The organism is Micromonospora sp. NPDC005710, from assembly GCF_040630995.1.
GTDB lineage: Bacteria > Actinomycetota > Actinomycetes > Mycobacteriales > Micromonosporaceae > Micromonospora.
This window is the reverse complement of the sequence record NZ_JBEXYP010000006.1, coordinates 224,713-281,233: the sequence shown is the minus strand read 5'-3', so window position 1 is coordinate 281,233 and position 56,521 is coordinate 224,713. Positions and strand designations below refer to the sequence as shown.

The 56,521-nt window shown below is 71.8% G+C and carries 54 protein-coding genes and 1 riboswitch (2 of these 55 running past the window's edge); of the genes, 28 read left to right on the top strand and 26 right to left on the bottom strand.

The window, feature by feature from the left end; all coding sequences use genetic code 11:
- Positions 1–210 carry the 3' portion of a DUF4230 domain-containing protein gene (locus ABZ406_RS11280; RefSeq protein WP_357758890.1) on the top strand. Its footprint begins 639 nt before the window's first position, so only the last 210 of its 849 coding nucleotides appear in the window; its start codon lies beyond the left edge, outside the window; the stop codon is at positions 208–210.
- A 149-nt stretch (positions 211–359) separates the two neighbouring features.
- On the opposite strand, the gene ABZ406_RS11275 is transcribed toward ABZ406_RS11280, so the two are convergent.
- Complete coding sequence (locus ABZ406_RS11275) at positions 360–569, bottom strand: PspC domain-containing protein (RefSeq protein WP_357072623.1); 210 nt, start codon at positions 567–569, stop codon at positions 360–362.
- A 563-nt stretch (positions 570–1,132) separates the two neighbouring features.
- On the opposite strand from ABZ406_RS11275, the gene ABZ406_RS11270 reads away from it, so the two are divergent.
- The 10 genes from ABZ406_RS11270 (at position 1,133) to ABZ406_RS11225 (ending at position 14,685) form a co-directional block, all read left to right on the top strand.
- Complete coding sequence (locus ABZ406_RS11270; RefSeq protein ID WP_357758888.1) at positions 1,133–2,503, top strand: L-serine ammonia-lyase; 1,371 nt, start codon at positions 1,133–1,135, stop codon at positions 2,501–2,503.
- 72 nt (positions 2,504–2,575) lie between these two features.
- Positions 2,576–3,403, top strand: coding sequence for an ABC transporter permease (locus tag ABZ406_RS11265; RefSeq protein ID WP_357758885.1), 828 nt, complete (start codon positions 2,576–2,578; stop codon positions 3,401–3,403).
- A gap of 1 nt (position 3,404) precedes the next feature.
- A complete protein-coding gene (locus tag ABZ406_RS11260; protein WP_357758882.1) occupies positions 3,405–4,151 on the top strand; it encodes an ABC transporter ATP-binding protein in 747 nt (248 codons plus the stop codon).
- A 41-nt stretch (positions 4,152–4,192) separates the two neighbouring features.
- Complete coding sequence (locus ABZ406_RS11255) at positions 4,193–6,208, top strand: DUF5941 domain-containing protein (protein WP_357759012.1); 2,016 nt, start codon at positions 4,193–4,195, stop codon at positions 6,206–6,208.
- Between the two features lie 14 nt (positions 6,209–6,222).
- Complete coding sequence (locus ABZ406_RS11250) at positions 6,223–8,433, top strand: bifunctional glycosyltransferase family 2 protein/CDP-glycerol:glycerophosphate glycerophosphotransferase (RefSeq protein ID WP_357758879.1); 2,211 nt, start codon at positions 6,223–6,225, stop codon at positions 8,431–8,433.
- 124 nt (positions 8,434–8,557) lie between these two features.
- Positions 8,558–9,856 (top strand): ABC transporter ATP-binding protein, encoded by a 1,299-nt coding sequence (locus ABZ406_RS11245; protein ID WP_357759009.1) that lies wholly within the window; start codon positions 8,558–8,560, stop codon positions 9,854–9,856.
- 94 nt (positions 9,857–9,950) lie between these two features.
- Positions 9,951–10,928 carry a hypothetical protein gene (locus ABZ406_RS11240; protein ID WP_357758876.1) on the top strand — a complete coding sequence of 326 codons (978 nt, stop codon included), beginning with the start codon at positions 9,951–9,953 and terminating at the stop codon, positions 10,926–10,928.
- Between the two features lie 60 nt (positions 10,929–10,988).
- Positions 10,989–11,453 (top strand): DUF4442 domain-containing protein, encoded by a 465-nt coding sequence (locus tag ABZ406_RS11235; RefSeq protein WP_357758873.1) that lies wholly within the window; start codon positions 10,989–10,991, stop codon positions 11,451–11,453.
- A gap of 59 nt (positions 11,454–11,512) precedes the next feature.
- A complete protein-coding gene (locus tag ABZ406_RS11230; RefSeq protein WP_357758871.1) occupies positions 11,513–12,316 on the top strand; it encodes a beta-phosphoglucomutase family hydrolase in 804 nt (267 codons plus the stop codon).
- A complete protein-coding gene (locus ABZ406_RS11225) occupies positions 12,313–14,685 on the top strand; it encodes a glycoside hydrolase family 65 protein (protein ID WP_357758868.1) in 2,373 nt (790 codons plus the stop codon). The genes ABZ406_RS11230 and ABZ406_RS11225 overlap by 4 nt, the downstream gene beginning before the upstream one ends.
- 48 nt (positions 14,686–14,733) lie before the next feature.
- Here the strand turns inward: ABZ406_RS11225 and ABZ406_RS11220 are convergent, their stop codons facing one another.
- The gene (locus ABZ406_RS11220; RefSeq protein WP_091395197.1) at positions 14,734–14,928 is read right to left on the bottom strand and encodes a hypothetical protein; all 195 of its coding nucleotides are present in this window, start codon (positions 14,926–14,928) and stop codon (positions 14,734–14,736) included.
- A gap of 189 nt (positions 14,929–15,117) precedes the next feature.
- On the opposite strand from ABZ406_RS11220, the gene ABZ406_RS11215 reads away from it, so the two are divergent.
- Positions 15,118–15,771, top strand: coding sequence for an alpha/beta fold hydrolase (locus ABZ406_RS11215; RefSeq protein WP_357758865.1), 654 nt, complete (start codon positions 15,118–15,120; stop codon positions 15,769–15,771).
- Here ABZ406_RS11215 and ABZ406_RS11210 read toward each other — a convergent pair whose 3' ends face one another.
- Positions 15,772–16,872, bottom strand: coding sequence for an AI-2E family transporter (locus ABZ406_RS11210; protein WP_357758862.1), 1,101 nt, complete (start codon positions 16,870–16,872; stop codon positions 15,772–15,774).
- 200 nt (positions 16,873–17,072) lie between these two features.
- Between ABZ406_RS11210 and ABZ406_RS11205 the strand changes: the two genes are divergently transcribed.
- The gene (locus ABZ406_RS11205) at positions 17,073–17,255 is read left to right on the top strand and encodes an antitoxin (RefSeq protein WP_357758860.1); all 183 of its coding nucleotides are present in this window, start codon (positions 17,073–17,075) and stop codon (positions 17,253–17,255) included.
- A 52-nt stretch (positions 17,256–17,307) separates the two neighbouring features.
- Here ABZ406_RS11205 and ABZ406_RS11200 read toward each other — a convergent pair whose 3' ends face one another.
- The gene (locus tag ABZ406_RS11200) at positions 17,308–17,913 is read right to left on the bottom strand and encodes a hemerythrin domain-containing protein (RefSeq protein ID WP_357758857.1); all 606 of its coding nucleotides are present in this window, start codon (positions 17,911–17,913) and stop codon (positions 17,308–17,310) included.
- An 84-nt stretch (positions 17,914–17,997) separates the two neighbouring features.
- Between ABZ406_RS11200 and ABZ406_RS11195 the strand changes: the two genes are divergently transcribed.
- The gene (locus ABZ406_RS11195) at positions 17,998–19,401 is read left to right on the top strand and encodes an FUSC family protein (RefSeq protein ID WP_357758854.1); all 1,404 of its coding nucleotides are present in this window, start codon (positions 17,998–18,000) and stop codon (positions 19,399–19,401) included.
- Between the two features lie 10 nt (positions 19,402–19,411).
- Here the strand turns inward: ABZ406_RS11195 and ABZ406_RS11190 are convergent, their stop codons facing one another.
- The 8 genes from ABZ406_RS11190 to eccB form a co-directional block, all read right to left on the bottom strand.
- Entirely contained in the window at positions 19,412–20,056 is a 645-nt protein-coding gene (locus tag ABZ406_RS11190) for a C39 family peptidase (RefSeq protein ID WP_357758852.1), read from the bottom strand.
- A 213-nt stretch (positions 20,057–20,269) separates the two neighbouring features.
- Entirely contained in the window at positions 20,270–20,677 is a 408-nt protein-coding gene (locus tag ABZ406_RS11185; RefSeq protein ID WP_357758849.1) for a TIGR03618 family F420-dependent PPOX class oxidoreductase, read from the bottom strand.
- A gap of 31 nt (positions 20,678–20,708) precedes the next feature.
- Positions 20,709–21,050, bottom strand: coding sequence for a YkvA family protein (locus ABZ406_RS11180; RefSeq protein WP_357758846.1), 342 nt, complete (start codon positions 21,048–21,050; stop codon positions 20,709–20,711).
- A gap of 33 nt (positions 21,051–21,083) precedes the next feature.
- Positions 21,084–21,902: a hypothetical protein gene (locus ABZ406_RS11175; protein WP_357758844.1), complete on the bottom strand. Its 819-nt coding sequence runs from the start codon at positions 21,900–21,902 to the stop codon at positions 21,084–21,086.
- A 151-nt stretch (positions 21,903–22,053) separates the two neighbouring features.
- Positions 22,054–22,419 (bottom strand): hypothetical protein, encoded by a 366-nt coding sequence (locus ABZ406_RS11170; protein WP_357758841.1) that lies wholly within the window; start codon positions 22,417–22,419, stop codon positions 22,054–22,056.
- 193 nt (positions 22,420–22,612) lie between these two features.
- Positions 22,613–23,860, bottom strand: a complete 1,248-nt coding sequence (locus ABZ406_RS11165; protein WP_357758838.1) for a hypothetical protein — start codon at positions 23,858–23,860, stop codon at positions 22,613–22,615.
- Positions 23,853–24,263: a hypothetical protein gene (locus tag ABZ406_RS11160; protein WP_357758835.1), complete on the bottom strand. Its 411-nt coding sequence runs from the start codon at positions 24,261–24,263 to the stop codon at positions 23,853–23,855. The genes ABZ406_RS11165 and ABZ406_RS11160 overlap by 8 nt, the downstream gene beginning before the upstream one ends.
- A 46-nt stretch (positions 24,264–24,309) precedes the next feature.
- A complete protein-coding gene (gene eccB / locus ABZ406_RS11155) occupies positions 24,310–25,926 on the bottom strand; it encodes a type VII secretion protein EccB (RefSeq protein ID WP_357758832.1) in 1,617 nt (538 codons plus the stop codon).
- 228 nt (positions 25,927–26,154) lie between these two features.
- Here eccB and ABZ406_RS11150 point away from each other — a divergent pair, with 228 nt between their 5' ends.
- Positions 26,155–27,276 (top strand): type VII secretion protein EccE, encoded by a 1,122-nt coding sequence (locus ABZ406_RS11150; protein ID WP_357758830.1) that lies wholly within the window; start codon positions 26,155–26,157, stop codon positions 27,274–27,276.
- 19 nt (positions 27,277–27,295) lie between these two features.
- On the opposite strand, the gene eccD is transcribed toward ABZ406_RS11150, so the two are convergent.
- The gene (gene eccD / locus ABZ406_RS11145) at positions 27,296–28,693 is read right to left on the bottom strand and encodes a type VII secretion integral membrane protein EccD (RefSeq protein ID WP_357758828.1); all 1,398 of its coding nucleotides are present in this window, start codon (positions 28,691–28,693) and stop codon (positions 27,296–27,298) included.
- Between the two features lie 165 nt (positions 28,694–28,858).
- Between eccD and eccCa the strand changes: the two genes are divergently transcribed.
- The 3 genes from eccCa to ABZ406_RS11130 all read left to right on the top strand — a co-directional run bounded on the left by eccCa (position 28,859) and on the right by ABZ406_RS11130 (position 33,642).
- Entirely contained in the window at positions 28,859–32,824 is a 3,966-nt protein-coding gene (gene eccCa / locus ABZ406_RS11140) for a type VII secretion protein EccCa (protein WP_357758825.1), read from the top strand.
- A 205-nt stretch (positions 32,825–33,029) separates the two neighbouring features.
- Positions 33,030–33,338, top strand: coding sequence for a WXG100 family type VII secretion target (locus tag ABZ406_RS11135; protein WP_357758822.1), 309 nt, complete (start codon positions 33,030–33,032; stop codon positions 33,336–33,338).
- Between the two features lie 25 nt (positions 33,339–33,363).
- Positions 33,364–33,642 carry a WXG100 family type VII secretion target gene (locus ABZ406_RS11130; RefSeq protein ID WP_088951261.1) on the top strand — a complete coding sequence of 93 codons (279 nt, stop codon included), beginning with the start codon at positions 33,364–33,366 and terminating at the stop codon, positions 33,640–33,642.
- Positions 33,643–33,734: 92 nt separating this feature from the next.
- Here the strand turns inward: ABZ406_RS11130 and mycP are convergent, their stop codons facing one another.
- Complete coding sequence (gene mycP / locus ABZ406_RS11125) at positions 33,735–34,964, bottom strand: type VII secretion-associated serine protease mycosin (RefSeq protein ID WP_357758817.1); 1,230 nt, start codon at positions 34,962–34,964, stop codon at positions 33,735–33,737.
- Between the two features lie 51 nt (positions 34,965–35,015).
- Entirely contained in the window at positions 35,016–35,351 is a 336-nt protein-coding gene (locus ABZ406_RS11120) for a MarR family winged helix-turn-helix transcriptional regulator (protein WP_357758814.1), read from the bottom strand.
- Positions 35,352–35,579: 228 nt separating this feature from the next.
- On the opposite strand from ABZ406_RS11120, the gene ABZ406_RS11115 reads away from it, so the two are divergent.
- Positions 35,580–36,308, top strand: a complete 729-nt coding sequence (locus ABZ406_RS11115) for a carbonic anhydrase (protein ID WP_357758812.1) — start codon at positions 35,580–35,582, stop codon at positions 36,306–36,308.
- Positions 36,309–36,365: 57 nt separating this feature from the next.
- Here ABZ406_RS11115 and ABZ406_RS11110 read toward each other — a convergent pair whose 3' ends face one another.
- From ABZ406_RS11110 to ABZ406_RS11100, 3 genes are all read right to left on the bottom strand, one after another.
- Positions 36,366–37,385, bottom strand: coding sequence for a hypothetical protein (locus ABZ406_RS11110; protein WP_357758809.1), 1,020 nt, complete (start codon positions 37,383–37,385; stop codon positions 36,366–36,368).
- Between the two features lie 4 nt (positions 37,386–37,389).
- Positions 37,390–37,520: riboswitch (cyclic di-AMP (ydaO/yuaA leader) on the bottom strand.
- Positions 37,521–37,686: 166 nt separating this feature from the next.
- Positions 37,687–39,057, bottom strand: a complete 1,371-nt coding sequence (locus tag ABZ406_RS11105; RefSeq protein ID WP_357758806.1) for a YibE/F family protein — start codon at positions 39,055–39,057, stop codon at positions 37,687–37,689.
- A 298-nt stretch (positions 39,058–39,355) separates the two neighbouring features.
- A complete protein-coding gene (locus tag ABZ406_RS11100) occupies positions 39,356–39,652 on the bottom strand; it encodes a metal-sensitive transcriptional regulator (protein ID WP_030329541.1) in 297 nt (98 codons plus the stop codon).
- A gap of 88 nt (positions 39,653–39,740) precedes the next feature.
- Between ABZ406_RS11100 and ABZ406_RS11095 the strand changes: the two genes are divergently transcribed.
- From ABZ406_RS11095 to ABZ406_RS11065, 7 genes are all read left to right on the top strand, one after another.
- Entirely contained in the window at positions 39,741–39,950 is a 210-nt protein-coding gene (locus ABZ406_RS11095) for a copper ion binding protein (RefSeq protein ID WP_357758803.1), read from the top strand.
- 13 nt (positions 39,951–39,963) lie between these two features.
- A complete protein-coding gene (locus ABZ406_RS11090; RefSeq protein WP_357758799.1) occupies positions 39,964–40,911 on the top strand; it encodes a hypothetical protein in 948 nt (315 codons plus the stop codon).
- Positions 40,912–40,923: 12 nt separating this feature from the next.
- The gene (locus tag ABZ406_RS11085) at positions 40,924–43,173 is read left to right on the top strand and encodes a heavy metal translocating P-type ATPase (RefSeq protein ID WP_357758796.1); all 2,250 of its coding nucleotides are present in this window, start codon (positions 40,924–40,926) and stop codon (positions 43,171–43,173) included.
- Positions 43,174–43,248: 75 nt separating this feature from the next.
- Positions 43,249–43,422 carry a CsbD family protein gene (locus ABZ406_RS11080; protein WP_357758793.1) on the top strand — a complete coding sequence of 58 codons (174 nt, stop codon included), beginning with the start codon at positions 43,249–43,251 and terminating at the stop codon, positions 43,420–43,422.
- A 163-nt stretch (positions 43,423–43,585) separates the two neighbouring features.
- Complete coding sequence (locus tag ABZ406_RS11075) at positions 43,586–43,933, top strand: helix-turn-helix domain-containing protein (RefSeq protein WP_357758790.1); 348 nt, start codon at positions 43,586–43,588, stop codon at positions 43,931–43,933.
- A complete protein-coding gene (locus ABZ406_RS11070) occupies positions 43,930–44,199 on the top strand; it encodes a hypothetical protein (RefSeq protein ID WP_357758788.1) in 270 nt (89 codons plus the stop codon). The genes ABZ406_RS11075 and ABZ406_RS11070 overlap by 4 nt, the downstream gene beginning before the upstream one ends.
- 122 nt (positions 44,200–44,321) lie before the next feature.
- A complete protein-coding gene (locus ABZ406_RS11065) occupies positions 44,322–45,782 on the top strand; it encodes an alpha/beta hydrolase (RefSeq protein WP_357758785.1) in 1,461 nt (486 codons plus the stop codon).
- 57 nt (positions 45,783–45,839) lie between these two features.
- On the opposite strand, the gene ABZ406_RS11060 is transcribed toward ABZ406_RS11065, so the two are convergent.
- The 4 genes from ABZ406_RS11060 to ABZ406_RS11045 form a co-directional block, all read right to left on the bottom strand.
- On the bottom strand, positions 45,840–46,484 hold the full coding sequence (locus tag ABZ406_RS11060) for a class I SAM-dependent methyltransferase (protein ID WP_357758782.1): 645 nt from the start codon (positions 46,482–46,484) through the stop codon (positions 45,840–45,842).
- A 92-nt stretch (positions 46,485–46,576) separates the two neighbouring features.
- Positions 46,577–47,830, bottom strand: coding sequence for a DUF6596 domain-containing protein (locus tag ABZ406_RS11055; RefSeq protein ID WP_357758779.1), 1,254 nt, complete (start codon positions 47,828–47,830; stop codon positions 46,577–46,579).
- Entirely contained in the window at positions 47,827–48,183 is a 357-nt protein-coding gene (locus ABZ406_RS11050) for a YciI family protein (protein ID WP_357759005.1), read from the bottom strand. The genes ABZ406_RS11055 and ABZ406_RS11050 overlap by 4 nt, the downstream gene beginning before the upstream one ends.
- Positions 48,184–48,330: 147 nt before the next feature.
- Positions 48,331–49,593, bottom strand: a complete 1,263-nt coding sequence (locus tag ABZ406_RS11045; protein ID WP_357758776.1) for a DUF2786 domain-containing protein — start codon at positions 49,591–49,593, stop codon at positions 48,331–48,333.
- Between the two features lie 371 nt (positions 49,594–49,964).
- Between ABZ406_RS11045 and ABZ406_RS11040 the strand changes: the two genes are divergently transcribed.
- Positions 49,965–50,399: a DUF2243 domain-containing protein gene (locus ABZ406_RS11040; protein WP_357758774.1), complete on the top strand. Its 435-nt coding sequence runs from the start codon at positions 49,965–49,967 to the stop codon at positions 50,397–50,399.
- Entirely contained in the window at positions 50,396–51,226 is an 831-nt protein-coding gene (locus ABZ406_RS11035) for a cytochrome c oxidase assembly protein (RefSeq protein WP_357758771.1), read from the top strand. Before ABZ406_RS11040 ends, ABZ406_RS11035 begins: the two co-directional genes overlap by 4 nt.
- A gap of 150 nt (positions 51,227–51,376) precedes the next feature.
- Here the strand turns inward: ABZ406_RS11035 and ABZ406_RS11030 are convergent, their stop codons facing one another.
- The 4 genes from ABZ406_RS11030 to ABZ406_RS11015 all read right to left on the bottom strand — a co-directional run.
- Positions 51,377–52,102, bottom strand: coding sequence for a DUF3800 domain-containing protein (locus ABZ406_RS11030; RefSeq protein ID WP_357758768.1), 726 nt, complete (start codon positions 52,100–52,102; stop codon positions 51,377–51,379).
- 86 nt (positions 52,103–52,188) lie between these two features.
- A complete protein-coding gene (locus ABZ406_RS11025; protein ID WP_357758765.1) occupies positions 52,189–53,319 on the bottom strand; it encodes a CaiB/BaiF CoA-transferase family protein in 1,131 nt (376 codons plus the stop codon).
- On the bottom strand, positions 53,316–55,478 hold the full coding sequence (locus ABZ406_RS11020; RefSeq protein WP_357758762.1) for a 3-hydroxyacyl-CoA dehydrogenase NAD-binding domain-containing protein: 2,163 nt from the start codon (positions 55,476–55,478) through the stop codon (positions 53,316–53,318). Before ABZ406_RS11020 ends, ABZ406_RS11025 begins: the two co-directional genes overlap by 4 nt.
- 14 nt (positions 55,479–55,492) lie before the next feature.
- Positions 55,493–56,521, bottom strand: the 3' portion of a protein-coding gene (locus tag ABZ406_RS11015; RefSeq protein ID WP_357758760.1) for an acetyl-CoA C-acetyltransferase. It continues 186 nt past the right edge of the window; the window shows 1,029 of its 1,215 coding nt (coding positions 187–1,215); its start codon lies off the right edge, out of view; the stop codon is at positions 55,493–55,495.

Genomic DNA, 56,521 nt, shown 5'->3' with positions numbered 1-56,521 from the left:
CGCGGTCTGCTCAACCGAATCGGTGACCTGGTCGGCAACGACCCCAACCGGCAGCAGCAGGTCTACAAGCTCGCCGAGGACCGGATCACCGCCGCCGCGCGGGACAGCGGGCTCTCCGCCCGCGCGGAGGAGAACACCCGCAAGATGCTGGAAGGACTGCTCCGCTCCCTCGGCTACCAGCAGATCACCATCACCTACGTGGCCCCCTGACCTGCCCCCCTGTACACCGGAGCGCCCGCCCCGACTTCAAGTCGGGGCGGGCGCTCCCGTCTCTGCCGCCGCCGCGCCCCCGAAGTTGCCGCCAGGGGTGCGGCGTGTCGGGGGTGGGTGGGCCAGTGGCGTGGTCAGTGGTGGGTGGGTCAGTGTTGGGTGGAGGCGAGGTAGCGGTCCTCGTTCGGCATCAGCACCCACAGGATCAGGTAGACGATCACCTGCGTGCCGGGCAGCAGCAGCGACAGCAGGAACAGCAGCCGGACCATTCCGGCCGACATGCCGAACCGCCGTCCGAGGCCGGCGCAGACACCGGCGAGCATGCGCCCCTCGCGGGGCCGGACCAATTTGCGACTCATCGTCGTACTCCCACTCTGCGGCGGTGCGCCGCGTCTGCAATCCACGGTAGAAAGGGGTGGCCACCTCGCCCTCGGTCCCGAGGAGGATTGGCAACCCGTGGACCCGTAGGTGCTTTACCCGGGCAGCCCCTTGCTGACGCCTCGCCCTATCGCCGCACCGTGGGCTGCCCGCCGAGTCTGTCTGAAGTGCTTTGGAGCTGATGTCGTAAATGATTCGGCGTCTCGCGGAAAGATCGTGCTCGATCCTGGTTCCAGTGGCATCGAAGCGCCTTGACACCACTAGATCCTGGATCGAGCGCGGGCAGGCCGGGCAGGCCGGGCAGGCCGGCAGGGTGGGCAGGCCGGGCAGGGTGGGTGAGCGCGGGGCGGGCGGGAGGGGGGTCGGGTGTTCACGTCCCGGACCGGGTGGCCGTTGAGCTGGGCGGGTAGGCTGGCTGATCGGCCTTCCACACCCCGGAGGGCCGGCACCCCATACCCCGGACGGTAACCATCGGGGCCGCCAGATCGGTGGTCACGACCCGGCCGGGTCCCGTACGCCGGGACGACGGCGAGGAAGCGCAGCCATGATCAGTGTTTTCGACCTCTTCAGTGTCGGTATCGGGCCGTCCAGCTCGCACACGGTGGGGCCGATGCGGGCCGCGCGTACGTTCGTTGGCGGGTTGAAGGCCGACGGGTTGCTCACGGACACGGCGCGGGTGCAGGCCGAGTTGTTCGGTTCGTTGGGTGCGACGGGCCATGGCCATGGCAGCGGCCCGGCGGTGCTGCTCGGGTTGGCCGGTGAGTCGCCGGAGACTGTCGACACGGACACTGTCGGGCCTCGCGTCGAGCGGATCCGGGCCGAGCGGCGGATCAACATCCTCGACGCGCACGAGATCGACTTCGATCCGGACCGGGATTTGACGTTGCACCGTCGCCGGTCGTTGCCGTACCACCCGAACGGGATGACCTTCGTGGCGTACGACCGGGCTGGTGCGGTGCTGCGCAGCCGCACCTACTACTCGGTGGGTGGCGGGTTCGTGGTGGACGAGGCGGCGGCGGGTGCGGATCGGATCAAGCCGGACAGCACCGTGGTGCGGTATCCCTTCCTGACCGGGGCGCAACTGCTCGACGTCACCACCCGCACCGGGTTGTCGATCAGCGAGGTGATGCTGGCCAACGAGCGTTCCTGGCGTAGCGAGGCGGACATCCGGGCCGGTCTGCTGGAGATCTGGCGGGTCATGCAGGAGTGCGTGCGCAACGGCTGCGAGCGGGACGGCGTACTCCCTGGGGGTTTGAAGGTTCGGCGGCGCGCGGCGGAGTTGCGGCGCGGCCTGGAGGCGGAGGCCGGGACGCCCGATCCGCTGCACGCGATGGACTGGGTGACCCTGTTCGCGCTCGCGGTGAACGAGGAGAACGCCGCGGGCGGCCGGGTGGTCACCGCCCCGACGAACGGCGCGGCCGGGATCATTCCGGCGGTGCTGCACTACTACTCCCGGTTCGTGCCGGGAGCCGATGACGAGGGCGTGGTGCGGTTCCTGCTGACGGCGGGCGCGATCGGTGTGTTGTTCAAGGAGAACGCCTCGATCTCCGGTGCCGAGGTGGGCTGTCAGGGTGAGGTCGGTTCGGCGTGCTCGATGGCGGCGGCCGGGTTGGCCGAGGTGCTCGGTGGCACCCCGGAGCAGGTGGAGAACGCGGCCGAGATCGGGATGGAGCACAACCTCGGGTTGACGTGTGACCCGGTGGGTGGCCTGGTGCAGATCCCCTGCATCGAGCGGAACGCGGTGGCTAGCATCAAGGCGATCACGGCTGCCCGGCTGGCGCTGCGCGGCGACGGTGTGCACAAGGTGTCGCTGGACAAGGTCATCAAGACCATGCGGGAGACGGGCGCCGACATGAAGGTCAAGTACAAGGAGACGGCGCGTGGCGGTCTGGCCGTCAACGTGATCGAGTGCTGAGTCCGGTCGATTCGGGGCAATCGTTCACCGACTGCTAACCTGTCGTCCGTTTCAGGAGGCGGGAGGCTCGCGGTGACCTCTGGCGTCGCGGCGTTGTGGTCGCACCGCAACTCGCTGCGCATCCTGGTCCGGCGGGATCTGGCGGTCAAGTACCAGCAGTCGGTGCTCGGCTACTTCTGGTCGTTGATCGAGCCGCTCGGCATGGGCGCCATCTACTGGTTCGTCTTCGGGGTGCTCTACTCCCGGGACACCGGTCGTCATCTCGGTGAGGCGGCCGAGTCGTACCCGTTGTTCCTGATCACCGGCATCTTCGCCTGGATGTGGGCCAGTTCGGCGCTGAGCGAGGCGACGAACGCGCTGACCGGCCAGTCCCGGCTGATCACCACGATGAACGTACCGCGTCAGGTGTTCCCGATCGGCCGGGTCACCGGCCGGTTCGCCGAGTACGCGGCCGGCCTGCCGATCCTGGTCGCCATCGCGGTGATCTACGCGGTGCACGGTCGGATCCATCCCGGCTGGTCGCTGCTCGCCCTGCCGTTGGCGGTGGCCGTGCAGGCGGTCCTGCTGATCGGGCTCGCCCTGCTGCTGTCCGCGTGGAACGTGCTGATGCGCGACGTGGAACGGTTGATGCGGCTGATCATCCGGGTGCTCTTCTACGCCACGCCGATCATCTATCCGCTCAGCCTGGTCCGGGAGTCGGGGCTGCCCGGCTGGTTGAAGGTGGTGTACGAGCTGAACCCGCTGGTCGGGATCTTCCAGCTGCACCACGCGATCTGGTACCCGGACGAGTTCCCGGACGCCCGGCTGCTGGCCACCACGATCGTCGGCAGTCTGCTGGTGCTGGCGGCCGGTTGGTGGTCGTTCCGCCGGTTGGAGCCCGCCGTGCTCAAGGAGCTGTGACGTGGCCGCGCCGATCATCGAGGCGGACGGCCTGGGCATCCGGTTCGTCCGCAACCGTCGCCGCCAGCTACGACTGCGTGAGCTGTTCATCCACCGGGGTGGGCGCGGTGCGCTGCCCGGCCAGTTCTGGCCGCTGCGGGACGTGTCGTTCACCGTCGAGCCCGGCGAGACCGTCGGCGTGATCGGCCGCAACGGCACCGGTAAGAGCACCCTGCTGCGGCTGATCGCCGGGGTGCTCATCCCGGACGAGGGTGGCATCCGGGTGCACGGCGCGGTGGCGCCGTTGCTGGAGTTGTCAGCCGGTTTTTCGAACGACCTGACCGGCCGGGAGAACCTGCACCTGGTCGGTGGGCTGCACGGGCTGTCGACGAGCTACCTGAAGCGGCACTTCGACGAGATCGTCGAGTTCGCCGGTGAGCAGGTGGAGCGGGCCATCGACACGTCGGTGCGGCACTACTCGTCGGGGATGAAGGTGCGGTTGGGCTTCGCGATCATTTCGCACCTGCCGCACCCGATCCTGCTGATGGACGAGGTGACAGCGGTCGGGGACGCGGAGTTCCGCAAGAAGTGTTACGCGACGATTGATCGTCTGCTCGGGGAGGGGCGCACGCTGGTGCTGGTGTCACACAACGAAAAGGACCTGACCCGGTTCTGCCGTCGGGGGTTGTACCTCGACGCGGGCCGGTTGACGCTCGACGGCACCATCGTCGAGGCGCTCGACGCGTACCACGCCGCGGTTCCGCGGTGACGCTCGCGATAGTGCTCGCCGCCGGTACGCCCGCGGCGGGCCTGACCACTGCGACAGGTGAGCCGCTGCCCGACCGTCTGGCCGCCCAGTTGCGCCAGGCCGGGGCGGACGAGGTGCGCTTCGCCGCCACCCTCGACGAACTGACCGACCTGGTCGCCACCGCCACCGCCCCCGTGCTGATCACCGGCACCGACCTGGTCGCGCACACCGCCGTACTGCGGCATCTGGCCACCAGCCCGGTGGGCCCCACTGTGGCGTTGGTGCTCGGCGACCCGCCGGTGCCCGGTCGGACGGCGGTGCGGGAGGAACGCGGCCAGGTGGTCGACGCCGGCGCGTTGGACGCCCTCGACGGGGCCGCCACCGGCGTGTTCGGCGGCGCGCTGCGGGTCGGCGTGGACGACCTGCCGACCCTCGCGGCGGCTGCCCGGGCCGCCGCGTCCGGGATGCTCCCGGTCGCCGCCCCGATCGGCCCGGCCGGCGACGTGGCGCCGCTGCCGGCGACCGGCGGGGCCGCGTCCGGGATGTCGGTCGCGGCCGGCGGCCCCGGGTCCGCCGTGGACCGGCTCGTCGCGGGTCTCGCGGCGCTCGGCACCCTGATCTTCGCCCAGCGGGTACGCCTGCTCGTCGCCCACCGGGTCGAGGACCAGGCCGGGCTGACCGCTGCCGAGGCGGCGGTGACGGCCGTGGACGAGGACCGGGCCGAGTTGCGGCTGTCGGTGAAGGAGAGGGACGACTTCTTCTCCACCTACTTCGTCAGCACCTGGTCGCCGTACCTGGTTCGGCTCTCGGCCCGGCTCCGGCTCACCCCGACCGGGGTGACGGTGATCTCGGTGCTCTTCGCGCTGGGCGCGGCGGTGCTGTTCGGGACGGGTGGGCGACCCGCGCTTGTCGGTGGCGCGGTGCTGCTGTATCTGGGCTTCGTGCTGGACTGCGTGGATGGCCAATTGGCCCGTTACACCAGGCACTTCAGCGCCTGGGGTGGCTGGCTGGACACGATGGCGGACCGGGCCAAGGAGTATCTGGTCTACGCGGGGCTGGGCTTCGGGGTGAGTCACGCCGGGCTGGGCAACGGGTGGGCGCTCGCTGTCGCCGCGATGACGTTGCAGACGGTCCGGCACATGACCGACACCTGGTACGGGGTGCTGCACGATGAGGCGGCCCGTCGCCCGCGTACGGCGGCGAACGTCAGCGGCGGGATCGGTGACCGACTGAACGCGGCGTCGACTCGGGTGCAGGCGGACACCGGGTCGGTGTCGTACTGGCTGAAGCGGACAGTGGTCTTCCCGATCGGCGAGCGGTGGGCGTTGATCGCGCTGACCGTGGCGCTGTTCAACCCGTTGGTCAGCCTCGTCGCCGTGCTGGTCTGGGGGGTGCTGGCGTTCGCGTACACGGGGGCGTTGCGGACGCTGCGGGCCCGCTGGATGTGGGTGCCGGTGCTGGACACCGTCGACGCCACCCTGCACCGCGACGACGGGCCGCTGGCCCGCTGGTTGCCTGTGTTCCGCCCGATGGGGCCGCTGACCCTCGCGGTGATCGCCGCGGTGGGCCCGGCGGTGCTGCTGGTCGGGGCGTTGCTGACGGACGCGCCGGGAGGGCTGCGCTGGGCGGTGCCGGTGGCGTTGCTGGTGCTGCTCGTCGGTGGCCTGGGTGCCGGGGCGGCGCACAACGGCCCCCTGGACTGGCTGGTGCCGGCGGCGTTGCGGGCGGCCGAATACCTGTTCGCCATCGCGGTCGGGGTGGTCGGTGGGGCGCCCGGCTGGCTGATCTTCGGGTACGTCTTCGTGCTCACCGTGCACCACTACGACCTGACCGCCCGGCTGGAGAAGCGGCAGGTGGCACCGCCGCTGCACGCGGCGACGCTGGGCTGGGACGGGCGCTCGGTGCTGCTGACCCTCGCGGCGATTGCCGGTATTGCGGGTGTTGGGATGGCTACACTCGGTACGTACCTTCTCGTGGTTTTCGTGGTGAGCGTCGTCCTGGCCTGGTTCGTGCGCCCGGCCCGTAGCGCGCGGGCGTCGATGGCGCCGGCGGGCGCTGGAGGTGCCGCGCCGCGCTGACGGAGGGCGGCCGGATGACTCTGATCAGCTTCGTGGTGCCGGCCTTCCGGGTGCAGGGATACCTGCGGGAGTGCCTGGACTCCATCCTCGGTCAGCCGGAGACGGACTTCGAGGTGATCGCTGTCGACGACTGCTCGCCGGACGCCAGTGGCGACATCATCGACGAGTACGCGGCCCGCGACCAGCGGGTCCGCTCGGTGCGGCTGTCGGAGAACGTCGGCCTCGGTCCGGCCCGGAACATCGGGCTGGACCGGGCCGTCGGCCAGTACGTGTGGTTCCTCGACGGCGACGACTGGTTGGCACCGGAGTGCCTGACCGAGGTCGCCGAGCGGTTGCGGGTCACCAGCCCGGACGTGCTGCTCGTCGACCACGTCCGAACCCACTGGAACGACACCGCCACCCGCAGTGCGATGGCCGAGGTGTTTCCGGAGTCGCCGGGCCCCGGCACCTTCCGGCTGCGGGACCGGCCGCAGGCGATGCACCTGCTGCACACCGCGTGGAACCGGCTGGTCCGTCGGGAGTTCCTCGCCGACCTGGGGCTGCGCTTCGCGCCCGGCTGGTACGAGGACGTGTCGTTCAGCTACCCGGTGCTGATGGCCGCGCAGCGGATCGGCGTACTGGATCGGGTCTGCGTCAACTACCGCCAACGCCGCGCCGGCGCGATCACCAGGACCCGCGGCGACCGGCACTTCGAGGTCTTCCCGCAGTGGCACCGGGTGTTCCACCTGATGGATTCGTGGGGGCCGGCGACGGAGGCCCTGCGGCCGGTGGTCTTCGAACGGATGATCTGGCACTACCTGACGGTGCTCGGCAACGGTCAGCGGATCGCGCCGGAGCTGCGCGAGGCGTTCTTCGCGCAGATCACCGCCGACTACGAGCGCTGGCTGCCGCCCGGCGGCTACCCGGTGCCGGACGGTGTCGAGGGGCTCAAGCACAAGCTCGTCGCCTCCGGCCGGTGGCGCACCTTCAGCGCGTTGCGGGCCGCCAGCCGGGCCCGCGACGCCGCCCGCCGGCAGGCCCGCACCGCGCGGCGCACTGTCGGGCCGGTCGCCCGGCGTGGTGCCCGGCTGACCCGCGACGGGCTGCTGCGCGAGTACTACCGGGCCGAACTGCGACGACCCGTCGACCCGACGCTCGCGGTGTACGCGGCGTACTGGTACCGGGGATACTCGTGCAACCCGGCGGCCATCTACGAGGTCGCCCGCCGGTTGGCCCCGGGGGTGCGCGGGGTGTGGGTGGTGCGCCGGGACCGGGTGGACTCCGTGCCGGCCGGGGTGAAGTACGTGGTGGCCGGCACGCCGTCGTACTACCGGGTGCTGGCCCGCGCCAGATGGTTGGTCAACAACGTCAACTTCCCCGACTTCGTCCGCAAGCGACCGGAACAGGTGCACGTGCAGACCCACCACGGCACGCCGGTCAAGGTGATGGGGCTGGATCAACAGCGCCACCCGATCGGCGCGGGCCGGATGGACTTCGCCGGGCTGCTGCGCCGGGTGGACCGCTGGGATTACAGCGTCAGCGCCAACAGCTTCTCCACCCAGATGTGGGATCGGGCCTATCCGGCCACGTACACCACACTGGAGGTGGGGTACCCGCGCAACGACCGCCTGGTCACCGCCGGTGTGGACGAGGTGCGCCGGCTTCGCGCGGAGTTCGGCCTCGACCCCGACGAACAGGTCGTCCTGTACGCCCCGACGCACCGCGAGCACCTGCCCGGCTACCGGCCGCCGTTCGACCCGGACCAGTTCGTCCAGGCGCTCGGCGGTTCGGGCCGGTTGCTGATGCGGAGCCACTACTTCCACGACCGGGATCGCCGCCCGGGGCAACCGCGGGACTGGGAACGGGTTCGCGACGTCAGTGGCCACCAGCGGGTGGAGGATCTCTATCTGGTGGCGGACGTCCTGGTCACCGACTACTCGTCGGCCATGTTCGACTATGCGGTGCTGGACCGGCCGATAGTGCTCTACACCCCGGACTGGGAGGCGTACCGGCTGGCCCGAGGGGTCTACTTCGACGTCACCGCCGAACCGCCCGGCGCGGTGGCCTCCACTTTCGCCGATCTGCTCGACCTGTTCCGTACCGACGGGGTGCGGTCGGACGCCGCGACCAAGGCCCGCGAGCATTTCCGGGCCCGGTTCTGCACCCTCGACGACGGGCGGGCGGCGGAGCGGGTGGTGCGTCGGGTGTTCCTCGGGGAGCCGGGGGATCGATCCTCGCGCTGCTGATTCCGGTTTCTGTCGTGTAATGGCAGTGTCATCGATGGAACATGAGACGTTTACCCGATGTCACAATCGCATGATCCTGGTCACAGTCTTCTGGGGTTCGGCCTACGCGCTGGGGGGGAAGACGGTGAGCACCGTCACGCTCAAAGATGTGACCAAGGTTTTCCGGGACGGCACGCTCGCCGTCGACAGCATCAACCTCGACGTGAACGACGGCGAGTTCATGGTGCTGCTCGGGCCGTCCGGGTGCGGCAAGTCGACGGTGCTGCGCATGATCGCCGGTTTGGAGGACCCGACCACCGGTGCGGTGATGCTCGACGGGGAGTTGGCGAACGACCTCCCCCCGCGGGACCGCAAGATCGCCATGGTCTTCCAAGACTTCGCGCTCTACCCGCACATGAGTGTCGGCGACAACATCGCGTTCCCGCTGCGGCTGGCCGGAATCGAGCCCGAGCCGCGGGGCGAGCGGGTCAGCGACGTGGCGAGCGCGCTGGGCATCGGGGACGTGCTGGCCCGCAAGCCGGGTCAGCTCTCCGGTGGGCAACGGCAGCGGGTGGCGATGGGCCGGGCGATCGTCCGCCGGCCCGGCCTGTTCCTGATGGACGAGCCGCTGTCCAACCTGGACAGCGGCCTGCGGGCCGAGTTGCGCGCGGAGATCTCCGGCCTGACCCGGGAACTGGGCGTCACCACCGTCTACGTCACGCACGACCAGGCCGAGGCGCTCACCATGGCCGACCGGGTGGCCATCATGCGCCGCGGTGTGCTCCAGGACGTGGGCACCCCGACCCAGGTGTACGGCCGTCCGGCGACGCTCTACGTGGCGGCGTTCCTGGGCAGCCCACGGATGAACCTGCTGGAGGCGTCGGTCTACGTCCACCTCGACAGGTACGTGACGCTCAATCTCGGTGACCAGTCGCTCTACCTGCCCTGGAACGACATCCGCAGTCGGGCCGTCGCGCACTACCACGGTGAGCGGATCGTGGTCGGCATGCGGGCGGAGGCGCTGACTCCGGTCTCCCCGGACACTGCCGGCGACGTGCTGCGCGGGCGGATCCGCTACCTGGAGCATCACGGGCACGAGTCGTTGGCGTTCCTGGACATCGGCGCGACGGCGATCGTCGTGGACGAGATGGGCGCACCGCTCGAACCACCACCGGTCGGCCAGCGCGGCCTGCGCCGATTCGGCTCGGTGATGCAGCGGCTCACCGGTAAGCAGGTGGAGGCGCAGGAGGCGCCGGTCAGTGGCGTCCAGACCAGCGTGCTGCCCGACCCGGGCCGGCACCATCGGCGCCCGGCGGAGCTGGCGGTGCGGCTGGCGCCGTACCCGGCGGTCAGCGCAGGTCACCCGCTCGCCGTCTCGGTGCGGATGGACGCGCTGCACTTCTTCGACGAGCGGGGCGACCGGATCGACGTGGGCTGGCGCTGACGACCTGCCGGGGCGGGGTGGCGGACCCGGCATCGGGTGCCCTACCGTCTGCCCACCCAGTCCTTTGTGAACGACCACCGAGAGGGGTGCACCCGTGTCGGGTGAACGTCCCAGTCCGCTCGTCATCGAGCGCATCCTGCGGGACCGCGGGAGCATCTGGCAGCAGATCGTGACCGAGCATGACCTCAATGCCCTGACCGTGCGGATGCTGACCAGCTCCGCCATCGCGTTGGCCTGCTACGGGGCGGTGCTCGGTTTCTTCCACAGCCCGCTGATGGCGCTGACCTCGGCACTGAAGCTGCCACTGCTCTTCCTGGTCACGCTGGCCATCTGCCTGCCCACGCTCTACCTGTTCAACCTGGTCTTCGGCGCCCGGCTCTCGGTGCGGCAGTCGTTGGCGCTGGTGATGGTGGCGATCACCGTCACCTCGATGCTCGCTGTGGCGTTCGCGCCGATCAGCCTCTTCTTCCTGATCACGGCCAACGACTACGGGTTCTTCAAGCTGCTCAACGTGGCGATCCTGACCCTGTCGGCACTTGTCGGGTTGCGCTTCCTGACCGGCGGGATGCAGGTCCTCAACGACCACGGCCTGCTCGCCCCGGAGGCTGTCACCGCCAAGGTCCACGAGGTGAGCGCACCGGTGCCGGTGCCGGCCGCGGTGCCCGCCGGCGCGACGTCGGCCGTTACGCCGGCCGCCGGTCAGAGCGCCGAGCCGGTCGCCGTGCCGGCCGGAGCAGCGGTGGCCGAGTCGACGTCGAACGGTGCCGTCACCACCGTGCCGGCACAGGTGCCGACGCAGTTGCCCGGGCAGCCGGCCGGCACCTCGTTCCCGCCCGGGATGCTGCCGCAACGCCAGTGGAACAACGCGCCAGTCCGACGCGGTGAGCCGACGCAGCGGCCGGCCAGCATGACGCTCCTCTACATCTGGATCCTGCTCTTCGGTTTCGTCGGCACCCAGCTGGCGTGGACGCTGCGGCCGTTCTTCGGTAGCCCGGGTGAGGACTTCGCCTTCTTCCGCAGCATCGACGGCAACTTCTACGCGGAGATCTTGCGTACCATCGCCAATCTCTGAGCACGTCCGTTGGCAAAGTCGCTGGTTGCCGGCCTGGTTACCGGTTAGTAACGTCAGGCCATGACTATCGACTCCCGCAAGGTGGCGGCCGGCATCCTGGAAGCGGTGCCGTTCGCTCGTACGCTCGGCATCGAGTTCGTCGAGGTGGCGCCCGAGGCGGACGGCGGCGTGCGGGCTGTCGTCCGGCTGCCCGACTCGCCGGCCACCCACAACCACATCGGCGGCCCGCACGCCGGCGCCATGTTCACCCTCGGAGAGACGGCCTCCGGCGCGGTCGTGCTGGCCGCCTTCGGGCACCTGCTCGACCGGGCCGTGCCGTTGGCGGTTCGGGCCGAGATCGCCTACCGGAAGCTCGCCATGGGCCCCGTGCTGGCCACCGCCCGACTCGGCCGACCCGTGGCCGAGGTGGCCGAGGAGTTGGCGGCCGGCGAGCGCCCGGAATTCCCCGTCGCCGTCCAGGTTGCCACCGAGAGCGGAAAGCCGACATCGGAAATGACTGTCATCTGGACGCTGCGACCCAACTGAAGCTCCTCAGGGCGGCCGAAACGGGTTTGCCGGCCCAGCAGGGTGGATAGATTCGTACCGTGCTGGGCCTACCTGCTCACGTGACCGCCTGTCTCTTCGATCTGGACGGTGTGCTGACGCAGACCGCCCGCGTACACAACGCCGCCTGGACGCAGACGTTCGACGAGTTCCTCCGCCAGCGCGCCACGGCCTCCGGCGAACCGTTCCGACCGTTCGATCCCGGCCCCGACTACAACCGGTACGTCGACGGCCGACCCCGGGCCGATGGCGTCCGGTCGTTCCTCGCCTCCCGGGGGATCGTGCTGCCCGAGGGCAGCCCGGACGACCCGCCAGAAGCCGAAACGGTGAACGGCCTGGGCAACCGCAAGAACGTCCTGCTGCTGGACCGCCTGCGCACCGCTGGCGTGGAGGTCTACCCGGGGTCGGTGCGGTATCTGCGGGAGGCGACCGCCGCCGGGCTCCGTCGCGCCGTGGTCACCGCCAGCGCCAACGGGGGCGAGGTGGTCGGAGCCGCCGGGCTCGAGCCGCTGCTGGAGGCCCGGGTGGACGGGCTGGTCGCCCGTGCGCAGGGGCTGCGCGGCAAACCGCAGCCCGACACGTTCCTCGCCGGGGCCAGGCTGCTCGGCGTCGACCCGACCCAGGCCGCCGTCTTCGAGGACGCGCTCTCCGGGGTGGCCGCCGGCCGCGCCGGCGGCTTCGGCTACGTGGTCGGCGTCGACCGGGTCGGACAGGCCGACGAGTTGCTCGCCCACGGTGCCGATGTCGTGGTGACGGACCTCGCCGACTTGCTCGACGCCGCCGACCCGCCGGCGCCGACCCGCGCCGTGACCGACCCGCCCGACGCCGAGCGAGGCTCCGCATGATCCGCGAACGCGCCTACCCGGTCGAGCCGTGGCACGTCCGGGAGACCCGGCTGGACATGGACGTGCTGGCCCAGTCGGAGTCGGTCTTCGCGCTCTCCAATGGGCACGTCGGCCTGCGGGGCAACCTCGACGAGGGCGAGCCGCACGGCCTGCCCGGCACCTACCTCAACTCGTTCTACGAACTGCGTCCGCTGCCGTACGCGGAGGCGGGCTACGGCTTCCCCGAGTCCGGGCAGACGATCGTCAACGTCACGAACGGAAAGCTGATCCGGCTGCTGGTCGACGACGAACCACTCGACGTGCGATACGGCGAACTGCTCGCCCACGAGCGGATCCTCGACCTGCGGGCCGGCACGCTGCACCGGGAGCTGCACTGGCGCTCGCCCGCCGGCCGCGAGGTGAAGGTCCGCAGCACCCGCCTGGTGTCGTTCACCCAGCGGTCAGTGGCCGCCATCAGCTACGAGGTGGAGGCCGTCGACCGCCCACTGCGGCTGATCGTGCAGTCCGAGTTGGTCGCCAACGAGTCGCTGCCGGCGCAGAGCAAGGACCCCCGGGTGGCGGCGGTGCTGGAGTCGCCGCTCCAGGCGGAGGAGGAGCTGACCACCCCGGACGGCGGGCAGTTGATCCACCGCACCAAGGTCTCCGGTCTGCGGGTCGCCGCCGCGATGGAGCACGAGGTGCACGGCCCGGACCACACCACCATCGAGTCCGAGGGATACCAGGACTGGGTGCGAACCACCATCGCCTGCATACTCCAGCCCGGCGAGAAGCTGCGGGTGATCAAGTATCTGACCTACAGCTGGTCGAGCCGCAGGTCCCTCCCCGCGCTTCGCGACCAGGTCGGCGCGGCACTGGCCGGCGCCCGCCTCGACGGCTGGGACGGGCTCCACCGGGAGCAACGCAGCTACCTCGACACCTTCTGGGACGCCTCCGACGTGCTGGTCGAGGGCGACCCGGAGGTGCAGCAGGCGGTCCGCTTCGGTCTCTTCCACGTGCTACAGGCCGGCGCGCGGGCCGAGCAACGACCCATCTCGGCGAAAGGTCTGACCGGCCCCGGTTACGACGGTCACGCCTTCTGGGACACCGAGATGTTCGTCCTGCCGGTGCTCACATACACCCAGCCGAGCGCGGTGCGCAGCGCGTTGCAGTGGCGGCACAGCACGTTGGACTCGGCGCGGGAACGCGCCGAGACACTCAACCTCCGGGGTGCCGCCTTCCCCTGGCGGACCATCGAGGGCCCGGAGTCGTCCGGATACTGGCCGGCCGGCACGGCAGCGTTCCACATCGCCGCCGACATCGCCGACGCCATGCGCCGCTACGTGATGGTCACCGGAGACACCCAGTTGGAACGGGAGATCGGGCTGGAGCTGATGGTGGAGACCGCCCGGCTGTGGCGCTCGATCGGCCACCACGACCGGCACGGGCAGTTCCACATCGACGGTGTCACCGGCCCGGACGAGTACACCGCCGTGAAGAACGACAACATCTACACCAACCTGATGGCGCAGCGGAACCTGCTCGCCGCCGCCGACGTGGTCATGCGCCACCGGGACGAGGCGCTCCACCTGGGGGTCACCGACGAGGAGGCAGCGAGCTGGCGGGACGCCGCCACCGCCATGCACATCCCGTACGACGAGGAACTCGACGTCCACCAGCAGGTGGAGGGCTTCACCCGCCTCCAGGAGTGGGACTTCACGCACACCCCGGCGGAGAAGTACCCGTTGCTGCTGCACTACCCCTACTTCGAGCTGTACCGCAAGCAGGTGGTGAAGCAGGCCGACCTGGTCCTCGCCATGCACTGGCGGGGGGACGCCTTCACCCCCGAGGAGAAGCTGCGCAACTTCCTCTACTACGAGCGCCGTACCGTGCGCGACTCGTCGTTGTCGGCCTGCACCCAGTCGGTGCTCGCCGCCGAGGTGGGCCATCCGGAACTCGCGCACACCTACCTGCGTGAGGCCGCGCTGATGGACCTGCACGACCTCAACGAGAACACCCGCGACGGCGTCCACATGGCGTCGTTGGCGGGTGCGTGGCTCGCCCTGGTCAGCGGGTTCGGCGGTCTGCGGGACCACGACGGCGAGCTGTCCTTCGCCCCCCGGCTCTCCAGCCGACTGAGCCGGTTGGAGTTCTCGTTGCAGTGGCGGGGGCTGTCGCTGCGGGTGGACGTCCGGCCGCACCAGACGACGTACTCGCTGCGGCACGGCGGGCCGGACGACGTGGTGGAGTTGCGCCACCACGACCAGGTGCTGCGGGTGACCTGCGACGAGCCGGTGACCGTCCCGGTGCCGCAGGCCGAGCCGTCCGGCCCGCCGCCCGAGCAACCTCCGGGCCGGTCTCCGCTGATGCGGCTACCCGAACGCGATCAGTGACGGGCGGGGCGGGAGTTCCCGCCCCGCCCGTCCAGCACCGTTCGTGGATCAGACCGGCTCGCCTGTCGACGGGCGCCCGATCGCGTCCCGGGGCGCCGCCGCCTTCGGATCGTCGGGCAGCCGGGCCGAGGCGGCCTGGTCCCCGAAGTCCTGATCCCCGACGTCCTGGTTGCGCTCGGCGTCCTGTTCACGCTGGGTTCGCTCGGTCAGCTGCTGCTGCCGGGAAATCTGCTGCTTGGCCATGGCGATCCTCGCGATCCGTCGGGGCGCGTCGCGCCGACACGGTCTGCGGTCGCTCGTCGCGTACCCGACGCACTGTGGGGCAAACGCGGCCCGGCGGCGGCCCCCCGGCCCGGGGTGGCGCGGCCGTCGGCGGGCGTGCCGCGCGGCGGGCGGGGTACCCGGACCACCGGCGAGAACGCGGAGGTGGACATGGACGAGCAGCGCGGCACTGTGACGATTCCGGTCGGGGACGCCCAACTCCCCGCCGACCTGATGCTGCCCGCCCAGCCGGTCGGCGTGGTGCTGTTCGCGCACGGCAGTGGCAGTTCCCGGCACAGCCCGCGCAACGTGGCGGTGGCCCGGACGCTCAACGAGCGAGGGCTCGGCACGGTGCTGGCGGACCTGCTCACCCCGGCCGAGGACGAGGTGGACGCGCGCACCGCCGAACTGCGCTTCGACATCGGGCTGCTGGCCAGCCGGTTGGCCGGCATCGTCGACTGGCTGGCCGTCGAGCGGCCTGCCGGTCACGTGCCGATCGGCCTGTTCGGGGCCAGCACCGGTGCTGCCGCCGCCCTGGTGGCGGCGTCGTCCCGTGCCGACCGGGTGGCCGCCGTGGTCAGCCGGGGTGGCCGGCCGGACCTGGCCGAGGACGCGCTGGCCCAGGTGCGTACCCCGACGTTGTTGTTGGTGGGTGGGCTGGACGAAGAGGTGATCACGCTCAACGAGCGGGCGTTGGCCGAGCTGGGAGAGGTGGGTGAGTTGCGGGTGATCCCCGGTGCCACCCACCTCTTCGAGGAGCCCGGCACCCTTGAGCAGGTCGCCGACCAGGCCGGCACCTGGTTCACCACGCACCTCAATCGATGATCATTCCGCTGGTAGGAGGGTCGAGGCCGCGCGGCGCTGCTGCACCGTGTCGATGACGCGCCAGAGCACGGCGGTGATCGGGACGCTCACGAAGGCGCCGGCGATCCCCGCGATGAGGGTGCCCGCGGTGACCGCCACCAGGATCACCGCCGGATGCAGTCGGACCTGCCGCTTCATCACGAGCGGTTCCAGCAGATTGCCCTCGATCTGCTGGACGGCGATCACCGCCGCGAGGGTGAGCAGCGCGGTGGTGGGACCGTTCGCGGCAAGCGCCACCAGCACCGCCACCGCCCCGGCCACCGTCGCCCCGATGATCGGCACGAACCCACCGAGGAACGTGATCAACGCCAGGGGCAGGGCGAGCGGCACCCGCAGCACCACCAGAGCGAGCCCGATGCCCAGCGCGTCGATCGCGGCGATGAACATGGTGCCCCGGCTGTACGCACCCAACGTCTGCCAACCGTTCCGGCCCGCCTCGGCCAGCACGGGCTGGTTCGGGCCGGACGCCCGGGACACCACCCAGTGCCACATCGACCGGCCGTCCTTGAGCAGGAAGAAGAGCAGCACCAGAGCCAACAGAGCGGAGCCGAACACCTCAGTGGCGGTCCGGGCGCCGGACACCGGGTCCGGAGAGCTGCCACTGAGCCCCTCCCGGGCCTGGTCGACCAGCCGGTCCAGCTGAGCCTCGGTGACCGGCAGCGTGGACGTCACGAAGTCCCGGCTGCGCTCCACCCCCTGCGTCAGCTCCTGGCTCAGCTGATCGAACTGGCTGGCGGTCAGGTTCCACACCAGGGCGCCGACGCCGACCAGGATGCCCAGCAGCAGCAGTACGGTACAGAGCGCGGCCAGCGCCGCCGGCAGGCGCAACCGGCGCAGCAGCAGCAGGACCGGGTCGAGCAGCGCGGCGAGGAAGATGGTGGCGGCCAACGCGATGGCCAGCGGCGCCAACAGGACGGCGACCCGGCCCAGAAGGTAGAGCCCCGCGGCGATCACCACCAGGCAGGCGCTCCACAACACGGCGGTTCGCACCAGCCAGGGCAGCGTCGCCCAGGTCTGGCGCGGCCCGTGGTCGCCTGTCGGTCCGGGTGCCTCTGCGGCCATGTCGGTCCTCCTCGATGTCGACGAGGTCGGTACCCGGTCGGTCGTCCCCCGACACCCGAATCGCCGGCCGTCGCCCGCGCGGATCGTACGCCGCTGGCAGTGGTGCGGGTGGGAGTTCGGGAATCGCATCCGGAACGAGGCGTTTGCCCGGTCGGGCCGAGGGAAGGCGAAGGGGACGGACCGGACTGAGGAGGAACGCCATGGGTGACTTCATGGACAAGGCCAAGGACTTCGCGGACAAGCATGACAAGCAGGTCGACCAGGGTATGGAGAAGGCCGGCGAGATGGCCGACAAGCGCACCGGCGGCAAGTACGACGATCAGATCGACAAGGGAGTCGACCAGGCCCAGGCGCGCACCGGTGAGGGCGACCAGGTCCGCTGACACGGTCCTCCCGGGCCGCCGCGCCGCCGGCGACCCGGGAGGAACGCACCGGTCAGCGCTGGTGCCTGTCGGTCAGTTCGTCGACCGAAGTGGGTCGACCGCTCAACGCGTCGCGCAACCTGTCGATCAAACCCAGGCCGGGGGCGAGCAGCCTGTTCATCGGCGGATGCTCCGGGCCCCCCGGGTGCGGCCGGGTCGGCCCGATCTCCTTGATCGCCGTCACCCGGGCCGCCGCCTCGACCAGCTCCTCCCGAGCCGTCGCCGCGCGCAACCGGGGAAATAGTTCCTTCTCCTCGTCCGACACATGGTGTCGGACGAGGCTGGTCAGCTGGACGAGCAGTTCGTCGAAGCGAGGGCTTGACGGCTCGGCGGACTCCAACTCCTTCATGGTCCGCTCGGCGTCGGCGTGCTCCGCGATCTCCCGGTCGGCGATCTGGTCGCCGTCGGGCAGCACCTCGCGGGCGATCGGATACACGTACGCCTCCTCGGCCACCGAGTGGCGGACGAGTTCGGCGATCGCCACGTCGGCAAGGCGTCGGCGGTGCTCGGCTGTGCCCTGCCGGGTCGCCAACTCGACGAGAACCGCCTCGATCGAACGATGATCGGAGATCAGGATGTCGACGACGTCGCTGTCGTCGGCGGTCGGTGGATGTGTCATGTCACGGCCCCTTACCGGTTGCGGATCGGTGGGAGGTGTGTGGCTCTGGTACCCCCACGGGGCTGCACAAACCCACAGTTGACGATGTCTACGACGGGATCGGTGGTGCCGGCGGTGCAGGCGCTGCCGGACGGCCACGATTGGCCCGTCCCCGCCGGGGTAACCGCCTCCATGGCCGACGACCGCGCACCCGCCGCCCGCGATCAGTCGCGGTTCGACGAGACCGCCGGGCGGACGGTCCGTCGGGTGCGGCACCGTGGTGGGCAGGCCGGCCGGATCCGGGCCCGGCAGTGGGAGGTCACCCTGGTGATCTCCATCCAGGCCGGGTTGGCAGCAGCCATCGCCGCCCTGCTCGCCAAGAACCTGCTCGGCGCCGGATCGCACGTCTTCGCACCCGCCGCCGCCGTCGGTACGATCGCCACCGCCATCGGGCAGCGGGCGCGGCGCACCTTCGAGCTGCTGGGCGGTGTGGCCCTCGGCATCATCATCGGCGACACGCTGCGATTCCTGCTCGGCTCGGGCCCGTGGCAGACCGGCGTCGTTGTCGCGCTGGCGATCGCCTCCGCGTTGCTGGTGGCCGGGAAGGGTGGCCCGCTCGTCGGTCAGGCTGGCGGTACCGCGGTGCTTATCGCCACGCTGGCGCCGATGCAACGGGGCTTGGAGGTGCCCCGGATCTTCGACGCGCTCGTCGGTGGGGCGGTCGGCCTGGTGGTGGTCGCGCTGCTGTTGCCGATCAACCCGATGCGGGTGCTGGACCGGGCCGCGGCACCGATCTTCGAGATTCTCTGCGAGCAACTCGCCGAGCTGGCGCAGGCGATGCGTGAACGCGACGCCGCCCGGGCCATGGGCGTTCTGGAGCGGCTCCGCACCACCGATGACGACCTGAGCCGGTTGCACGACGCGCTGAGCGGTGCCGAGGAGGTGGTGACGATCGCCCCGGTGCGGTGGCACCGCCGGCAGCAGTACCACCGTTACGCCCGCAGCGCGGGTCACCTGGAGCGGTTGCTGCTGGACAGTCGCGCCATGGCCCGTTGGTCGGCCACGGCGTTGCAGTACGACGAACCGATTCCACCGCAACTGCCGGATGCGATGAGCCGGTTGGGTGAGGCGGTGGCGGTGATGCGTGCGGAGTGCAAGGTCGGTGACGACACTCAGCGCACCCGCCGGTTGATCGAGCAGTGCGCCGAGTTGGCCGGCCAGGCCGCGGCGAGCGGGGTCAAATCCTTCGGCGAGTCCCTTGTCACCGGGCTGCGCACCGCGGCCAGCGACCTGCTGCGGGCAACCGGTTCGGAACCCGAGGACGCCAACCGGATCGTGCGCCGCGCGGCCGGGGCCGGCGAGTCGGAGATCCACCCGCCGGTGCACGGGCAACTGCACCGGATCCGCCCGACGCGGACCGCCCGAGCCCGTCGACGCGCGCACCTCGCCGCCCGGGCCCGCAACGACGGTCGGGCCGGCCTCCCCGCTCGGGAGAGGCCGGCCCGGTGAACCGTCAGGCTCAGGAGGAGTAGCCGCGCTCGGCGATCCAGTTGGCGACCTTCGGCAGGCTCATCCAGTACTCACCCAGAGCCGGGTCGGCGGGATCGGCGACCCGGATCGTGTCACCACCGTCGCGGTAGCCAACGAGGGTCAGGTAGTGGCCACCCTCGTACGAGTGCGGGTTGCCGTCGGTGTCCACAGTCGTGCCCTTGATGTTCGCCACCACCGGTCGGCCGGCGTCCACCGCTGCCAGCACGTCACGGCGCAGCTGCTCGACCTGCTCGGGGCGGGCCACCGAGTCACGGATCTCGGTGGTCCGGTACTTGCCACCGGTCAGTTCGTTGAGCACCCGGGTGGTGTCCAGGGCCGAGGGTGTTCCCGCCTCGGTGGTGCCGAGCAGCCGGGCCACCTCGTCCTGGGAGAGCGCCTTGCCCTGTGCGGACAACGCGATCCGCGTCGCGGCCGGGCCGCAGTAGTAGAAGTTCGGCTGAGCCTGGTAGTCGACGCCGAGGATCCGTTCGGCGTGCCTGTCGTTCTCACTCGATGAGGCAGGGGCGGCCGGTGCCGGGGCGGCCTGCGCGGCCACCGCCGGGCCGAGGGCGCAACCGCCGGCGACGAGCAGGCCGACGACGGACAGACCGCTCTTCTGGACGATCGGGTTCATTGTCGAGTCTCCGTTCGGGGGTTGGCGCCTCCGGACAGCGGAGGTCGGCAGCACCGGGAATGGCGCTCGGCGCAACAGCAGGGCCGACCACCTGTGGTCTCGGCCCTGGCCGTACGGAGGCGTAACCGGTCTGCTCCGCCGAGAATTCCGCCGGCTGCCGACGGCTGTGGGTGTGCGTCGTCCCGAACCGGTCACCGGGGACAGGCGGTCAGCTCAGAGGCTCCCGAGCAACCTGGTCACGGTGATCTCGATGACCACCCGCTCCGGATTCGGACGCGGGGTGCGATACCGCTCGGCGTAGCGCCGCTCCGCCTCCGCCACGGCAGCCGGGTCCGACCGCAGCACCGCCCGACCCTCGACGGTCAACCAGCGGCGGCCATCCACGTGGCACACGGCCACCGCCGCCCCTGCCGCGCCGGCCGCCGCCACCTGACGGGCCTTGCGGGAGGCGCCCGAGGTGATGACCCGGGCCAGTCCGGCCGCCGGGTCGAGTGTCACCCCGACCGGTACGACGTGCGGGGTGCCGTCCGCCCGCAGAGTGGTGAGCGTCGCGAGGTGCCGTTCCGCGCAAAAAGCGATAACACGCTCATCGTGCACGTCCAACCGATGATCGCCCGCCATGCCCGTCCCCTGTCCGCCGAACCGAGCTCGATCATGGCACGCGGCGGCGCACCCGGTCCCGATCCGACGGGGCGTCCGGCTGACCTGGTAGCTGGCGACCCGTCGACCGACGTGCGTGCACCAGCCGCGTCAGGTAGATCAGCGCGGCGGCCAGGACCCCCATGTCATCCAGATAGATCGGGTCCGGCAGCACGTCGATCGGGAAGATCGTGTACGCCAGCGCCCCGTAGAAGGCGACCTTGCCGCCCGCGCCGAGCCCGGTCAACAGCCGCCGCGTACGCACCACCCGCACCGCCAACACCACGGCACCCACGAGGGTGGCGAGCGCCAGGATGCCGGCGATCACCACGAGGACCCACGTCTGTCGGGACATGCCGTCACGCTAACCCACCCGACCCCGTGCGGCTCAGAACGCGGGCACCGTCGCCCGGCCGCGCGCCGTCACCTTGTTCTCCCGCGTCTGCTCGACGTTCTCCCGGGCCGGTGCGCCCGACGGTCGGGCAACCTCGCTCAGCGGCAGCACCGACGCCGACTCGGCGACCCGTCGTCCGGTCGCGGCGTGCGCCTCCTCGCGCAGACTGCGAGCCGCGGCCACCGCCAACTCCGCCGCCCGCCACGCGGCCTGCTCCCGCTCGCGCGCTGCCGTGTGCCGGGCCGCCAGGTTGTCCCGGACCGCCCGCTGGAGCACCAACTCCTGCTCGACCGGGTGCAGTCGCGGATCCCAGCCGTCGCGGTGCGCGAAGACGTCGCTGAGCTGCTCCACCGACAACTCCCGACGCCAGTACGCATCGAGCGCCGCCCGGTGCAGGTATCGCTCGCGGTCCGCGTACTCGGCGGGGGTCCGTGCGGTGTGCGGCAGTGGCATCGCGGCCGCCGCGTCGAGCCGCCGCACGCCAGCCTCGGCCGCCTCGTACGCCAGCCAGGCCGCCTCGACCGCCTCCTGCGCGGCCTCCCACTCCGCCCGACGGCGTCGCAAAGTGGTGGTCGCCCGCTCGGCGGCCACCGCGACCTCCTGCGCGTAGCGGCTCTGCTCCCGCTCCTCCTGCGCCTGTTCGAGCTGACTGGGCATTGCCGCCCGACGGATCCGGGCCCCGGGATCGAATCGGAGCCGGCCGGGCCGCAGCAGCAGAGCGGAGACGGCGACGGCTACCACCCCGAGCAGGCTCAGCCAGATGACGGCAGCCCGGGAGAGTTCTGGCAGGACGGCGGAGAGGACGGTTTGCATGATCAGCACCTCGCGGTAGCGGGTATCGACGGGCGGCAGGAGGGCCCGTGGCGCCGGTTGGCCCGGTGGCGGGGTCGTCCCGTCGACGGCGAACTGAGGTGCCGTGCGGGAGGATCAGCCGGTCGCGGGCCCGGGGGTCGCCGGGCCTGGCTCAGCGGACGGGCGGGCCGCGTCGCGCGGGAGTGGCACGGCCGGGCTCGATGGCCGGGACGTGCGCCGCGACCGGAGCGGTCACCGTGGCGGTATCGACGGTGGCGGTGTCGAGCGCGCCGGCCGGCGGGGCGGCAGCGGGCTGGCTCGCCCGTTCGACGGCCGGGCCGGCGTCGGGACGGACATCTGCCACCCGGCTGGTCACGGCACTGGGCCGAAGCTGCGGGGGAGAGGGTGGTGCGGTCGCGGCGAGGGCGGCGCCGAGGCCGACCGCGAGCACCAGCGCGGTGATCGCCAGGCGGGTCAGCTCCCGCAGTGACCGCAGCACAGCCCACCGGGCTGGGCGGACGGACGCTGCGGACGACACCCCACCAACCTATCGCCCGTCCCCGCCCACCGCAGCACGGCGACGGGTCGAGCTGGCGTGACCGCCACCACCGTGCGCACTGTGGACGCCGACAGTCGGGGGCCCCGAGAACAGTGGTGCCCCCGACCGGACGGGGTCCGATCGGGGGGCACCGCGCTTCGCCGTGGTGGCTACGCCTGTGACGCGGGCCGTGTCAGTCGCCGGTGCCGAGCACCGGAGGTGCGGCCTTCTCATTGCCCTGCCACACCATCTCGTCCTCGGTCAGCCAGGTCAGCCGCTCGTCGGAGTCGTCGTCCTGCGCCTGACCGCGCCCGCCGAGCACACCGGGACGGCTGCCGCCCCCACTGCGCTGGCCGTCGATGCTGCGCCCGACCCCGCTGGCGGCGCGGCTCTCCGCCGGCGCGGCACCACCACCTGTCGGACGGGGCGAGGCGGGGGCCGCGTTGCCGGAGCCCGCCAGTGCGCCGCTGCGCAACACCCCGCCGGCCGGTGACCCGCCCTGCGCACCGTAGAGCAGCCCGGGGCCGGTGCTCGCCGGGGCGGGCGTGGCACCCGGCCCGGACAGGCCGACCAACCCGGCGGCACCCCCGCCGAGCAGCGCGCCGCCGACAAGCGGGTCCGCACCGGCGAGGGACGTGCCCCGGTCGCCGAGGTCGCTGCCAGTGCCGGTCGGGCCGGTGACGACAGTCGGGCTGGCACCGGGGCCCGAGCCGACCTCGTCCGGAGTGGCGCCGCCGTCCGGCAGTTGGGAAACGCGATCGGGCGTCGAGATGGTCGCGTCACCGGTGCGCCCGGTGTCGGTGCCGGTGCCGGGACCGCCGCTCACCTTGGCGATGGCCGAGACACTCTGCGGCGTCGTCTTATCCTTGCTGACGGTGCTCGGAGTCTCCGGGTCGGGCGGGGGCGGCTCGACCACCCGGTCGTAGGCCGAGATCTCGTAACTGCTCGCCAGATCGGCCACCAGGTTCACCATCCGCTGGTGGGCCTTGTCCTGCTCCGCCTTGTCCTGCTGGTGACCAGCGATCCCACCGGCGATCAGACCGGTCAGACCGAAGATGGCGCCACCCTTGATCGCACCGGAGATCGCCTTGTCGTTGTCGTCGGTCTCCTCGGGGCTCTCGGCAACCTTGTGGGCGGCACGCAGATGGTCGGCCATCATGGTCAACCCCTGCTTGACGCCGGCCATCCCCTCACCCAACGCGTTGGTGTGGGCGACGATGAAGCTGAGTCGCCGGTGGAACTCCCGACCTGCCGAACCCGTCCAGGTGTTGCCGAGCTTGTCGAGGTCGCCGCCCAACTCCCGGCCGAGGCCGTCGAGGATGCCCTTGAGCTCGGCCCACTGGGTGGCCACGCCCTCGATCTGCTCGGGCTTGCCCGCCATCAGGCCGTCGTACAGTTGTTGGTGGCTGTTGCCCTGGTAGCGCTGGGTGTATTCAGACACGACCGTCCTCCTTCGGCTGCAACGCCCGGTCGACCGGGGTCAGCGCGGCGGTGACGTCGTCGGCGTTCGCCGCGTTACGCGCCTCGGCGGTGCGGTAGTTGCTCAGGATCGCGCTCGTGGCCTGCTGTGCCGCGAGCACCGCCTGCCGGATGCGTTCGGCCTGGTCGACATAGGACTGGTGGACCTCGCTGTAGCGACGTGCCTTGTCGGTGGCGTCGAAGAACGAGCCCAGCGCCGGAGGCCGGCACTGCATCTCGGTGTTGAGCTTGCGCAGCACCGACTCGGCCTGGCTGAGCCGAGACGCCAGATGCTCGTGGAAGTCCTCAAGGGACAACAGGTCGACTTCCGTACGCCCGGCCATGGCAACATCCCCGTCGTTCTGGTTGACAACCGTCAGCGACATCCAGGTTAGTCCACCAGTGCGACTCCGGGCGACCCGTCGACGCTGCTCAGCCGTCGGCGTCGGTCGATACCGTGGACCGTCCGCCGCCGCTCCCGCCACTCGACGGCGCGCCGCTGGCCGGAGCCGACGGCGTCGAGCCCGCCGGCGGCGTGGCGGACGACGACGGCGGCGCGGCGGACGGTGTGCCGGACGGCGGTGCCGCGGACGGCGAGGCTGACGCCGGTGCGGCCGGCGGTGGCGCGGCCGAGGCCGGTCCGTCGGGAGCGAAGACGGCAAACGCGTCCTCGCGGTCCAGCGTCGGCCCGGTCGGAATCAGCGCGAGCAGCGAACCGGGCACCGCCAGTGGAGTGACCCCGCCGTAGCCGAGCGCCTCCAGCGTCCCCGCCGTGCCGAGCGGATACCTGATGCCCTGCGGGCTGATCAGGTAGATCGTCGACCCGGCGGCACCGGACCCGCTGGTCCCGGCACCGGGCGAGGCCTGCGCGATGACACCCTTGCCGCCGGGAAGCAGCACCGCCTCGGCGGTGCGTACCGCGTCGCGCCCGGTCTGGCGCACCGGCACCAGGCCCGGATCACTGTCGGTCAGCTCGTCCGGCACCCGGTCGAAGACCTCCACTGTGGTGGTCGGCGGGCCACCCGCGCTGCCCTTCCGGTAGGTGGCGCACAGCGTCGTCCGACCGGGCTGGGCCGGGTAGAGGGCGGGCATCGTCGGGGGCAGCCCCTCCTCCTCGATCCGCCGCTCCTCGAACGCCTCACTGGCCTGATTCGGGGTGATGTCGGTGATCCGACCGCCGTTGCTGACGAGCAGCAACGCGGTGATCTCACTGATCGACACGAGAGCGTCCCGGGTCAGCACATAGTGCCGTCCGGCGGCCTTGAACACCGAACCCACCGGGTACGACTGCCCGCCCACCGTGCGGCTGCTGGGCGCGCCCTCACCGGTCAGCGACGGCCGGCGCAGCGGCGGACCGGCCGGAACCGAGTTGAGCAGTTGCTGCCCGACCTGGAGTCGCTCGGTGCCGGCCATCCGCAGCGCCGTGATCGTGCGGGACGGGTCGAGCAGTTGGAGCCGGCGGTTGTTGGTGATCAGGTACCGCTGGTCGTCGACCGAGACCAGCACCGCCCGGTCACCGAGTGGCGTGCCCCCGGGCAACGCGCGGTCGATCACCACCCGGGTGCTGGACCGCTGCCGGTCGACCGGGTCGGGCACGTCGCAGACCGACCAGGGCAGCCCGGTCAGCGACTTGCGGTCCGGCAGGGCGTCGGGTGCCCCGAGGATGCCGAGCGTGACGCCACGGGGCCGGTCCCGCAGCGACGCCTGGGACATCGTCCGCACCTGGGAGGTGGCGTCGTTCACGATGAGGCGCGCCGACGCGTAGTTGAGCGTCGGGTGCAGCTTGCCCTCCATGAACACGTACGTCGCGCCGGTCTCCCGTTCGATGACCAGGGTCTGGTCGTCGAGCGGTGCCGAGCCACCGGTCAACTGGCCGTAGGCACCCACCCCACCGAGCACGATCGCCGCGGCGAGGACGCTGCCGAAGACGGCCATGCCGAGCCGTCGCATCGGCAGGTTGGTGGTCTCCGGATCGCCCGACAGCAAGGCGGAGACGATGCGGCGGGTGACGAAGCGGTACGCCTGCACCTGATCGCGGCGGGTCCGCATGACTTACCTCCGGCGGGTGGATCCGCGACGATCAGGGTCGGGGTGCCGTCGCGGACTTCCCTACGATAAGGGGCCGACGGTGGTTCCCTGGGGCCACCGCTCGGGGCCGGCACCGGAGGAGACCCGGCGCAGAGTCGTACCGTGCAGGAGGGACAGTCAGCGATGACGCAGGTTCAGGCGCCACCCGCCCGAGCGGTCACGGACCCTGTCGACGGTCCGACCCGACAGATGCCCCCTGCTGAGCGGCCCGGCCGTGGACGGGTCGGTCCGGTGTTGGTGGGGCAGCTCGTCGTGCTGGAGCTGTGCGTGGTCGGTGTCTGGGCCGCCACCGCCGGACCCGTATGGGTGCTCGCCGTGGCGGGCGTGGCGGCGCTGCTGATCGTCCTGGCGGCCTTCGCGCGGCGCGGTGGCCGCTGGTGGTTCGAGGACCTGCTGCTGCGTCGACGGCTGCGGCGACGCGGTGAGCGCGCGTCGGCCGCGCTGGCCGGCGACACCGCTACCGACCCGCGGTTGGCTGCGCTCGCGCCCGAGTTGAGTGTCATCGAGTTGACCGACCGTGGCACCCGGCTCGGCATCGGGCGGGACGACCAGGGCTGGTTCGCCGCCGTCGCCCTGCAGTCCGCCACCGGCGCGGCGGTCGGCTCCGTCGACGCCGCGGCGGTGGATCGCGCGCTGCGGGTGCTGACGGACTTCAGCGCCCCGGTCTCCCGGGCCCAGGTCGTCGCACACACGCTGGTCTGGTATCCGGCGCCCGGTGCGCCACCGGCGGCGCACCGGACCGTCTGGGTGGCGGTGCGGCTCACCGTCCGGGACGCCCGGGTCGAGGCGGTGAGCCGTGGTGGCGGGCTGACCGGCGTGCACCGGACGGTGGCGGCCGGGATCGGCCGGCTCGGCAAGGCGCTCACCTCCGCGGGGTTGGCCCATCGCCCGTTGGGTCGTGAGGAACTACGCGCGGCGATCGTCTCGGCCGCCGGTCTGGACCTGGTGCCCGAGGCGCCGACGGAGAGCTGGCGTGGGCTGCGCGGCGGCGGCTGGACGCACCGTTGCATGGCGCTGCGGGGCCGCTCCGACGCGCCGCTCGGCACGCTTGTCGACGCGATCACCGCGACCTCGGCGCCGTCGCACACGGTGGCCGTGACCGTCTCGGCGGACGGTCGGGTGGCGGCACCGCTGCTGCGGGTCGCGGCGATGGACAACCACGTCGAGGCGCTTGTCAAGGTGGTCCGCGAGGTGGCCGAGCGGACCGGCGCGCCCACCCGGCCGATGGACGGGCAGCATGCTCCGGGCGTCTACGCCACCGCTCCGGTCGCGTCGGCGCTGGGAGCCTCCACCGGTCTGCGGTCGCGCTGACCGGCGCGCCGAAGCGGGGTCACGGTCGCAGGTTGACGATCCAGCCGTAGAGGCCGCAGACCCAGAAGGCGAGCGGCACCAGCGCGACGATGAGCAGGATCTCGGCGATGTCGAGCAGGCGACCCCAGACCGGCGAGATGCGCTTGCCGGCGACGGTCAGGCCGTAGATCAGACTGATCACGGCGGCCAGCACCAGCCCGCCGAGGATCAGGCCGAGCCGGACCGGCAGCGACCCGCCGGCGAAGGTGGTCGCGGCGGTCAGGCCGAGGCCCAGGGTGCCGACCAGCAGCACCGGGGTGCGCTGGGCCCGACCCAGGAGGGGCCGTGCCCGCAGCAGCGCCAGCAGGGCCAGCACCAGGCACAGCAACACGGCGGGCAGGCGCCCGTCCAGGGCCAGCACGAGCTGCGCCCCCAGCACCAGCAGCGACACCGTCCACAGCAGACCGGTGAGGAACTCGTCGGCGCGCTCACTCTGCTGGAGCACCTGCCGGCCGTCGACCGACTCGCTGTCGGTCTTCAGGTCCTCCGGACCGGTAGGGATCGACGGCACCGGCAGCCGGGCCAGCCGGTAGGCCATCATCGGCAGCGCCGGCACCACGCCGAACGCGACAGCCGCGATGACCGCCCCGGAGGCCGCCGCGTCGAGGCCGAGGACCAGGCAGAGCATCGCGCCCAGGCCGGTCGCGGCCGCCACGCCGATGGCGGCGAAGAAGAGCGGGTACCTGTCGCCGACCGCCAGCACGGCGACCGCGCCGGCCACCACCGCGGCGGTCGCCGCGAGCAGGACGTGCGGACTGGCCAGTTCGGTGAGCGGTCGGTCGCCGGCGAGCAGCAACAGGCCGCCGGTGGCCGCGTACACCAGGCCGACCACTGCCAGCACCGCACCGATGCCGCTGTCCCCGGCGGCCCTGGACAGCACCGCGGCGCCCACCAACAGCGCCACCGCGACAAGGAGCGCGGCCAACGCGCCGGGCAGGTGTGGCGGGCCGGCGAAGAGGACGGCCAGCGCGCCGGCGCCGAGCGCCGCCGCCGCGAACACCACCGCGAAGGTACGGGTGGCGCCGACCTGCCAGGCGCCGGGGCGCTGGTTGGTGGCGGTGGCGACCGCGTCCACCACGTCGTCGAAGACGATCTCCGGAGCGGCGTCGGAGCGCGGGTTGAAGTAGAGCACCTCACCGTCACGGACGCTGAGCTGCGCCGCGGTACGACCACCGTCGAGCGGCGCACCGCCCAATCGGGACAGTGACCAACCGCCGTGCCGGGCACCCTCGTCGGCCATGTCCTCACCGGCGTAGCGCAGCAGGGTGGGCAGCAGGTCGGCCAGCGGCACGTCCGATGGCAGTGCCAGATCCATCCGGGTACGCGGAGCCACGATGGTGATCCGGCTCAGACCACCGGTCGCCGTCTTCGTCGCCACAGTGGCCTCCAGGTGTGCGTCCGTGATCGGCTGGCTGTGATGCTGCGGCCGGGTCCACCGCGCACACGGCAGATTACCTACGATGACGGCACGTACGATGCCCACCCGCGTGCGGTGTTCCGCGGACCGCACGTCATCAGGGCCGCTTCTGGGGAGGAGACAGCCGTGAGCACTGTGGTGTTCCGCCGGCTTCCACGTCAGCCGGGACCGGCCCTGCCGCGCGGTGAGGTGCTGCTGGAATCGCCGCCCGAGCTGCCCGAGCCGACGCCCCGTGGGATTGGGCAGCTGCTCATGATCCTGCCGATGTTCTGCGGGGTCGGTGCCATGGCGTTCCTCTACGCCGGCAAGGGCGCCGGCACGATGACCTATGTCGCCGGTGGCCTGTTCGGTGTGTCGATGCTCGGCATGGCGATCGGTTCGCTCGCCAACAACGGCGGCAAGGACAAGGCGGAGCTGAACGCCGATCGCCGCGACTACATGCGCTACCTGGCGCAGATGCGCAAGCGCACCAGGCGTGCCGCCGAGCAGCAGCGTGCCGCGATGGGCTGGCGGCACCCGGAGCCCGACGCGCTCTGGTCGATCGCCGCGTCCCGGCGACTCTGGGAGCGGCGGATCACCGAGGACGACTTCGGCGAGACCCGGATCGCGCTCGGCCCGCAGCGGCTCGCCGTGGAGATCGTTCCACCGGAGACGAAGCCGGTGGAGGACCTGGAGCCGATGAGCGCCATCGCGCTTCGCCGGTTCGTCCGGGCGCACTCCACGGTGCCCGACCTGCCGACCGCGCTGTCGGTGCGCGCGTTCAGCCGGGTGGTGCTACGCGGCGACCGGGAGCCGGTGCTCGACCTGACCCGGGCCGCGTTGGGGCAGCTGGCCACCTTCCACGCCCCGGACGACCTGGTGATCGCTGTGGTCGCCGCACCCGACCGGCAGGCGTCCTGGGGCTGGGTGAAGTGGCTGCCGCACGCCCACCACAGCGGTCGTACGGACGCTGCCGGCGCGCGCCGGCTGGTCTTCGCCAGCCTGGCCGAGGCCGAGGCGTCGCTCGCCGCCGAGTTGGCCGGGCGGCCACGGTTCGCGCCGGAGGCCAAGCCGCTCACCACCGCGCCACACCTGATCGTGGTGATCGACGGTGGGGAGATCTCACCGACCTGCCAACTGGTGGGCCCGGGGCTGCTCGGTGCCACGGTGATCGACCTGTCCGGGACGGTGCCGCGTGACGCCGGTCGCTGGCTGCTCTGCCTCGACGTGGGTGACGGAAGCTCGCTCGACCTGGTCCGGGGCGGCTCGTCGTCGCCGCTGGGTCGACCCGACCAGCTCAGCGCCGAGGCCGCCGAGGGGCTGGCCCGACAGATCGCCCCGTTCCGGCTGTCCCAGCAGCAGACCGGCGGCGACGAGCCGCTGGCCCGCAGCACGGAACTGCCGGACCTCCTCGGCGTCGGTGACGCGGCGGCGGTGGACGTGCAGAACACGTGGCGCCCGCGAGGCCACCGCGACCGGCTGCGCATCCCACTCGGCGTGGGCCCCGACGGCAACGTGGTCGAGCTCGACTTCAAGGAGTCGGCACACGAGGGCATGGGTCCGCACGGTCTGGTGATCGGCGCGACCGGCTCCGGCAAGAGCGAGCTGCTGCGTACGGTGGTGGCCGCGTTGGCGGTGACCCACTCGTCGGAGGAACTGAACTTCGTCCTGGTGGACTTCAAGGGCGGCGCGACCTTCGCCTCACTGGAGGCGCTGCCGCACACCAGCGCTGTGATCACCAACCTGGCCGACGAGCTGCCGCTCGTCGACCGGATGCGCGACGCGCTCGCCGGTGAGATGGTGCGCCGGCAGGAGCTGCTGCGGGCGGCCGGCAACTACGTCTCCCGTTTCGAGTACGAGAAGGCGCGCTCGGCCGGTGAGCCGCTCGCGCCGATGCCCAGCCTGTTGATCATCTGTGACGAGTTCAGCGAGCTGCTCGCCGCCAAACCGGACTTCATCGACCTGTTCGTGATGATCGGCCGGTTGGGCCGATCCCTCGGTGTGCACCTGCTGCTTGCCAGCCAGCGCCTCGAGGAGGGCAAGCTGCGCGGCCTCGACACGCACCTGTCGTACCGGATCGGTCTGCGGACGTTCTCCGCCGTGGAGAGCCGGATCGTGCTCGGCGTACCGGACGCGTACGAGCTGCCGAACGCCCCTGGCCACGGCTACCTGAAGACGGACACCAGCACCATGCTGCGGTTCCGGGCCGCGTACGTGTCGGGGGCGTACCGGGCGCCGGGGCAGCAGGCCTCCGCGTCGCAGGCGCTCGTGCAGCGGCGGATCGTGCCGTACGGCCTCGACTTCGTGCCGGTGCAGGTCCCGCAGGTGCCGGTGGACACCGCCCCGGAGCCGGAGCAGCCGGCCGACGGCAAGGCCGTGGCGATGCTCGACGTACTGATCGACCAGCTCAGGGGCCGGGGTCGCCCGGCTCACCAGGTGTGGCTGCCGCCGTTGGCCGACCCGCCGGGTCTGGGGGAGTTGCTCGGCCCGCTGGCGGTCGACCCGACCTACGGCCTGTGCACCGCGTCCTGGCCCGGGCGGGGGCGACTGACAGTGCCGGTCGGTGTCGTGGACCGCCCCTACGAGCAGCGCCGGGACCCGATGATGGTCGAGCTGGCGGGGGCCGGCGGCAATGTGGTCATCGTCGGTCGGTCGCTGAGTGGCAAGAGCACGATGCTCCGTACGCTGCTGGCCTCGATGGCGCTGACGCACACGCCGCGGGAGGTGCAGTTCTTCTGCCTGGACTTCGGCGGGGGCGCGTTGCGCAGCATGGAGCGGTTGCCGCATGTGGCCGGGGTGGCCGGTCGGCGCGACGTCGAGGCGGTTCGCCGGACGGTGGCCGAGGTGGTCGCCGTGCTGGACGAGCGGGAGGGTCGTTTCGCCCAGCACGGCATCGACTCGGTGGCGAGCTACCGCCGTCGACGGGCCGCCGGCGAGTTCGCGGACGACCCGTTCGGCGACGTGTTCCTGGTGGTGGACGGGTGGAACACGGTGCGCCAGGAGTACGAGGAGCTGGAGCAGACGATCACCACGTTGGCCAACCGGGGCCTCGGCTTCGGTGTGCACGTGGTGCTCACCGCCGTGCGGTGGGCGGAGATCCGGATCAACATGCGGGATCTGCTCGGCACCAAGTTGGAGCTGCGTCTGGGTGACGCGTCGGAGTCCGAGATCGACCGTCGCGCCGCCAACAACGTGCCGGAGAAGTCGCCCGGTCGGGGCCTGACGCGGGACAAGCTGCACTTCCTCACCGCCATCTCGCGGATCGACGGTCGCCGTGACATCGAGGATCTGAGTGAGGCTTCGCTGTCCCTGGCCGGGCACGTGGCGTCGAACTGGCCGGGTCGACCGGCGCCGAAGGTGCGGTTGCTGCCGCGTCGGCTGCCGGTGGCGGAGCTGGCCCGGATCATCGACAGGTCGGCGCCGGGGCTGCCGATCGGTGTCAACGAGTCGGCGCTCGCGCCTGTCTACCTGGACCTGGCCAACGAGCCGCACCTGACGGTCTTCGGTGACGCGGAGTGCGGCAAGACGAACCTGCTGCGGTTGATCGCCCGGGGCATCACCGAGCGGTACACCCCGGCGCAGGCCCGGTTGGTGATCGCCGACTACCGGCGTGGCCTGCTGGGTGCGGTGGAGGGTGACCACCTGCTCGACTACGCCCCGTCGAACCAGGCCTTCGCGAAGGGGCTCGGGTCGATCCGGAGCGCGCTCTCCAACCGGCTGCCCGGCCCGGACGTGACCACCGCCCAGTTGCGGGACCGGAGCTGGTGGAAGGGCCCGGATCTGTACATCCTGGTGGACGACTACGACCTGGTCGCCTCCGGTGGCAGCAACCCGCTGAGCGCTCTGCAGGAGCTGTTGCCGCAGGCCCGCGACATCGGTCTGCACCTGATCGTCGCGCGCCGGGTCGGCGGTGTGTCCAGGGCGCTCTACGAGCCGGTGCTGCAACGGCTGCGCGAGCTGGACTCGCCGGGCCTGCTGATGTCCGGCAACCGGGAGGAGGGTGCGGTCTTCGGCACGCTGCGACCGAGCCCGCAACCGCCCGGCCGGGGCACCCTGGTTCGTCGCCGCGACGGTCAGCAGCTGATTCAGACGGCGTGGTCCGATCCGGCCTGAGCACGGTCGGCCGTTCGGTAGGAGGGTGGTGGGCCGCGTCGGCCCGATTCACCACCATCCATCGAACGTCGCCGGTCAGGGCTGCGAGGGCTGGACAGGTTCCGCTACCGTCTCCTCAGGAGTGTCCGTCGGTGGGGTGTTGCTGCCTTGCCGCGGGGGACGGTGCGGCGAAGCCGCCACCACAACAGACGGAAGGGTGTGAAGCATGGCGTTCGAGGTCGAAGCTGCGACTCTGCATACCGCCGCGAGTGACGTGCGGTCCACGCGCAGCGAGGTCGACGGCGAGCTGAAGAAGCTGTGGAACGTGGTCGATGACCTGGCCATCGCGTGGAAGGGCCAGGCGTCCACGGGCTTCCAGTCGCTGATGACGCGCTGGAGCGAAGACACGAGCAAGCTGCTGACGGCGATGGACAACATCGCCGACCTGCTCGACAAGTCGGGTACGACGCACGAGGTCAACGACCAGGATCAGCAGCAGATGCTGGACAAGTTCCACTCTGCTCTCAACCCGTGATCCGCTACCGGCAGAGGAGGAAATCGTGACGATCAAAGTTGACTATGCGGTCCTCGAGAGCAGCAACCAGCAGATGCAGGCCATCTCGAAGACGCTTGAGGAAAAGCTCGACACGCTGCGGTCGATGCTGACCAAGCTCCACTGGGACGGCGAGGACCGGGTTGCCTACGAGCAGCACCAGGCGAAGTGGGATGCGGCGGTCCAGGACATCAACCGGATCCTGAACGAGATCGGCGGTGCCGTGGGCATCGCCCGCGAAAACTACCTCACCACGGAGATGAGCAACTCCAAGGTGTGGGGCTGAGGCATTCGCACGGCGGCTCCGGTCCGGTTCGCCCGGCCCGGAGCCGCTCTGTGTCGGGGTTGGCGTCGGCAGCAGGTCGCGGTGCGCGGCTGTCAGCCGGCGGTCGGTGCGTCGGTGTGTCGGCCGGGGCGCCAGTCGCGTCGGCGACCCAGGGCCATGACCGGTCGTGCCATCAGCAGTAGCCCGGCGAGCAGAGCGCCGATGACCGCCGCCCAGATCGCGGCCTGGCGCTGCCAGCTCAGCGGGTCGTCCCGCACGACCGGTGCCGGGAGCGCGTCGGCGGGCGGGTTCGCCCGGGTGCCGAGCAGGCTGGAGACCGCCCGGTACGGGTTGACCATCCCGTGGCCGATGTCGGCGTTCTGACCCTGCGGCGGGTTGTCCGCGGTGCGTTTCAGCCGATCCGCTACCTGCTGCGGGTTGAGACCCGGGTAGGCGGCCCGGACCAGCGCGGCCACCCCCGAGACGTACGCGGCGGCGTAGCTGGTGCCGCCCTCCGGCACGGTGCGGTAGCCGGTGTTTCCGGGCGCCGGCCCGACGATGTTCATGCCTGGTGCGGCGATGTCGACGTAGTCGCCGCTGATCGACGTGCCGACGTGGCCGCCCTGCTCGTCCACCCCGCCGACAGCGATCACGCCGGGGTACGCGGCGGGGTATCCCGGCAGGTTCTGCGAGTTTTCCGACCGGTTGCCCGCGGCGGCGACGAGCACCACCCCGTTGGCCAGCGCGCGTTCGACGGCCGCCGTCAGTTCGGGGCGGGGAATCGTGGTCAGGGACAGGTTGATCACGTCGGCGCCCTGGGCGACAGCCCAGTCGATGGCTGCCGCGATCTGCGCGGGGAGCTGCGGGTTGTTGACCTCGCCGAGCTTTGGCAGGACCCGGATCGGCAGGATGCGGGCGCCCGGGGCGATGCCGCTGAAGGGGACGACGGTGCCCTCGCGGCCGGCGATGATGCCGGCGATGAGCGTGCCGTGCCCTGCTTCGTCGCACTGGCCCTGTCGGGCGGGCAGGCCGTTGAAGTCGCGGCCCTCGAGCACCTGCCCCTTGAGCAGTGGGTGGGCGGCGGAGACTCCGGAGTCGATGACGGCGACGATGACCCCGGAGCCCCGGGACAACGGCCAGGCCGAGGACGGCTCCAGCCGGCGGAGCGCCCACGGCGTCTGGGTCAGTCTGTCGACGCCGTCGGGGCCGCAGAGGGGTGGCGCGGCGGTCGCGGGGGAGGGGGCGACCAGACCGGTGCCGAGCAGAGCCGCCAGCGCTCCACTGAGGACGCCGCGGAGGACGCGGCGGGACGGGGTCGCGCTCATCGGCGGGCATTCGCGCACCTACACAGGTTAGCGCCGTGACGGTCGCGCAGCGGTCCCGGTGACGCCCGGTCAGGCGCCCGGGGACGTCTTCGTGGTGGGAGTGTCCGCGAACAGTGCGAGCAGGTCGCCGACCTGCCGGTCGGCCTCGGCGGGGTGCCGGAACCGGCCGGCCGGGTTGAGGGTGTACTCGTTGCGTCGCCCGACCCGGGTGCGGTGCAGGTAACCGCCCGCTTCCAGGTCGGCGACGATCGCCTGAGCGGCCCGTTCGGTCACGCCGACCTCGGCCGCGACGTCGCGCAGCCGGGCGGTCGGATCGCGGGCGATGGCCAGCAGGACGTGCCCGTGATTGGTGAGGAACGTCCAGTTCCGCCCGCTGCCGGTGTCGCCCGTCACTGTGCTCGCCATCGTGGGACCGCCTTCCCGGATGTCCGCCTGCCTTGGCGAGAGTCTTGTCCGCACTGCCCGGGGACGTACGTCCAGGGGGTGGCCAACGTCAACGTATGAAATCTAAATCACGCATCCCTTGACGCATCTTACCGTGCGTGTGACGGTGGAGCCCGCGCCAGCGCCCACCGCCCGGCTGGCGGAAAGTGGGCTTGACCAGGGCACAGATGCGTCGAGACGAGGTGCCTGATGAGTTCTACCGGGAGCGTCGGCGGTCAGCCGGGTGCGCAGCGGACCACCGACCGGGCGTCACTGCTCAGCGAGCCGACCCGGGCGTACGCCGAACTTGTCGCCGGCAACAACCGCTTCGTCGATGGCGCTCCCCGCCACCCCAACCAGGACGCTGGGCGCCGGGCCGCCGTGGCCGACGGGCAGCACCCGTTCGCGGTGATCGTCGGCTGCTCGGACTCCCGGCTGGCTGCCGAGATCATCTTCGACCGGGGGCTGGGCGACCTGTTCGTGGTCCGCACCGCCGGGCACACGGCCGGCCCCGAGGTCCTTGGCAGCGTCGAGTACGCGGTGACAGTGCTCGGCACCCCGCTCGTGGTGGTGCTCGGCCACGACTCGTGTGGTGCGGTGCAGGCGGCCCGGGAGTCCGCCTCGACCGGTACCGCACCCAGTGGCCATCTGCGCGCGGTGGTCGACGCTGTGCTGCCCAGCCTGCGCCGGGCCGAGGCCGAAGGCGTGGACGACATCGACGGCATCGTCGACATCCACATCGCGCAGACCGTCGAGACGTTGCTCAGCCAGTCCCCGGTGCTGGCCGACGAGGTGGCGCAGGGGCGGTGCGCGGTGGTGGGGGTGTCCTACCGGCTGGCCGCCGGAGCGGTGCGCCCGGTGGCCGCCGTGCCGGCTGGCTTCGCGACGCTCGACACGCCGACCGGGTCCACCGACCCGGCCGCGCCGGCCACCGTCTGACGCGACGAGGGCCGCTCCGCGTGACGCGGAACGGCCCTCGACGGGAATCGTGCGGGGTCAGAGCAGCGACATGTGCACGTGGTCGGTGTGGTTCGACGGCCCGCTGTACGAACTCCAGCCGGTGGCCGGGAACCAGATCTGCCGGTTCCAGATCACGTAGTAGATGCCGAGCCGGTCGGCGTTACGGATGAGGAACGCGGCCACGTTGTTGCCGTACGTCCGGGTGTCCACGTTGTGCCAGGGGGCGAAGCCGCTCTTCTGGAGCGACCAGTCGCAGGCGCGGCCCTTCGGGTGCTCCCACGGCCCGCCGGAGCGGTAGCAGCCGACGAACCGGTTGAAGCCGGCCGCCTTGACCTCCTTGTACGCGTGCAGCGTGCGCGGCGTGACGCAGCCGGACGTGGTGGGGTCGTTCTCGCTGCACGACTGGGGCTTCCAGTCACCGTCGGCACTGCGACCCGGGCCGATCTTCGCGACCTTGGAGGTGGCGTCCACCAGGCCGCCGGTGAAGCCCTTCCCGCCGACGAGGGAGAGCGCCTTGTCGGCCTCGCTCTTCCGCTTGGCCATCAGGGCGGTCTGCTTCTGCTGCTCGCGGACCTCGGTGTCGAGCGCCAACTTGGCCTGCTCGGCGCGGGCCTTCACGACGTTGACCTCGGCGAGCTTCTTCTCGTTGACCATGTTCATCTCGTCGAGCATCCCGGCGCGTTGAACGAACGAGTCGGGCGCATCGCTCTCCAGCAGCATCGCGACCGCGCCGATCCGGCCGGTCCGGTACGCCTGGGCGGCGATCTGCCCGACCTGCGGGGCCAACGCGTCCAGGTCGGCCTTGGCCCGGTTGACCTCCGCCGCCAACTCGCCCTGCCGCTTCTTGGACTTGTCCAACTTGGACTTGGCGGCGGAGTAGTCGCGGTTGGCCTGTTCGATGACGTCGTTGAGTAGCTTGGGCTCGCCGTCCTCCTCATGCCCGGACGGTGTGGGGTTCGTCGGGGCGGCGTGCGCCGGGAGCGGCCCGGCGAGCACTGTGAGTGCGGCGATCGCGGCCACCACGGGTGTCATCCAGCGGCGTAGGGGTGCCGTCACAATGTTCCCTTCCGTCGACCGCCGACCGGGTTAGCTGACGGGTTCGGGGCGGAAGTGGCCCCTACCGCTGACGCGGATTCACCCCAGGTACCTGGGTCCCCGGCTCGCCGGTTGGCGATTGGGCGGTGGCACCGCAGGCGCCGCTTCGCGCCTTCATCGGTGACCGGCAGCGAGGTTACCCGAGAGTCGACCGGGTCAGCTACGCCTGGATGCCGACCAAAAGCGTCATTTCGCCATAGCGTTGAGTGACCAGTGACGCGGTTCTCAGGGTGGATGCCCGATCTGGTCACGCTGAGGAGTGTCACCATGCCGTATCCGTGCTCCTGTTCGACTCCGGCCACCTGTCGGTGGCCTCGGGTGGGGGTGCGGTCCGCGTCCGGCCCGGCTCGTCGGAGCCGGTCGTGCGCGGTGAGCTGAGTGCGGCGAGTGCCTCGGTGCGGTCCGGCTGGGGCCGGGGCGCGGGAGCGTCGACGGACGGTGCGGCATCGATCCGACCGGCGGCGGTCACCACGGCGGCCAGTCCGGTCGTCAGTGGTACGGCGGCGATCAGACCGAGGGTGGCGACAGCGCTGCGGACGATCTCCTGTGCGAGGAATTCACTCGTCAGGATCTGCCCGATCGGCCGCGAGTCGGCGGTGAGCAGGAGCAGCAGGGGCAGCGACGCGCCGGCGTACGCCAGCACGATGGTGTTGACAGTGGAGGCGATGTGCGCGCGGCCGACCCGGGTGGCCGCCCGGTACAGCTGCAACCGGGTCAGCCCGGGGTTGGCGTTCGCCAGCTCGGTGACTGTCGCCGCCTGGGTGACTGTCACGTCGTCCAGCACCCCGAGTGATCCGATGATGATGCCGGCGAGCAGCAGGCCGTGCAGGTCCACGTCGCCCTGGAACATCGACAGGGTGGTGGCGTCCTCGCTGCCGAAGCCGGTGAGGTGGGTCGCGGCAGTGGCGATGGTGGCGAGCACACCGGTCAGCACCAGGCTGCCCAGGGTGCCGAGCACCGCGACCGAGGTCTGTGCGGTGACCCCGTGCGTCAGGTAGAGCACCACGAACATGATCAGAGCCGCGCCCACCACCGCCACCAGCAGTGGTGACCGGCCGGCGCTGATGCCCGGCAGCACGAACGTGAGCAGGATGGCGAAGCTGGCGGCCAGGCCGGCGAGCGCGGCCAGACCTCGCCACCTGCCGAACGCGACGATCGCTGCCGCGAAGACCACCGCAAGCCACACCATCGGGGTGCCGCGTTGGTGCTCGGCGATGTTCCAGTTGCTCGTGGTCGGGTCGGTGGGGTCGGTCAGCTCGACCAGGATGACCTCGTCGCCGACGGCGACCCGCGGTGCGCCCGGTCCGTCGGGCACCGGTGTGCGTACCTGTTGGCCGGCGGTTGGTCCGTCGTCCACCCGGACGTCGACGGTGCCGCACCGGCCGTCGCCGATCCTCGGGGTGCCCTCGGGTGCGGACGGCGCCGGCGGGCACGGCTCGCTCACCACCCGGGTGACAGTGCCGGGGTAGCGCGGCACGTCCGCACCACCGTCGGTCTGCGGTGCCCCGCCGCGCGGCCACAGCAGCACTGCCGCGAGCACTGTGGCGACGAAGAGGGGGACCACGGTCACGACGAGGATCCGTCGCACCCGTGGTGGGGCGGACGGCGCGGGATGACTGTGGTCGGCGGCCAAGGTGGAAACTCCCAACGATCCGGTGCGGGGTACGGGTCAGCGGGCCGGACGGTTCACCGGTCGCTGTGGAAACGCGGCGAACGGTGGGTCGGATCGCTGCCTGATGGCCCATTGATCACGGACGGTCAGTGCCCAGCCGGGTCGGCCGGGGGCGACGCCATGGCGTGGGGGCGCCGGTGCCCGGCTGTGCGGCGGCATACGGGAGGTCATCGTGGGAGATGCTAACCAGCCGACCTGGGGGTCGCCGGTCGTGGCGGAGTGTCGGGTACCCGCACCGACCGCGTGGCGGCCCGGGCGGTCAGCCGCGCTTCATGAGCCGACCGACCGCCGCCATCATCTCGGTGGCCATCTCGTCGGCCCGACCCTCGGCGGCACCCTCGTGCATGCAGTGCCGGGCGTGCCCGTCGAGCAGCCCGAGCGCGACCTTGTCGAGGGCGGCCTGGATCGCGGAGATCTGGGTGAGCACGTCGATGCAGTAACGGTCGTCGTCGACCATCTTTTCGATGCCCCGGACCTGGCCCTCGACGCGGCGGAGCCGCGCGAGCAGTTGGTCCTTGCTGGCGGTGTATCCACGGATCGGGGTGGGTGCGGTCATGTCGACCAGGATAGCGTACCCCCAGGGGGTATGGTACGGTCGTGTCCGGTGGGATACCCCCACCCGGTACCGGTAAGGGAGACGTTCGATGGTCAACACGACGTACCAGGTGCAGGGCATGACCTGTGGGCACTGCGTCAGCGCGGTGAGCACCGAGGTCGGCGCCATCGCGGGCGTGCGGGACGTCCAGGTCGACCTCGCCGCCGGCCGGGTCACCGTCAGCAGCGACCAGCCGCTGGAGACCGCTGTGGTCCGGGCCGCCGTCGACGAGGCCGGCTACGACCTCGTCGACGCGTGATCGGGGGGCCGGCGTGCGTACCGTGACGAGACTGGCCGGGTTCGCGGTCGGCCTGGCTGCCGTCTTCGGCGCGACCTACGGGGTCGGCCGGGTCGTCGACACCGCCCCGGCCGCCGACAGCCGGCACGACCACGTCACCACCCCGCCGACTGACGAGCGCAACGGCACCTCCGACCGGCTCCCCGGCGGGCTGCTCGTCTCCGAGCGCGGCTACACCCTCGACCCCGTCGAGACCCGGGCCGGCGAGTTCGCCTTCCGGATCGCCGGCCCGGACGGGCGCCCGGTCACCCGGTACGAGGTGGCGCACGACAAGCAGATGCACCTGATCGTCGCCCGACGGGACCTCTCCGGCTTCCGTCACGTGCACCCCGAGCTGGCCCCGGACGGCACCTGGCGGGTCGACACCCCGCTGAGCGGGCCCGGGCAGTGGCGCGCGTTCGCCGACTTCACCCCGACCGGGGGTGAGCCGCTGACTCTCGGCGTGGACGTGACGGTCCCCGGCGAGCTGACCGAGCGGCAGTTGCCCGCCCCGGCGACGAGCACCACCGTCGACGGTTACACGGTCACCCTGGCCGGTGCGCCGCAGCCCGGCCGCACGTCGCCGCTGACCCTGACCGTCAGCCGGAACGGGCAGCCGGTCACCGACCTGGAGCCCTACCTGGGCGCGTACGGGCACCTGGTGGCGTTGCGCCGCGGTGATCTGGCGTACCTGCACGTGCACCCGGACGGGGTGCCCGGCGACGGGCGTACCCGGCCCGGACCGGCCGTCACATTCCTCGCCGAGGTGCCCTCGGCCGGCAGCTACCGCATCTACCTCGACTTCCGGCACGGCGGGCGGGTGCACACCGCCGAGTTCACGGTTGTCGCCGGCACTGCTCCGAGCAGAGACACCCCCACCCCGAACGGGCCCGCACCGACCGGCGGGGCCGACCACGGCACCCCCGGGCACGGACACGACTGACGGGACCAGACGATGACCACCACCAGCAGACCGCTGCCCGAGGCGCCGAACCGGATCGAACTGGCGATCGGCGGGATGACCTGCGCCGCCTGCGCCGCCCGGGTCGAGAAGAAGCTCAACCGGATGGACGGGGTGAGCGCCACCGTCAACTACGCCACCGAGAAGGCGACCGTCCGGTACGTCGACGGCGTCACCCCGGACGACCTGATCGAGACCGTCCAGAAGACCGGTTACACGGCGGCGCTTCCGGCCCCGCCCAGCGCGGAGCCGCCGGTGGACCCGCTGCGCGGTCCGCGTACCCGGCTCTGGGTCTCGGTGGCCCTGAGCGTGCCGGTGGTCCTGCTGGCGATGGTCCCGGCCTGGCAGTTCGACTACTGGCAGTGGTTGTCGCTGACCCTGGCCGCTCCGGTGGTGGTCTGGGGTGGGCTGCCGTTCCACCGGGCCGCCTGGACGAACCTGCGGCACGGCGCGGCCACCATGGACACGCTCGTGTCGCTCGGCACCCTGGCCGCGTTCGGCTGGTCGCTCTGGGCGCTCTTCCTCGGTGACGCGGGGATGCCCGGCATGACGCACCCGTTCCGGTTCGCCATCACCCGGACCGACGGTGCCGGCAACATCTACCTGGAGGCGGCCGCCGGGGTCACCGTGTTCATCCTGGCCGGGCGCTACTTCGAGGCCCGGTCCAAGCGGACCGCCGGTGCCGCCCTGCGGGCCCTGCTCGACCTGGGGGCCAAGGACGTGGCGGTGCTGCGGGACGGCGTGGAGACCCTGATCCCGGTGGACCGGCTCACCGTCGGGGACCGGTTCGTGGTCCGCCCCGGGGAGAAGATCGCCACCGACGGGGTGGTCGACGAGGGCACCTCCGCTGTCGACGCCAGCATGCTCACCGGTGAGTCGGTGCCGGTCGAGGTCGCGCCGGGAGACGGCGTGGTCGGTGCCACGATCAACGCGGGCGGACGGCTGATCGTCACTGCCACCCGGGTCGGCGCGGACACCCAGCTCGCCCGGATGGCCGACCTGGTCGAGCAGGCGCAGAGCGGCAAGGCGGCGGTCCAGCGGCTGGCGGACCGGATCTCCGGGGTGTTCGTGCCGATCGTCATCACCCTCGCCGTCGGCACGCTCGGCTGGTGGCTCGGCACCGGGGCCGGTCCAACCGCCGCGTTCACCGCCGCCGTGGCCGTGCTGATCATCGCCTGTCCCTGCGCGCTCGGCCTGGCCACTCCGACCGCGCTGCTCGTCGGCACCGGTCGGGGTGCCCAGCTCGGCGTGCTGATCAAGGGCCCGGAGGTGCTGGAGTCGACCCGCCGGGTGGACACCGTGGTGCTCGACAAGACCGGCACCGTGACGACCGGCCGGATGACTCTGGTGGACGTGGTGCCGGTCAGCGGTGTGGACAGTGCCGAGCTGCTCCGGCTCGCCGGCGCGGTGGAGGCCGCCTCCGAGCATCCGATCGCCCGTGCGGTCGCCGCCGCTGCTGCCGCCGACGCGGGCCCGCTGCCCCCGGTGACCGCCTTCGGCAACCTCGACGGGCTGGGAGTGACCGGCACCGTCGACGGGCGGGCCCTGCTTGTCGGCCGGGTCCGGCTGCTGCGCGAGCGCGAGTTCGACGTACCCCCGGAGGTCGAGTGGGCGGTGCGCGACGCGGAGGCCGCCGGCCGCACGGCGATCGTCGCCGGGTGGGACGGGCTGGCCCGGGGCGTGCTCGCTGTCGCCGACGTGGTCCGGCCGACCAGCCGGGCGGCGGTGGCCCGGCTGCGTGGGCTGGGGCTGACCCCGGTCCTGCTGACCGGGGACAACATCACTGTGGCTCGCGCGGTGGCCGACGAGGTGGGCGTGGACGAGGTGATCGCCGAGGTGCTGCCCGCCGGTAAGGTCGACGTGATCAAGCGGCTCCAGGCCGAGGGGCGATCGGTGGCGATGGTCGGTGACGGGGTCAACGACGCCCCGGCGCTGGCCCAGGCCGACCTGGGGTTGGCGATGGGCACTGGCACCGACGTGGCGATCGAGGCGGCCGACCTCACCCTCGTGCGGGGCGACCTGGCCGCCGTGGTGGATGCCATCCGGTTGTCCCGGCGCACGCTCGGCATCATCCGGGGCAACCTGTTCTGGGCGTTCGGCTACAACGTGGCGGCCCTGCCGCTGGCCGCCGCCGGGCTGCTCAACCCGATGATCGCCGGCGCCACGATGGCGCTGTCCTCGGTCTTCGTGGTGGCCAACAGCCTGCGTCTGCGTCGCTTTCGTCCGGCCGCCGCCGATCTGTGACGAGGGTAATGGTTGGACTGGCGACGCCGGGGGTACCTCTGTGGTCGTTAGCGACGCTTGCAATGGAGGTTGGCAATGGGACTCGACGACAAGATCAACAACGCCACCGAGGACGCGACCGGCAAGCTGAAGGAAGGCGCCGGTCGGGCCACCGACGACGAGCAGCTTGAGGCGGAGGGTCGCGCTGACCAGTCCAAGGCCAAGCTCAAGCAGGCTGGCGAGAAGATCAAGGACGCCTTCAAGAGCTGACGTACGACGTAACCCGCACGCCGGGCCGGTGATCATCACCGGCCCGGCGTGCTGTGTGTCCGGCCCTTTGCGACAACCCTGAGATCCCCCTGATTCCGGTTCCGTGCCGCACCGCCGCGCGCCGACACCTGCTAACTTTCCTTGGCATGTGCAAGGGCTGGTTATGAGCACCGCTCCACCGCCGACCGGCGACGACCTGGTCCGGGTGCTGGCCACCCTGGCCAACCCGCACCGACTGCGGGTCGTCGCCGCGCTGGCCCGCGAGCGTGCGTACGTCAGCGGGCTGGCCCGGCAACTGGGCATCAGCCGGGCGCTGTTGCAGGTCCACCTACGGAAGCTGGCGGCGGCCGGGCTGGTCACCGCCCGCCTGGAGTTGTCGGAGGACGGGAAGGCCATGAACTACTACGAGGTGGAGCCGTTCGTGTTCACACTCACCCCCGCTGTCATCGCGGCGGCGGTCGAGACGCTCACAGTGCCCGACTCGGGCGAACAGCCGGGAGCAGAGCGATGAGCGACCACGACTGGACCGAGGTGGTCGGCGCGATCGGCATCTTCGGCTTCCTGATCAGCGTGGTCACGGTGAGCGTCGTCCAGCTCGCCAAGACCCGCCGGGCCCGCTACGAGGCGGCCCGCAGCGACGACTACCGCCGGCTCGCCGAGACGGCCGCTCAGGCCCAGGCCGAGAACACCCGACTGCTCGCGGCGATGGACGGCCGGCTGGGCGGCATGGAGACCCGGATGACCACGCTCGAACGCGTCCTGCGCGAGGTCGACTGACCCGGCGGACGAGAGACCCCGGGCCGTCGAGCGGCTACTCGACGGCCCGGGTGGAAGCAGCATCACCTCGCCCAGTGGGCGAGTTCACCGGCAACGCTCCTTCGAGAAGAGGACAGCACCTCATGCTGCGCGTACGCAAATCAGCAGTCGGCTGGGCGGTCGCCCTGGCCCTGACGACCGCCGGCCTGACCCCGGCGAGCCCGGCCGCCGCCCAACCACGGCCCGGCCCGACGATCGACTGGCGGCCCTGCGCCGCGGACACCGCCGCCGAGTGCGGCACCCTGTCGCTGCCGGTGGACTGGAACCGACCCCTGGGTGAGCGCTTCGACCTGTCGGTGGCCCGCCGCGTCGCCGACCCGGCCACCCGGGAAGGCGCACTCGTCTTCGGTCCCGGCGGACCGGGCGACAGTGGGGTCGACCGGGTGGTGAACGGCAGCTCCCGGTTCAGTGCCGACCTGCGTGCCCGGTTCGACATCGTCAGTTTCGACCCCCGGGGCACCGGCGGCAGCCACCCGGTGGTCTGCGCCCGGGCGCTGCTCGCCCGGCAGCCACAGGTGATCGCCGACCAGGCCCAGTTCGACGCCGTGCTCGCCAACAACGCGTTGCTGCGCGCCGACTGCCGGGCCCGCACCGGGGCGCTCTACGACCACGTGGACACCACGAGCGCCGCCCGTGACCTGGACGCGGTTCGTGTCGCGCTCGGCGAGCGGCAGCTCACCTTCCACGGCAGCTCATACGGCACAGTGCTCGGGCAGCGGTACGCCGAGCTGTACCCCGACCGGGTCCGAGCCATGGTGCTGGAGGCCACGATGGACCACAGCGTCGGCACCCGTGCCTTCCTCGACAGCCAGGCCGTCACCGCGGAGGGCGCGTTCGACGAGTTCCTGGCCTGGTGCGCCCGCTCGGTCGACTGCGTCCTGCACGGGAGCGACGTCCGGGCCAGGTGGGCGGGGCTGCACGCCCGGGCCGAGCGAGGCTCGCTCACCGACCCGGACCGGGGCGGGGCCGCGCTCGCCCCGTTCGAGTTGAGCCGCCTCGCCCACAAGGCGCTCTACGACACCTGGCGGTGGCCGGAGCTGGCCAGGTGGATCATCCGGCTGGAGGGCACGGACACCACGCTGGGCTTGCGTCCGCTGGCGGACGAGGCAGTGGCTCCGTACCCCTTCGCGGTCTTCTGTCAGGACTGGAGCCTGCCGGTCCGTGACTACCGGGAGTACGACGGACACCTGCGCCGGGCGGCCCGGCTCGCGCCGGACCTGCGGTACCCGCCGGCGCTGTTCGCGCTCGTCACCTGCCTGGGCACCCCGGCGCCGGTGGCGAACCCGCAGCATCGGCTACGGGTCCACACCGACGTGCCGGTGCTGCTCGCCGCCACAGTGCACGACCCGGCCAGCGGCTACGGCTGGGCGCGCAACGTGGCACGACAGTTGGGCCGGCACGGCGTGCTGCTCACCTACCAGGGGTGGGGGCACGGCAGCTACAGCAGCAGCGTGTGCGTGCAACGAGCCGTCGACTCCTACCTGATCGACAAGGTGGTGCCGACTCGCGGCGCCAGCTGCCCGGCCGTCGAACCGGAGGTGTGAGGGTCGCTGCCGGCCGTCGGGTGGTCCGGGGTCGCCCGACGGCCGGCAGCGGTGTGCTCAGCGACGTCTGACCGCGCGGACGACCACGTCGTGCAGCGGGACCTCGCGGCCCGGCATCGTGCGGCGGTGCTCCTCGGCGGTGCTGATCTCCCAGGTGGCGCTGTCCAGGCCGGCGGTGATGTCCGCGAGGGTGACTGTCGCCTCGTCGGGCTGGTGGTGCCCGTGCCCGTGCCCCTGCTCGGTGGCGCCCGAGATGTGCAGGTGACCGACGATCAGAAGGGTGCCGCCAGGAGCCACCCACCCGGCGACGCGGTCGTAGAAGGCCAACTGCGGCATCGCCGGGTGCGCGTAGTGCGTCGTGACCAGGTCGAACCGTGTCTCCGGAGCCCAGGCCGTCAGGTCCGCCTCCACCCACCGCACACGGTCGGAGAGCCCGCTCTCCGCCGCGCGTTCAGCGGCCCGGGCGAGGGCGACGGGTGCGATGTCGACGGCGGTGACCTGCCAGCCCCGGGTTGCGAGCCAGATCGCCTCCGCGCCGGCGCCGCACCCGGCGTCCAACGCCGTACCCGGAACCAGGCCCCCGGCCTCCCGGGCCAGGTACGGGTGCGCGGTACTCGTGCTCATCGCACCGGGGCGGTCGTGTCCCGTCTGGTGCCAGTGCCGCTCCCAGTAGTCCTTGTCGAACTCGTGCTGCTCGGTCATCTGTGCCTGCTCCTTCGCGCGTCGCCAACGACTGTGACCGGGCACCGATCAGATGCGCAAAGAATGTTGCCAGAACGGCAAGAAGATGTTCCTCACCCCTGCCCGGTCAGCCGGGCCGCCCGCACCTCCAGGTAACGCTGCTCGGGCCGGCTCGTGGTGCCCCGCGCCGAAGCCAGGTACGCGTCCCGCGCCGCGCCGACGTCCCCGGCCAGCTCCAACAGATGAGCCCGGACGGCGGCGAGTCGGTGGTGCCCGGCAGTGCGTTCGTCGGCGTCCAACGGCGTGAGCAGGGCCAGCCCGGCCCGGGGCCCGTCGACCATGGCCACCGCCACCGCCTGGTTGAGGGTGACCATCGGATTCGGTGCGATCCGGGCCAACAGTCGGTAGAGCGCGACGATCTGCCGCCAGTCCGTCTCCGCCGCCGACGACGCCTCGGCGTGCACAGCGGCGATCGCCGCCTGAAGCTGGTACGGACCGGGCGGCGACCAGGTCAACGCCTCGGTGATCAGCGCGACCCCCTCGGCGATCGCGGCGGCGTCCCACCGGGAACGGTCCTGCTCGGCCAGCGGCACCAACTCCCCGTCCGGCCCCACCCGGGCCGCCCGGTGCGCGTCGGTCAGCAGCATCAGCGCCAACAGCCCGGTCACCTCGCCGTCGTCGGGCAACAGCCCGCGCAGTACGCGAGTCAGCCGGATCGCCTCGCCGGTGAGCGTGGCCCGGCGAAGGTCAGTGCCACTGGACGCGGTGTAGCCCTCGTTGAAGATCAAATAGAGCACCCGCAGAACCGTTCCCAGCCGCTCGTCCCGCTCGGCCGGCCCGGGCATGGTGAAGCGGGCACCCGCGGCCTCGACCCGCTGCTTGGCCCGGCGGATCCGCTGACTCATCGTCGCCTCCGGCACCAGGTGCGCGCGGGCGATCTGGGCGGTGCTGAGACCGCCCACCGCTCGCAGGGTCAGCGCCACCTGCGCCGACCCGGGCAGCGCCGGGTGACAGCAGAGAAACAGCAGCGTGAGGGTGTCGTCGTCGGCCGCGACGGCCGGCTCCGCGTCCGCCGCTGGCGCCACCCCGGCGTACGCCGGCTCGCGCCGCGCCACCGCCAGCTCGCGGTCCCGGCGCGCGCTGTCGCTGCGCCACTCGTCGGTGAGCCGGCGGGTGGCCACCGTGAGCAACCAGGCGCGCGGACTGTCCGGTACGCCCTGGCCGGGCCACTGTGTCGCCGCGGCGAGCAGCGCCTCCTGGACCGCGTCCTCGCACCTGTCGAACTGTCCGTGCCGGCGGACCAGCAGGCCGAGGACCTGCGGCGCGAACGTGCGCAGCAGATCCTCGACCGTCCGGTCCGCCGTCACATCTCCGTCCCGGCCCCGTCCATGATCGGGCGGACCTCCATCACTCCGCCGTACCGGACATCCGGCCACCGGGCGGCGATCTCGGCGGCCCGCTGCGGGCTGTCGCAGTCGACGGCCAGGTAACCGGCGAACTGCTCCTTGCTCTCCATGAACGGGCCGTCGAGGATCTCGGGGTTGCCGTCCACCAGCCGGACCGTCGACGTCTGCGACGGATCCGCCAACGCCTGGCCGCCGATCAGCTCGCCGGTCTCCGTCAGCTCCTTCATGATCTCGTCGACGTCACCGAAAAGGGCGGTACGGACCTGCTCGCTCAGCTCCTCGGTGAAGCCGGGCCGGTTCCAGATCAGCAGCATGTACTTCACGGCGATGCTCCTCGTGCTCTGGTCGCACCCCGAGCGGGGCGCGACTCGCCGGAGGGTCGGAGCCGTTCCCCCGATCCCTACCGCGTACCGAAGAAAATCGCAGAAACGGCCGGCGGGGGTGCTCCCACGCCGGGGGGATCAGCGCGGATCGGGTCGGCCCTGAACCTGTCGGGGCTTGCGGCCACCCCCGACGTCCAGCGACGCCCGGTCGGCTGCCGACGTGCCGGACGACCAGCCGTCCGCGTCGCGCACGCTGAGCCGGTGTCGGGTGACGCCGGGAAAGAGTGTGTCGAGCCGCTCCCGGACCGCCTCACCCCGCGCCGCGAGCACCGGCAACAGCCGATCCGCCCCGGCCGTCTCGGCCGACGCCCGGTCTGCCGCCTCGGTTGCCGCCTCGGTTGCCGCCCGCAACCGCTCGCCGATCCGCAGCGCGAACGCGTTGAGGAAGGACTCGTCCCAGACCTTCGTCCGCCGCCCCGAACCCGGCCGCCGCTCGGCGCGCCCCCGCAGCATCGCCGCCGTGGCCTGGACCAGCAGCGACGTGTAGAGCAACTCCACCGCCACCAGATCCGCCGGCCAGCCCAGCACCGTCGCGAAGCCGAGATCGTCGGACCAGACCGCCTCGCACCGGTTCGCCGCCGCCACCTCCTGCACCAGCAGCGCCTTCGCGCCCGCGTACGGGGTGTCGGTGCTCAGGCGTACCCCGCCAGGCAGGTCCCCGCGCTCCGACCCGGCAGCCAGCAGCGCCTCGTCGATGCTGTGCCGGGCGATCAGCTCCTGGGCCTTCCCGGTCAGCGCCTCGGCCTCGGCCGGGAAGGTGGTCGACTCGGCCTTGGCCAGGAGCGCCCGTACCCGGTCCAACATCGGCGACCCGCTGCGCGCCGTGCCGGCCGTGCGGGGCAGCGCCGCGCCACTCGTACCCGGCGGTGGGCGCAGCACCGCGATCGGCGGCAGGCTCTCCACGAGCGCGAGAGTGTCCACTGCCACGCGGAGCGCGTCGGCCCGGTCCAGGCCCTCCCGGCCGGCCCAGCCAGTCAGCACACCCCGGTCGGCACCTGCCTCGGTGGCCGGCAACTCGCGCAGCTGGTCGTCCCACCAGGCCGGGACCGGCTCGGCCTGGTCGCGCCGCTGCACGGCCATCGCGGCGCGGACCAGCCGGGCCGCGCGGGCGTCGAGGCGCCGACCGGTGATCCGGTCCACGTCGACCGGCTGCCAACCGCGCGGCCAGAGCCGGCCCAGGCCGCGGACCAGGCGACGCAGCAGCGCGGCGTCCACCGCCGTGGTGCCGTCCGCGGCGCCGGTGCCGACCATCAGGTGGTCCAGCTGCCGTTCGGCCTGCCGTACGTCAGTGCCGCGCACCGCCGCGAGCGCGTTGGCGACGAGTTCGTCAGCGTCCGGCACGGGCACCTCCTCCTCGGGATCTGGATGTCGCTGCCCCTCCAGGCACCATGATCATGCCGCGTGGGGGCCGGGAGTCGCCAAACGGGGACATCGCGCGGCCTTTCGCGCGGCCTTGCGTCCGGCCTTTCCGCGCGGCCTTGCGCCCGGCCTTGCGCGCGGCCTTGATCAACACGGCTTCCCGGAAGTCGCGGTATCCCATGCGGCCGGACGCCCCAATTTCATGAAACTCGTGTCGATCACGCCCACGCGGGCGTCCCTCGTCGCCTTCGACGGCGTGGTTCTTCCAGTTTGGAGTATTTTGAGGACAGCCGAACGCGGAAGTGAGGTGTGTGGTGGCCAATCTGCGTCTGCCACGTCCACGCACTTCCGACGTGCGCTCCTCCATTCTCGTCGGCATCCTGATCGGCATCGCGATCATGGCCGCGGTGGACGAGATCGTCTTTCACCAACTGCTCGCCTGGCACCACTTCTACGACCGCTCCACCCCGGCGGTGGCGCTTCTCTCGGACGGCCTGCTGCACGCGGCCGAGGTGATCGCCCTGGTCGGCGGGTTCTTCTGGTTCGCCGACCTGCGACGGCGACGTGCACTGTCGAGCCGGCTGGCCTGGGGCGGCTTCCTGCTCGGCGCCGGAGGCTTCCAACTCTTCGACGGGCTCGTCGACCACAAGGTGCTCCGGCTGCACCAGATCCGTTACGGCGTACACCTGGTGCCGTACGACGTGGTCTGGAACGTGGCCGGCGCGGTGCTGCTGCTGGCCGGCGTGGCTGTGCTGTGGCGGGCCCGGGCCCGCACCGGCCCCCGATGACGGTGGCCGTGCCGCTGGCGCACGCCGGGCACGGCGCGGCCGGGCCGACCTGGTTCCCGCTGCTCCCGGTCGCGGTGTTGGCGTGCGGCTACGTGCTCGCCGCCGTGCGGGACCCGCGAGGCTGGGACCACCGGCGCACCGTTTCCTGGCTGGCCGGCTGCGCCCTGCTTGCCGTCGCCGTCGGGCCGCTGACCCCACTCCCCGACGACCCGCGCGGGCACATGGCGCAGCACCTGCTCCTCGGCATGTTCGCCCCGCTGGGGTTGGTCCTCGCCGCCCCGGTGACGCTGCTGCTGCGGGTCGCTCCACAGCCGGCACGCCGGACCGTCGGCCGGCTGCTGCGCGCCCGCCCGCTGCACCTGCTCGCCCATCCGGTCACCGCCGCGCTGCTGAGCACCGGCGGCCTGGCGTTGGTACTGCTGACCCCGCTTTATGCGGCGGCCGAACGGCAACCAGTCCTGCACCACGCCGTGCACCTGCACTACCTGGCCGCCGGGTACCTCCTCGCCTGGTCCTTGGTCGGACCGGACCCCGCGCCGCGCCGCCCGGGACTGGCGGTACGCGTCGGCGCGTTACTCGCCGCGTCGGCCGGCCACACCGTGCTGGCCAAGTACCTGTACGCCCAGGCCGAAACCCTCCCGCCCGGCCTCACCGACCGGGACCCGGAAGCGTTTCGCTCCGCCGCCCAGCTCATGTACTACGGCGGCGACCTGGCCGAGCTTCTCCTGGCAACAGCCCTCTTCGCCACCTGGTACCACTCAAACCGCCCCCGCCCGACCCGCCCCCGTCCGTCCCCCTCCCGCCCACCCGCCGCCCGTCTCCGTTGATCAAGAGGTTTGCGTCAGCGGAGCACGATTCCTTGACGCAAACCTCTTGATCAACACTGTCGTGGTTCGTGCGTGGCACACAGGCCACTGCTAACCTGGGTGATGCAGGAGGCTCTCGTCGAGGGTTCCCGCAGCCGCCTTAGGGCCCGCTCACGCGGGCCCTTCGTGCATCTGGCGGGCCGTGGGAGACCAGCACCATGAGTGGTAACACCGCTTGTCGACCCAGGACCACAGCTTCTCGTTAGCCGTCGCCTCACGTGGATCGTGACCCGTGCCGTTGGCCATCCGGCGGTAGAGGAAGGTCACCAGATCCACGGCCTGCACCAGCCGCGAGGCGTGCGACGGGGCGAAGTGCAACGTGTCGACGATCCGGGTGAGCCGTCGTGATCGATAACCTCCGGTGCCATCAACGCGGTACCGGCTCAGGTCAGAGCGATGGGTCGACGGATTGTCCACCTCGTCGGCGATGACCAGAGCCAGTTGCTGGCGCATCGCGGCATAACCGTCAACACGCTCCAGCAGATGCGACAGCACCACCTCGTGGGCAGGCTTCGGCGAGGCGTACCGGCGGGTGAGACCAAGGCGGTCGACCCCACGCAAGATGATCGTGACGTCGTGCGCGCCGATGGTCTTCATCGCGGCGTTGTAGACGGCGATACGGGCTCGGGGCGGCAGCCCCCTCCAGTGCGCCCGCCCCTGGAAAAGGTCGTACCCGTGCAGCTCGGACTTCGCCTCGACGCCGAAGGTCTTTGCCGCGTTCAGCACGACCTCATCGAGTGCGGTGCTCAACGGAATCGCCACGGTGTCGGGAACCATCAGTGCGCCTATCCAGTACCACCGGTCGGTGTACGACTCGTCCAGATAGGTGAGCAGCACCCGCAAAGGATAGGACTTCGCTACTCGCCGCGGTCGCCCCGACGCGCACTGTTGAGAATCCGGATGCGTCGGTGGTGCCGGGCGGGTCAGGGGCGGTGGGGCCAGTTGGTGAGGATCTGCTCTACCGACACGGCGTCCTGCTCCGGGTCCGGTGCAGGGGTTGGGCGGTCGGTCGGGGTGCGGTCGAAGCGCGGTGCGGGGGCTGGCTGGATCTCGCCGCCCACCTCGACGAACGTGCCCCGGGCCGCGTTGTGCGGGTGCCCGTGCGCCTCGCCGGGGGCGAGCACCGGTGCGACGCAGGCGTCCAGGTCGGTGAAGACCGCCGTCCACTCGTCCCGGGTGCGTTCGGCGAACCGCTCGGTGAACCGGCGACGCAACTCGTCCCAGCCGCTCGGGTCGTACTGGGCGGGCAGGTCCGGGTCGTCGGCGAGGTCGAGGCCGGTGAGGAGTACGGCGTAGAAGGCCGGTTCCATCGCGCCGACAGCCATGAATCCACCGTCAGCGGTGGCGTACGTGTCGTAGAACGGCGCCCCGCCGTCGAACATGTTGCGCCCGCGCGGTGCGGCCCACTGGCCGGCGCCGATCAGCCCGTGCAGGAACGAGGTGAGCAGCGCCGAGCCGTCCACCATTGCCGCGTCGACCACCTGGCCGACGCCGGAGCGCTCCCGCTCCAGCAGCGCGGCCAGCACCCCGACGGCGAGCAGCATGCCGCCGCCGCCGAAGTCGCCGAGCAGGTTCATCGGCGCGTACGGGCGTTCGCCGGCCCGCCCCAGCGGCTCCAACGCGCCGGACACCGCAATGTAGTCGATGTCGTGCCCGGCCCGGGCTGCCAGCGGGCCGTCCTGACCCCAGCCGGTCATCCGCGCGTACACCAGTCGGGGGTTGCTGGCCCGGCACACCTCCGGCCCGAAGCCGAGCCGCTCGGCCACCCCGGGCCGGTACGCCTCGACGAGCACGTCGGCGCGGTCGGCGAGGCGCAGCAGGTCCGCCAACCCGGCCGGGGATTTCAGGTCCAGTGCGGTGACCCGCCGTCCGCGCTGCAACGGCCCGTTCGTCGGTGCGGCGAGCCGACCCGCTCCCGGCGCTCCCGGCCGGTCCACCCGCACCACGTCCGCGCCGAGGTCGGCGAGGACCATGCAGCCGAACGGTGCGGGTGCGAGGCTGGCCAGCTCGACCACCCGTACCCCGGCCAGTGGCCCGCCGCGCGCCGCCGTCACGCGACGTCCACCGGTTCGGCGGGACGGTCGGCCGAGGCGGCCAGTCTGTCGACCAGGCCGGCGGGAGGTCTGAACCGGTCGCCGTAGCGCTCGGCCAGCTCGCTGGCACGGGCCGCGAAGCCGGCCGGGCCGCCCGCGTACTGCCGGACGTAGCGGATCACCCCTCCCGTCCACGCGGGGAAGCCGATGCCGAAGATCGAGCCGATGTTGGCGTCGGTCTCGGTGCGCAGCACCCCCTCGGCCAGGCAGCGCAGCGCGTCCAGTGCCTCGGCGAAGAGCATCCGCTCCTGAAGGTCCGTGAACGGCACCGCCCGACCCGCCTCGGTGGTGAGTTCGGCGAGCCCCGGCCACAGCCGGCCCCGGGTGCCGTCGTCGTAGGAGTAGAAGCCGCGCCCGGCGGCACGCCCCGGCCGGTCGTACGCGTCGACCAGCTCGTCCACCAGGCGGTGCGCCGGCAGGGGCCGGAACTCGTCGCTGGCCGCCTCGAACTGGCGGCGAATGCGCTGGATCAGCGTGAGACTCACCTCGTCGGCAAGCGCCAGCGGCCCGGTCGGGTAACCGGCCTGAAGGGCGGCCTGCTCCACCGACGCGGCGGGGACGCCCTCGGCGACCATGCCGACCGCCTCGTCGATGAACTGGCCGATCACCCGGCTGGTGAAGAAACCCCGGCCGTCGTTGACCACGATCGGGGTCTTGCCGATCCGCCGGGCCAGGTCGAAGGCCCGGGCCAGCGCCATTTCTCCGGTCCGCTCACCCACCACGATCTCCAGCAACGGCATCCGGTCCACCGGGGAGAAGAAGTGCATGCCGATGAAGTCCGTCGGCCGGTCCACTCCGTCGGCCAGCGCGCTGATCGGCAGGGTGGAGGTGTTCGAGGCGAGCAAGGCGTCGGGTGCCAGCACGGGCAGCACCTCAGCGAAGACCCGCTGTTTCAGCGCCGGGTCCTCGAAGACCGCCTCGATCACGGCGTCGCAGCCGGCGAGCGCGTCCACCTGGTCGGTGGTGGTGATCCGGCCCAGCACGGCGCGGGCGTCCGCCTCGGTGGCGCGGCCCTTGCGTACCGTGCGGGCCAGCAACCGTTCGGCGTGCTCCCGGGCCCGGCCAGCGGCCTCCGCCGTGACGTCCCTGACCACCACGTCCAGCCCGGCGCTGGCGCAGGCGTACGCGATGCCCGCGCCCATCATGCCGGCGCCGAGCACCGCCACCCGGCGTACCGGTGGAGCGTCCACGGACGGTCGGGCCGCGCCACCGTTGACGGCCTTGAGGTCGAAGAAGAACGCGCCGATCATGTTCTTGGCCACCTGCCCGGTGAGCAGGCCGATCAGGTGCCGGGTCTCCACGGTCAGGGCGGTCTCCAGGTCGACCTGTGCGCCCTCGACGGCGGCGGCCAGGATCGCCTCGGGCGCCGGCAGCCGGGCACCCTTGAGTTGCTTGCGCAGCGTCGCCGGAAAGGCGGGCAGTTGTGCGGCGAGCGAACGGCTGGCCGGGGTGCCGCCCGGCATCCGGTAGTCCGGCCGGTCCCACGGCTGCGCCGGGCGCGGATTCGCCGCGATCCAGGCCCGGGCGTGTTCCAGCAACTCCGTCGGCGTGGCGACCACCTCGTCGACGAGCCCGGCGGACAGGGCGTCGGCCGGGCGCATCCGCCGGCCGGTGAGCAGCACCGTGGTCAGCGCGCCGGCCAGGCCGAGCATCCGTACCGTCCGGGTGACACCGCCCGCCCCGGGGAGCAGACCCAGTGTCACCTCGGGCAGTCCGAGCCGGCTGCCGGGCGCGTCGAGCGCGATCCGGTGGTGGCAGGCGAGCGCGATCTCCAGACCACCGCCGAGCGCGGAGCCGTTGACAGCGGCGACCACCGGCCTGCCCAGCGTCTCGAGCCGGCGCAGGTCCCGTTTGATGGTGCCGAGCAGGTCGGCCAGCGCTGGCGCGTCGGCCCGGGTGGCGCGGATCATCTCGGGCAGGTCACCGCCGGCGAAGAAGGTCGACTTCGCGCTCGTCACGATGACCCCGGCAAGGTCGCGTTCGGCCTCCAACCGGTCCAGTGCCGCGGTCATCGAGGCGGCGTACGCCCGGTTCATGGTGTTCGCGGACTGGGTGGGGTCGTCCAGGGTGAGCGTGACGATGCCGTCGGCGCCGCGGTCGTACCCGATGGTGTTGGTCATTGTCGTCCTCCGGGTCAGCAGCGCTCGAGAACGGTGGCGACGCCCATGCCGCCGCCGATGCAGAGGGTCACCACGGCCCGGCGGAGGTCACGGCGCTCCAACTCGTCCAACGCCGTACCGAGCAGCATCGCTCCGGTCGCGCCGAGCGGGTGGCCGAGAGCGATCGCGCCGCCGTTGACGTTCACGCGGTCCGGGTCGAGGCCCAGGTCGCGGACGTACTTGAGCACCACCGCGGCGAAAGCCTCGTTGATCTCGAACAGGTCGATGTCGTCGACGGTCAGCCCGGCGACGGCCAGCGCCTTCCGGGTGGCCGGGATCGGGCCGGTCAACATCAGGGTCGGGTCCGCGCCGCTGACCGCCGCGCCGACGATCCGGGCGCGCGGGGTGAGGCCGAGGTCCCGACCGACGTCACCCGAGCCGACCAGGACCAGCGCGGCACCGTCCACGATGCCTGACGAGTTGCCCGCGTGGTGGACGTGGTCGATCGCCTCCAACCAGTGGAACTTCTGCAGCGCGACGGCGTCGAAGCCGGCCGCCTCGCCCATCGTGGCGAAGGACGGGGTCAGCTTCGCCAACGCCTCCCGGGTCGTCTCCGGGCGCGGGTGCTCGTCGACGGTGAGGATGTCCAGCCCGTTGCCGTCGCTGACCGGCACCACCGAGCGGGCGAAGTACCCGCCGGCCCAGGCCTTGGCGGCCCGCTCCTGCGACCGCAGCGCGTAGCCGTCCACATCGTCGCGGGTGAAGCCCTCCAGGGTGGCGATCAGGTCGGCGCTGACACCCTGCGGCACGAACGACGTGGCAAGCGCGGTCTGCGGATCGGTGGCCCAGGCCGCGCCGTCGGAACCCATCGGCACCCGGGACATCGACTCGACCCCGCCCGCGAGCAGCAGATGCTCCCAGCCGGAGCGGATCCGCGCGGCGGCGGAGTTGACCGCCTCCAAGCCGGAGGCGCAGAACCGGTTGAGCTGCACCCCGCCCACCTGGTCCGGCAACCCGGCCAGCAGCGCGGCAGCCCGGGCCAGGTCACCGCCCTGCTCGCCGAC

Coding starts and splice junctions, on each gene's coding strand:
- ABZ406_RS11195 (WP_357758854.1), top strand. CDS start 17,998: ATGTCTACGACGGGATCGGTGGTGCCGGCGGTGCAGGCGCTGCCGGAC.
- ABZ406_RS11205 (WP_357758860.1), top strand. CDS start 17,073: ATGGGTGACTTCATGGACAAGGCCAAGGACTTCGCGGACAAGCATGAC.
- ABZ406_RS11065 (WP_357758785.1), top strand. CDS start 44,322: ATGCTGCGCGTACGCAAATCAGCAGTCGGCTGGGCGGTCGCCCTGGCC.
- ABZ406_RS11185 (WP_357758849.1), bottom strand. CDS start 20,677: ATGGCGGGCGATCATCGGTTGGACGTGCACGATGAGCGTGTTATCGCT.
- ABZ406_RS11070 (WP_357758788.1), top strand. CDS start 43,930: ATGAGCGACCACGACTGGACCGAGGTGGTCGGCGCGATCGGCATCTTC.
- ABZ406_RS11160 (WP_357758835.1), bottom strand. CDS start 24,263: ATGTCGCTGACGGTTGTCAACCAGAACGACGGGGATGTTGCCATGGCC.
- eccB (WP_357758832.1), bottom strand. CDS start 25,926: ATGCGGACCCGCCGCGATCAGGTGCAGGCGTACCGCTTCGTCACCCGC.
- ABZ406_RS11250 (WP_357758879.1), top strand. CDS start 6,223: ATGACTCTGATCAGCTTCGTGGTGCCGGCCTTCCGGGTGCAGGGATAC.
- ABZ406_RS11180 (WP_357758846.1), bottom strand. CDS start 21,050: ATGTCCCGACAGACGTGGGTCCTCGTGGTGATCGCCGGCATCCTGGCG.
- ABZ406_RS11080 (WP_357758793.1), top strand. CDS start 43,249: ATGGGACTCGACGACAAGATCAACAACGCCACCGAGGACGCGACCGGC.
- ABZ406_RS11115 (WP_357758812.1), top strand. CDS start 35,580: ATGAGTTCTACCGGGAGCGTCGGCGGTCAGCCGGGTGCGCAGCGGACC.
- ABZ406_RS11215 (WP_357758865.1), top strand. CDS start 15,118: ATGGACGAGCAGCGCGGCACTGTGACGATTCCGGTCGGGGACGCCCAA.
- ABZ406_RS11190 (WP_357758852.1), bottom strand. CDS start 20,056: ATGAACCCGATCGTCCAGAAGAGCGGTCTGTCCGTCGTCGGCCTGCTC.
- ABZ406_RS11135 (WP_357758822.1), top strand. CDS start 33,030: ATGGCGTTCGAGGTCGAAGCTGCGACTCTGCATACCGCCGCGAGTGAC.
- ABZ406_RS11085 (WP_357758796.1), top strand. CDS start 40,924: ATGACCACCACCAGCAGACCGCTGCCCGAGGCGCCGAACCGGATCGAA.
- ABZ406_RS11050 (WP_357759005.1), bottom strand. CDS start 48,183: ATGCTGCTGATCTGGAACCGGCCCGGCTTCACCGAGGAGCTGAGCGAG.
- ABZ406_RS11220 (WP_091395197.1), bottom strand. CDS start 14,928: ATGGCCAAGCAGCAGATTTCCCGGCAGCAGCAGCTGACCGAGCGAACC.
- ABZ406_RS11225 (WP_357758868.1), top strand. CDS start 12,313: ATGATCCGCGAACGCGCCTACCCGGTCGAGCCGTGGCACGTCCGGGAG.
- ABZ406_RS11020 (WP_357758762.1), bottom strand. CDS start 55,478: ATGACCAACACCATCGGGTACGACCGCGGCGCCGACGGCATCGTCACG.
- ABZ406_RS11210 (WP_357758862.1), bottom strand. CDS start 16,872: ATGGCCGCAGAGGCACCCGGACCGACAGGCGACCACGGGCCGCGCCAG.
- ABZ406_RS11150 (WP_357758830.1), top strand. CDS start 26,155: ATGCCCCCTGCTGAGCGGCCCGGCCGTGGACGGGTCGGTCCGGTGTTG.
- ABZ406_RS11060 (WP_357758782.1), bottom strand. CDS start 46,484: ATGACCGAGCAGCACGAGTTCGACAAGGACTACTGGGAGCGGCACTGG.
- ABZ406_RS11270 (WP_357758888.1), top strand. CDS start 1,133: ATGATCAGTGTTTTCGACCTCTTCAGTGTCGGTATCGGGCCGTCCAGC.
- ABZ406_RS11175 (WP_357758844.1), bottom strand. CDS start 21,902: ATGCAAACCGTCCTCTCCGCCGTCCTGCCAGAACTCTCCCGGGCTGCC.
- ABZ406_RS11035 (WP_357758771.1), top strand. CDS start 50,396: ATGACGGTGGCCGTGCCGCTGGCGCACGCCGGGCACGGCGCGGCCGGG.
- ABZ406_RS11095 (WP_357758803.1), top strand. CDS start 39,741: ATGGTCAACACGACGTACCAGGTGCAGGGCATGACCTGTGGGCACTGC.
- ABZ406_RS11235 (WP_357758873.1), top strand. CDS start 10,989: ATGACTATCGACTCCCGCAAGGTGGCGGCCGGCATCCTGGAAGCGGTG.
- ABZ406_RS11200 (WP_357758857.1), bottom strand. CDS start 17,913: ATGACACATCCACCGACCGCCGACGACAGCGACGTCGTCGACATCCTG.
- ABZ406_RS11075 (WP_357758790.1), top strand. CDS start 43,586: ATGAGCACCGCTCCACCGCCGACCGGCGACGACCTGGTCCGGGTGCTG.
- ABZ406_RS11275 (WP_357072623.1), bottom strand. CDS start 569: ATGAGTCGCAAATTGGTCCGGCCCCGCGAGGGGCGCATGCTCGCCGGT.
- ABZ406_RS11100 (WP_030329541.1), bottom strand. CDS start 39,652: ATGACCGCACCCACCCCGATCCGTGGATACACCGCCAGCAAGGACCAA.
- ABZ406_RS11120 (WP_357758814.1), bottom strand. CDS start 35,351: ATGGCGAGCACAGTGACGGGCGACACCGGCAGCGGGCGGAACTGGACG.